This is a genomic window from Pedobacter frigidisoli (assembly GCF_004331675.1).
Classification (GTDB): domain Bacteria; phylum Bacteroidota; class Bacteroidia; order Sphingobacteriales; family Sphingobacteriaceae; genus Pedobacter; species Pedobacter frigidisoli.
In genome coordinates, this window is sequence record NZ_SJSN01000012.1 from 57672 (window position 1) to 115342 (window position 57671).

The 57671-nt window shown below is 41.6% G+C and carries 42 protein-coding genes and 1 pseudogene (1 of these 43 only partly in view); 12 read left to right on the forward strand and 31 right to left on the reverse strand.

Going from position 1 to position 57671, the window contains the following annotated elements; all coding sequences use genetic code 11:
• The 4 genes from EZ449_RS15545 to EZ449_RS15560 form a co-directional block, all read left to right on the forward strand.
• Positions 1-83 carry the end of a Y-family DNA polymerase gene (locus EZ449_RS15545; protein ID WP_131560474.1) on the forward strand. 1411 nt of this gene lie to the left of the window's left edge, so only the last 83 of its 1494 coding nucleotides appear in the window; its start codon lies off the left edge, out of view; its stop codon occupies positions 81-83.
• Positions 84-107: 24 nt separating this feature from the next.
• A complete protein-coding gene (locus EZ449_RS15550; protein ID WP_131560476.1) occupies positions 108-3341 on the forward strand; it encodes an error-prone DNA polymerase in 3234 nt (1077 codons plus the stop codon).
• Positions 3342-3349: 8 nt separating this feature from the next.
• Positions 3350-3955 (forward strand): alpha-ketoglutarate-dependent dioxygenase AlkB family protein, encoded by a 606-nt coding sequence (locus EZ449_RS15555; protein WP_131560478.1) that lies wholly within the window; start codon positions 3350-3352, stop codon positions 3953-3955.
• A gap of 86 nt (positions 3956-4041) precedes the next feature.
• Positions 4042-4425: a hypothetical protein gene (locus EZ449_RS15560; RefSeq protein WP_131560480.1), complete on the forward strand. Its 384-nt coding sequence runs from the start codon at positions 4042-4044 to the stop codon at positions 4423-4425.
• A gap of 356 nt (positions 4426-4781) precedes the next feature.
• Here EZ449_RS15560 and EZ449_RS15565 read toward each other — a convergent pair whose 3' ends face one another.
• The 6 genes from EZ449_RS15565 to EZ449_RS15590 form a co-directional block, all read right to left on the reverse strand.
• Entirely contained in the window at positions 4782-5096 is a 315-nt protein-coding gene (locus EZ449_RS15565; protein WP_131560482.1) for a helix-turn-helix domain-containing protein, read from the reverse strand.
• Positions 5097-5495: 399 nt separating this feature from the next.
• Positions 5496-5666 (reverse strand): hypothetical protein, encoded by a 171-nt coding sequence (locus EZ449_RS22710; RefSeq protein ID WP_165499779.1) that lies wholly within the window; start codon positions 5664-5666, stop codon positions 5496-5498.
• Positions 5667-6306: 640 nt separating this feature from the next.
• On the reverse strand, positions 6307-7473 hold the full coding sequence (locus EZ449_RS15575; RefSeq protein WP_131560484.1) for an FAD-dependent oxidoreductase: 1167 nt from the start codon (positions 7471-7473) through the stop codon (positions 6307-6309).
• A gap of 27 nt (positions 7474-7500) precedes the next feature.
• Complete coding sequence (locus tag EZ449_RS15580; protein WP_131560486.1) at positions 7501-8256, reverse strand: helix-turn-helix domain-containing protein; 756 nt, start codon at positions 8254-8256, stop codon at positions 7501-7503.
• A gap of 847 nt (positions 8257-9103) precedes the next feature.
• On the reverse strand, positions 9104-10384 hold the full coding sequence (locus EZ449_RS15585; protein WP_131560488.1) for an MFS transporter: 1281 nt from the start codon (positions 10382-10384) through the stop codon (positions 9104-9106).
• A 69-nt stretch (positions 10385-10453) separates the two neighbouring features.
• The gene (locus tag EZ449_RS15590) at positions 10454-11608 is read right to left on the reverse strand and encodes an FAD-dependent oxidoreductase (RefSeq protein WP_131560490.1); all 1155 of its coding nucleotides are present in this window, start codon (positions 11606-11608) and stop codon (positions 10454-10456) included.
• 72 nt (positions 11609-11680) lie between these two features.
• Between EZ449_RS15590 and EZ449_RS15595 the strand changes: the two genes are divergently transcribed.
• Together EZ449_RS15595 and EZ449_RS15600 are read left to right on the forward strand one after the other, a co-directional pair.
• Complete coding sequence (locus EZ449_RS15595; RefSeq protein WP_225872338.1) at positions 11681-12661, forward strand: helix-turn-helix domain-containing protein; 981 nt, start codon at positions 11681-11683, stop codon at positions 12659-12661.
• A gap of 349 nt (positions 12662-13010) precedes the next feature.
• Positions 13011-13376 carry a hypothetical protein gene (locus tag EZ449_RS15600; protein WP_205943015.1) on the forward strand — a complete coding sequence of 122 codons (366 nt, stop codon included), beginning with the start codon at positions 13011-13013 and terminating at the stop codon, positions 13374-13376.
• 132 nt (positions 13377-13508) lie between these two features.
• Here the strand turns inward: EZ449_RS15600 and EZ449_RS15605 are convergent, their stop codons facing one another.
• The 5 genes from EZ449_RS15605 to EZ449_RS15625 all read right to left on the reverse strand — a co-directional run bounded on the left by EZ449_RS15605 (position 13509) and on the right by EZ449_RS15625 (position 19384).
• Positions 13509-14468: a CorA family divalent cation transporter gene (locus EZ449_RS15605; protein WP_131560495.1), complete on the reverse strand. Its 960-nt coding sequence runs from the start codon at positions 14466-14468 to the stop codon at positions 13509-13511.
• Between the two features lie 272 nt (positions 14469-14740).
• Positions 14741-15349 (reverse strand): TetR/AcrR family transcriptional regulator, encoded by a 609-nt coding sequence (locus tag EZ449_RS15610; protein ID WP_165499780.1) that lies wholly within the window; start codon positions 15347-15349, stop codon positions 14741-14743.
• 65 nt (positions 15350-15414) lie between these two features.
• Entirely contained in the window at positions 15415-16704 is a 1290-nt protein-coding gene (locus EZ449_RS15615) for a TolC family protein (protein WP_131560499.1), read from the reverse strand.
• A gap of 19 nt (positions 16705-16723) precedes the next feature.
• The gene (locus tag EZ449_RS15620) at positions 16724-18304 is read right to left on the reverse strand and encodes a DHA2 family efflux MFS transporter permease subunit (protein WP_131560501.1); all 1581 of its coding nucleotides are present in this window, start codon (positions 18302-18304) and stop codon (positions 16724-16726) included.
• Between the two features lie 30 nt (positions 18305-18334).
• Entirely contained in the window at positions 18335-19384 is a 1050-nt protein-coding gene (locus EZ449_RS15625) for an HlyD family secretion protein (RefSeq protein WP_131560503.1), read from the reverse strand.
• Positions 19385-19533: 149 nt separating this feature from the next.
• Here EZ449_RS15625 and EZ449_RS15630 point away from each other — a divergent pair, with 149 nt between their 5' ends.
• Complete coding sequence (locus EZ449_RS15630) at positions 19534-20004, forward strand: MarR family winged helix-turn-helix transcriptional regulator (RefSeq protein ID WP_131560505.1); 471 nt, start codon at positions 19534-19536, stop codon at positions 20002-20004.
• A gap of 280 nt (positions 20005-20284) precedes the next feature.
• Here EZ449_RS15630 and uxuA read toward each other — a convergent pair whose 3' ends face one another.
• The 4 genes from uxuA to EZ449_RS15650 all read right to left on the reverse strand — a co-directional run bounded on the left by uxuA (position 20285) and on the right by EZ449_RS15650 (position 26757).
• On the reverse strand, positions 20285-21481 hold the full coding sequence (uxuA, locus tag EZ449_RS15635; protein WP_131560507.1) for a mannonate dehydratase: 1197 nt from the start codon (positions 21479-21481) through the stop codon (positions 20285-20287).
• A gap of 46 nt (positions 21482-21527) precedes the next feature.
• The gene (locus tag EZ449_RS15640) at positions 21528-21863 is read right to left on the reverse strand and encodes a hypothetical protein (protein WP_165499781.1); all 336 of its coding nucleotides are present in this window, start codon (positions 21861-21863) and stop codon (positions 21528-21530) included.
• Positions 21864-21928: 65 nt separating this feature from the next.
• A complete protein-coding gene (locus EZ449_RS15645; protein ID WP_131560511.1) occupies positions 21929-24016 on the reverse strand; it encodes a glycosyl hydrolase 115 family protein in 2088 nt (695 codons plus the stop codon).
• Positions 24017-24360: 344 nt separating this feature from the next.
• Positions 24361-26757 carry a hypothetical protein gene (locus EZ449_RS15650; protein ID WP_131560513.1) on the reverse strand — a complete coding sequence of 799 codons (2397 nt, stop codon included), beginning with the start codon at positions 26755-26757 and terminating at the stop codon, positions 24361-24363.
• 344 nt (positions 26758-27101) lie between these two features.
• Here EZ449_RS15650 and EZ449_RS15655 point away from each other — a divergent pair, with 344 nt between their 5' ends.
• Both EZ449_RS15655 and EZ449_RS15660 read left to right on the forward strand, forming a co-directional pair.
• Positions 27102-28469, forward strand: a complete 1368-nt coding sequence (locus EZ449_RS15655) for a glycoside hydrolase family 28 protein (RefSeq protein WP_165499782.1) — start codon at positions 27102-27104, stop codon at positions 28467-28469.
• Between the two features lie 53 nt (positions 28470-28522).
• Positions 28523-30052 (forward strand): rhamnogalacturonidase, encoded by a 1530-nt coding sequence (locus EZ449_RS15660; protein WP_131560517.1) that lies wholly within the window; start codon positions 28523-28525, stop codon positions 30050-30052.
• A 16-nt stretch (positions 30053-30068) separates the two neighbouring features.
• On the opposite strand, the gene EZ449_RS15665 is transcribed toward EZ449_RS15660, so the two are convergent.
• The 4 genes from EZ449_RS15665 to EZ449_RS15680 all read right to left on the reverse strand — a co-directional run bounded on the left by EZ449_RS15665 (position 30069) and on the right by EZ449_RS15680 (position 37397).
• Positions 30069-30848, reverse strand: coding sequence for a response regulator transcription factor (locus tag EZ449_RS15665; protein WP_131560519.1), 780 nt, complete (start codon positions 30846-30848; stop codon positions 30069-30071).
• Between the two features lie 196 nt (positions 30849-31044).
• Positions 31045-32757, reverse strand: a complete 1713-nt coding sequence (locus EZ449_RS15670) for a RagB/SusD family nutrient uptake outer membrane protein (protein ID WP_131560521.1) — start codon at positions 32755-32757, stop codon at positions 31045-31047.
• A 13-nt stretch (positions 32758-32770) separates the two neighbouring features.
• Complete coding sequence (locus tag EZ449_RS15675; protein ID WP_205943016.1) at positions 32771-36109, reverse strand: SusC/RagA family TonB-linked outer membrane protein; 3339 nt, start codon at positions 36107-36109, stop codon at positions 32771-32773.
• Positions 36110-36350: 241 nt separating this feature from the next.
• A complete protein-coding gene (locus EZ449_RS15680; protein WP_131560523.1) occupies positions 36351-37397 on the reverse strand; it encodes a FecR family protein in 1047 nt (348 codons plus the stop codon).
• A gap of 225 nt (positions 37398-37622) precedes the next feature.
• On the opposite strand from EZ449_RS15680, the gene EZ449_RS15685 reads away from it, so the two are divergent.
• Positions 37623-38210 carry an RNA polymerase sigma-70 factor gene (locus EZ449_RS15685; protein ID WP_131560525.1) on the forward strand — a complete coding sequence of 196 codons (588 nt, stop codon included), beginning with the start codon at positions 37623-37625 and terminating at the stop codon, positions 38208-38210.
• A 773-nt stretch (positions 38211-38983) separates the two neighbouring features.
• Here the strand turns inward: EZ449_RS15685 and EZ449_RS15690 are convergent.
• Positions 38984-40573 (reverse strand): alpha-N-arabinofuranosidase, encoded by a 1590-nt coding sequence (locus EZ449_RS15690; RefSeq protein WP_131560527.1) that lies wholly within the window; start codon positions 40571-40573, stop codon positions 38984-38986.
• A 52-nt stretch (positions 40574-40625) separates the two neighbouring features.
• Positions 40626-40856: a glycoside hydrolase family 2 protein gene (locus EZ449_RS15695; RefSeq protein ID WP_131560529.1), complete on the reverse strand. Its 231-nt coding sequence runs from the start codon at positions 40854-40856 to the stop codon at positions 40626-40628.
• A 292-nt stretch (positions 40857-41148) separates the two neighbouring features.
• Between EZ449_RS15695 and EZ449_RS15700 the strand changes: the two genes are divergently transcribed.
• Together EZ449_RS15700 and EZ449_RS15705 are read left to right on the forward strand one after the other, a co-directional pair.
• Complete coding sequence (locus EZ449_RS15700) at positions 41149-42663, forward strand: alpha-galactosidase (protein ID WP_165499783.1); 1515 nt, start codon at positions 41149-41151, stop codon at positions 42661-42663.
• Between the two features lie 119 nt (positions 42664-42782).
• Positions 42783-44459: a glycoside hydrolase family 2 protein gene (locus EZ449_RS15705; protein WP_205943017.1), complete on the forward strand. Its 1677-nt coding sequence runs from the start codon at positions 42783-42785 to the stop codon at positions 44457-44459.
• A 787-nt stretch (positions 44460-45246) separates the two neighbouring features.
• On the opposite strand, the pseudogene EZ449_RS23135 reads toward EZ449_RS15705, so the two are convergent.
• The 10 genes and pseudogenes from EZ449_RS23135 to EZ449_RS15750 form a co-directional block, all read right to left on the reverse strand.
• Positions 45247-45501, reverse strand: a pseudogene (locus tag EZ449_RS23135) (helix-turn-helix domain-containing protein); the annotation flags it as partial.
• A complete protein-coding gene (locus EZ449_RS23140; protein ID WP_225872342.1) occupies positions 45395-45751 on the reverse strand; it encodes a hypothetical protein in 357 nt (118 codons plus the stop codon). The gene EZ449_RS23140 and the pseudogene EZ449_RS23135, both read right to left, overlap by 107 nt.
• 148 nt (positions 45752-45899) lie before the next feature.
• Entirely contained in the window at positions 45900-46502 is a 603-nt protein-coding gene (locus tag EZ449_RS15715) for an RICIN domain-containing protein (protein WP_131560538.1), read from the reverse strand.
• A gap of 55 nt (positions 46503-46557) precedes the next feature.
• Entirely contained in the window at positions 46558-46974 is a 417-nt protein-coding gene (locus tag EZ449_RS15720) for a glycoside hydrolase family 76 protein (RefSeq protein ID WP_165499784.1), read from the reverse strand.
• Between the two features lie 2 nt (positions 46975-46976).
• The gene (locus EZ449_RS15725; RefSeq protein ID WP_131560542.1) at positions 46977-47381 is read right to left on the reverse strand and encodes a hypothetical protein; all 405 of its coding nucleotides are present in this window, start codon (positions 47379-47381) and stop codon (positions 46977-46979) included.
• A 948-nt stretch (positions 47382-48329) separates the two neighbouring features.
• The gene (locus EZ449_RS15730) at positions 48330-50459 is read right to left on the reverse strand and encodes a glycoside hydrolase family 97 protein (RefSeq protein WP_131560544.1); all 2130 of its coding nucleotides are present in this window, start codon (positions 50457-50459) and stop codon (positions 48330-48332) included.
• Between the two features lie 41 nt (positions 50460-50500).
• A complete protein-coding gene (locus EZ449_RS15735; RefSeq protein ID WP_131560546.1) occupies positions 50501-51883 on the reverse strand; it encodes an alpha-amylase family glycosyl hydrolase in 1383 nt (460 codons plus the stop codon).
• Positions 51884-51925: 42 nt separating this feature from the next.
• Positions 51926-53002, reverse strand: a complete 1077-nt coding sequence (locus EZ449_RS15740) for a SusE domain-containing protein (protein WP_131560548.1) — start codon at positions 53000-53002, stop codon at positions 51926-51928.
• Positions 53003-53013: 11 nt separating this feature from the next.
• Positions 53014-54498 (reverse strand): RagB/SusD family nutrient uptake outer membrane protein, encoded by a 1485-nt coding sequence (locus EZ449_RS15745; RefSeq protein ID WP_131560551.1) that lies wholly within the window; start codon positions 54496-54498, stop codon positions 53014-53016.
• An 8-nt stretch (positions 54499-54506) separates the two neighbouring features.
• Positions 54507-57461, reverse strand: coding sequence for a SusC/RagA family TonB-linked outer membrane protein (locus EZ449_RS15750; protein ID WP_131560553.1), 2955 nt, complete (start codon positions 57459-57461; stop codon positions 54507-54509).
• Positions 57462-57671: the final 210 nt, after the last annotated feature.

Consider the following 57671-nt stretch of genomic DNA (forward strand, 5'->3'; position numbering starts at 1 on the left):
AGGGCAGGCGGTACTGGGTCTTTAGATCCGGACACTATGACGAAGAGCATTCTACCTGGTTCCTGCACGGGTTTTTTGCATAACAAAATAAATGAGAGAAAACGATTATGGGCTACTGCGAACTACAGGTCACTTCCAACTTCAGCTTTTTAAGGGGCGCATCGCACCCCGAAGAACTGATCGAACAGGCAGCCATTTTCGGCTACCCAAAGATCGCCATTACCGACGTGAACTCTTTGGCAGGAATTGTCCGTGCCCATTCCGCAGCCAGAAAGCTTGACATCGAAATTATCCCAGCCTGTAGACTTGACCTTTTGGACGGACCCAGTCTACTTGCATACCCAACGGATAGAGAAGCCTACTCCAGACTTTCAGCCATGCTCAGCGAAGGAAACTTCCGCGCCGAAAAGGGCAAATGTTTTTTATACCGGAATGATGTTTTTGCAAATAAGGAAGGTATTCTCTTTATTGCCATTCCACCTGATGAGCTGGGCAAGGGCTTTGATTTCGAGCTCAGTTTTCCCCACGCCCTAAAAGAGTATAAGGAAAATCTCGGCTCCTCACTTTTCCTAGCCGCCAACCGTAGTTACCAAGGCCAGGACCAGAAACGGCTGTTCCGTTTGGATGAGCTCAGCAAAAAACTGAAGGTTCCACTGGTCGCAACCAATGACGTCTATTACCATCACGCCGAACGACGCGAACTCCAGGATATCCTCACCTGCGTCCGCGAGAAATGCACCATCCACAATGCCGGCTTTCGCCTCATGATGAATGCCGAACGGCATTTAAAACCGATCGAAGAAATGCAACGGCTGTTTCGCCAATATCCCCAGGCCATTGAAAATACGCTGATCATCGCTGAAAAATGCCAGTTCACTTTAGACAGTCTAGAATATGTTTACCCCGAAGAAATTTTATCTGGCGACAGGGCACCACAGGAGGAACTGGAATATCTGACCTGGAAGGGTGCCGAGGAGATGTTCGGACTTCCCCTGCCCGAAAAAGTCATCAATAACATCAACCACGAAATGAAGTTCGTCAAGGAAATGAACTACGCCTCCTATTTCCTGACCGTTTATGATATCGTCAAGTTCGCAAGGGAGCAGAAGATTTTGTGCCAAGGCAGGGGCTCTGCCGCCAACTCCACCATCTGTTATTGTTTGGGCATCACCTCGGTCGATCCGACCAAGTTCGACCTGTTATTTGAACGTTTCATCTCCTCAGCGAGAAATGAGCCGCCAGATATCGACGTCGATTTTGAGCACGAGCGCAGGGAAGAAGTCATCCAGTACATCTACAATAAATATGGCCGTGACCGGGCAGCAATCGTCGCTACCGTGACCCAGCTCCACCAGAAGGGAGCACTTCGCGACGTAGCGAAGGCAATGGGCCTGTCAGCCGATACCATCGACCGGCTATCGGCCTCAATCTGGGAACTTACAGATGAATGGTTCGAAAGCAATCGGGTGACTGAACAGGGACTGAACCCGAGAGATCCGCTCCTTGTAAAAGTATTAGAACTAACCCGCCAGATGATGGGCTTTCCCCGGCAATTGGGCCAGCATACTGGCGGCTTTGTGATTACAAGAGGCAAGCTCACTGACCTCTGCCCAATCTTCCACGCCAGAATGGAAAACCGCACCAACATCGAATGGAACAAGGATGACATCGATGCACTTGGGTTTCTGAAGATCGATGTACTGGCCCTGGGCATGCTGACCTGTATCAGAAAGGGGTTTGATCTGGCTAAAAAGCATTATAATTTGGATTTAACTTTAGCTTCCATCAACAGGGAAGATGACCCCAAGGTCTATGAAATGATCAGCGCAGCTGATACCATTGGCGTCTTCCAGATCGAGAGCCGGGCGCAGCAGCAGATGTTGCCAAGACTCCGGCCCAAATGTTTTTATGACCTGGTGATCGAGGTGGCCATCGTCCGTCCTGGGCCTATCCAGGGTGATATGGTGCATCCCTATTTAAGGCGAAGAAATAAAGAGGAACCAGTGGAGTACCCATCCAAGGAACTGGAGGAAATACTGGGCAAAACGCTTGGCGTACCGCTATTCCAGGAGCAGGCGATGAAGATCGCCATCGTGGCTGCCGGCTTTACCCCTGCCGAGGCCGATGAGCTCCGCCGCAGCATGGCTACCTTCAAGATGCACGGAATGGTGACTAGGTTTGAAAAACAGTTGGTCGAGGGCATGACAGCTAGAGGTTATACCGAGGAATTTGCAAGGCGGGTATTTAAGCAACTCGAAGGATTTGGCAGCTACGGTTTTCCAGAAAGCCACGCGGCCAGTTTTGCCCTTCTTGTTTACGTGTCCTGCTGGATGAAATGCTATTACCCCGATGTATTTGCCTGCGCGATCCTCAACTCGCTTCCGATGGGCTTTTACCAGCCGGCCCAACTGGTCATCGATGCCCGAAATCACGGCGTAGAGGTAAGGGAGATTGACGTAAACGTTTCGCTTTGGGATAATTTCCTTCAGGAAAAAGCGGGAAAGTATTGTACACTGAGATTGGGCTTTAGGCAGATCTCGGGGATAAAGGAAAATGACATCGAGGCCTTGGTCCTCGGCCGGGGAACTGGCTATAAAAACCTTCACTCTCTACTTGATGCAGGGGTATCCCTTGCTGCACTGGAAAAACTCGCCGATGCAGATGCGTTCCGATCGTTTGGCCTAGATCGTCGTCAAGCGCTTTGGGAAGTAACGGCACTCAAGGACCGTCCTGTTGCACTTTTTAAAGGGCAGCCCTCGGAATCCGATAAAGAGCAGCAGATCCAATTGCCACTGATGAGCAAGGGCGAACACGTCGTACAGGATTATGCCGCTACCGCGCTATCACTGAAAGCACATCCGGTAAGCCTGGTCCGCGAAAAGCTCAAGCTTTTTAATGTCAGATCCTCGCAGGAAATCCGCGATACCCAGGACGGGCGGACCGCAAAAGTCGCTGGACTGGTCATCGTACGCCAAAGACCTGGAACAGCTGGCGGCGTCTGTTTCATTTCGATCGAGGATGAGACCGGCTTCTCAAACCTTGTGGTATTTGAAAAGCTCTTCGAGACCTACCGAAAGGAAATCCTGCATGCCAGGCTACTGATGGTGGAGGGAAAGGTTCAAAAGGAAAGTGGCGTGGTCAACGTGATCGTAAGTAAATGTTTTGATTTTACCGGCCTGTTAAAGGACATCACCACCAGCAAGGATGACGAACTCCCCATCCTTACCCTTTCCCGCTCAGACGAAAAATCACCGCTCTATCCAACAGCAGAAAACAAACGCTCACAGGTCAGGACAACGGATACAAAGGAAGCCTTTCATGGAGGCCGAAATTTTAAATAACCAATAATATGGAACAATTAGCTTTTTTCCCCGAGTGTGGACAGACCAAAGGACTGCCCATTGATGTTTTGGAATATATCCCAAATCTTTTTGAGGCTTCGCTTGGCGCAGCGCTAATGGAAAAATTTATCAAATATACCCATTGGACCCAAAAGATCGTAAACATGTATGACAAGCAGGTCATCACCCCACGCCTTTCGGCCTGGTTTGCGGACCAGGACACCTATGATTATACCTCCATCCGCAAATCGGCACCAAACCGCTGGACCCCAGAGCTGCTGATGATAAAGCGGATCGTTGAGCCCATAGCCGGGGTGACTTTCAACAGCGTACTGCTGAATTATTACCGGGACGGAAAAGACTCTGTTGCCTGGCACAGCGACAATGAAAAAGCGCTGGGCACCCATCCTACCATTGCTTCGGTCACCTTTGGACAAGTACGGGCCTTTGATATCCGAAATAAAGCGGATCACAGTGAAAAATATTCGGTCAGGCTGGAACACGGTTCGCTGCTGCTGATGAAGGGAGATCTACAATCCAAATGGGAACACCGCATAGCAAAATCGACCAGACACATGAAACCCCGTAACCTGACCTTCAGGATAGTTATATGAAGCCCTATCAGGCCAAAATAAATCATAGCAGGGCTTTTAGGGATTGTCAAAAGGCGTTATAAAAAAGGAACATATTGCCTAAAACAATGGGCAGGATCGAGAAAGAGAATATAAAAAAAGCGGTTACATCCCCGTCAGACCCGATCGGGCTGGGCAACATCTTCGATGTTTTTTCGCGGCTTGAAGATATTGCCGGGCTACTCTCAGAGTTCCTGCCACAGATGGAAAGGCTCATCAAACTAATGCAAAACACCACTCAGATTTCCACACCTAAAGCCACAAGCCTGGACAGCAACCTACAGGAGAAAGTGACCGAACTTCTATCGATTGCCAAGCAAACCCATGAAAGTTCCAATTTTGTCAGGATGGTTTTCACCCAGGAAAAGCCTAAAAAAACCAAGAAAAAAGAAGACAAATCCGAGGCGGTAAATGAGTATCTCCGCAAGTACAACAGATCAATGAAATTATAAGCTGCCCTATCCAGACCTATCATTTCTACCAACGACTTATCAACTACAAAAACACTGAACTACATCATTTTAAACCGAAATCAAAATCTGTGAATATTGGTTTGTCACCTACTAGCATAATAATCAAAACTGCATTAAACGCAAGTTTTGACACTCTATAATCTCGTTTTGGTGTTAAAATCGATGTTTTTGGACTTCATCTTCTATCAAAGGAAAATCGAGGAAATTGGCGTTAAAGAAATTAATAATAAATATTTCTGATAATTAACAATTTAGTAAAAGTATCGTAATCTTTCCAAATTTCAAAAATGTGGCATGTTAAAATTTTCTATTTGCTTTTCTTTTGTGTTTGCTTATTAATAAATCTTCACAACTATCTTGAATTTCCGTTGCTGTAAATGTCTAATTGAAATAATCCATTTGGTTAGGTCTGATCTAGAAAAATAAAGGCGTTTCCCCTGCTTATAATAAGGGATTTGTCTATTATGGACTTTACTATAAATAGTATTAACCGAAAGTGTTAGCATCGTAGCTGCCTGGTTGATGTTTAAAAACTGCTCTGCGCTCTCATCTTTAAGATTTTCTTTAGCTAACAGCAGTTGATACATTTTGTCCAACTTTTCATTAATTTTTTCAACCGCTCTAGGAAGATCATCGAAAGTAGTTTTCATTGTATATTGAGAATAAAAATGAACCATATTACTAGCATAAAGTTAACTCTAATAGACAGAATTGTAAACAATATGCAAACTTTGTGCAAATGATAACATAAGGTAATACAAGAAATTATATCAATCTGTAAATCAAATATTTATAAAGCATCAATCTAATAAGCCCTCTGACTACAGGAAATAAGTGAATACCTATTTTTGGATAATTTAAGCAGTCTTCCTGAGGTAACGGGGAATTGGTTAACAAGAAACAATCGGACAGGTCGTCAATTTCATACGTATGTTCCATGTATTTTGAATTTAAATCCAACAGCCATCTATATTCACCACCTGCTGACCATTGAAATGGTTAACGGTTTCTATGCTCTTTAGAAAATTCCCGAATGCTTCCGCCATTGCCTATCGGCCTTTTAGTTTCAAGATCGCTATACCTCCGGCAAAAGTTTCTGACACTGCATTTTTAGAAAACGGCTGTACCTGGCTAAGAAAATCTTTACGACCACCTAAGATAGAAACCCTGTCAACGAGTTCTTTCAATAAAATTCTATCTTCAAATTCTTTAATATTCATAATTTGAGTTTACAGTGAATAAGTACAAGCAAGAACTATAGTCTTACTTTTTCTAATTTTATAAAAGCTATCTCAACGATAAGATAGCCTTGTATTAGCTTTATTGTGCTGAAGCAACAGTAAGGATAATCTTACCCTGAATGCTTCCCTTAGCTGCGCGCTCATGTGATTTAAGAGCCTCTACAAGCGGAAAGGCACTCTCGACGTCAACGCGAATCGTTCACTATAAAAACCGTTAGCAGGCCGATAGCAGCAAAATATTGTGATTTTGGGTTCGTACAGATTCACGTTTGTCTTTAATGATTCTTCCTTTCTTTCCACTTTTGTACACAAAGACTTTTGTCCTTCTTTAAATCCTAACAATATTGTGCTTAAGCGATATCTAATTAAATTTGCGCTACCCTCTAGCTTATCCCTCAGGTAAATGAGCTCGTTATATATGTTAACATACTATTACTCAAGATTTTCAACGTATAATCAATTAAACTTGCTGCCAATTTTTGGCGCATTTGCGCAAACGAGGCGCAAGCGGACTGAATTTTCTCTGTTTAAGATAGAATTTCTTCGTGAAAATGAAACGTCAATTTACCGAGATCTCCGCAATTGCGGTTTCAGGCTATTAGCGGTTCGATTTAACAATTTATTCTTTTGTGCCGTTGAAAAACTCAAGCATCTGATCCTGCGCATCTTCAGCATGCATCCATTCTATCATATCAAATGAAGTTGCCGCCTCTTGTGCAGCTCGTTCAAGCATGTGTGCTTCATAAGCTGCAATAGCCGTTTGTGAATCTTTGAAGTTCTCATTGGTGAAACTCTCGCTTAATTCAAGCGCATCAAGCATCGCTAGGTTTACTCCTTCACCGGAAGGTGCCATTATGTGAGCTGCATCTCCCAGTAATGTTATATTGGGTTGCGTATGCCAGGTTTGGTCAAAGGGAATGCAATACTGGGGCCTTACCAACATCGGCAAATCTACATTTTCGAATAGCTCAAGCCATACGCTGCCCCATTCAGCGAACTCTGTTTTGAACCATTGGATCAATTGTAGTCTATCCGACAAATCGATTCCGCTGGCTTTTGCCCAAATCTCATTCATTTTGCTGCTGATGTAGAAATCAATGCTACCATCGCCTTTTGCCGAAACATGCAAATATTTCCCTGCGTTAAGGGTATATATTTTACCGCCCTGCAATAATTCATATATACCAGGTGCTTTAGTTTCTCCATCGTCTATGTTTCCTTGCAGGATTGTAATACCTGTATAGGAAGAGCGGATTGGCGTAACAAACGGACGGATTGTAGAGTTGCCGCCATCGGCTCCAATAACAATATCTGCTAAAATGGTTATGCCGTTTTTTAAAGTTATTTCCCATTGAGTGCCAGCTTTTCTCATACTCAAGAAATGACTGTTCCACAACATTGTATCAGGCGCAAGCGAATTCAATAAAAGGTCACGCAAATCACTTCTGTCAATTTCTGGTCTGGCATCAAGACTGTCAAAATCAATTTCAGCAGATTCGTTTTCGTGTTCATCGAAAAGAATGTTGCCCATCTTATCAACAACACGTCCTTTCTCCGCACCTGGCCGGTACATGCCTTTAAAATCATCAAGCAAATTTGCTACTTTAAGAGCCTTTAACCCCGAATTTGCGTGGAGGTCGAGCGTTGCGCCCTGAGTACGAACATTTCTATTAAAATCTCTTTCATAAATTTTTACGTCAACTCCTTTCTGTTGAAGTAATCGTGCTAATGTCAATCCCCCGGGACCACCGCCAATAATGGCGACTTTTTTATTTTGTAATAACATAATCTTGCGTTTAAATTCTACACAAAATTATCGTAGTTGAAAGGTTGACAATAGTATAAATCGGTCATTCTTGTTTTTAAACAGTTCTTTGGGTACAACACCTGAAAATTTTTTCACCTGTTTTATGAAATGATTTTGGTCTGCGAAATCAAGTTCCGGGAAAAGTTTACCTTTCGCAATATGTTCCAGCGATGCTCTAAATCGTAAAATGTTACAATACACCTTTAAAGAAAGTCCGAACTGCTGATTGAAATAACGATTGATTTGTCTGCTGCTCCAAAATACTTGTTCAGAAAGCTCTTTAACGGTTATTTCTCCTTTTAAAGCGTAAATCAATTCGAATAATTTTTGTTTTCTCCTGTCTATTTCTCTCGGTATGAGAGAATGAATTTTTTGCGATGCTTTTTTGCAAAACGCTTCAAAATCATTCAAGTCATTGGCATTGAAATTCCAAAAATCATCTGTTAATTTTTTTCCTTTGTTTACTAAATCTGCAACTGAAGAATTGAAGATAAACTCTAATGCAGGCAATTTAAAGCTTATAGAAAATATTGAACTTTTTGGTGCAATTATAGCTTCGTCAGGTTGCGTGCTAATTCCTAAAAGGAAAATATTAAAAGGATCTGACCAAGATCGTGACAAGAATAAATCAATTCGGCCGTCTGGCAATGCAATGGCTTCCCTACTACTGTCCGATTGGTTTTTTAGAAACCAAAAACTTTCTACAAAGTCCGAAAGCGATTTGTCAGGTTCAACCATTTTATACGCCAAGTCATTCTCCATTTTTCTCTATTAGTTCTATTCTTAGTATGTGTTCGTTTAAATGACTGCTGGCTTATAAATTGCTCTACTTTGCAGCAACTATCTCCCTACATTGGGCAGGATATGCGCTGCATTTACTTTTTTGTTTTTAACAAATATAATTATTTATAAAGCAAAAAAACGCCTTTGGCTTGCGCCGAAATGGTGTGGTTCATTTATCATAATCTCCACCTTTAGTCCTAGAAAGGGGTATCCCCACTAAACTGTCAACTGAAGAGAAATTCGCGTTTATCTATCTGCTTTGCGATTATCAGTTTTCACCAAATGTTGCAGATCAGGTGGATATTCCGGGAGCCTTGACCAGGCTATTCCGTGCGCTTTGGAGCAACAAGTGGTGTGGCAATCAATAAAATCACATTCATAATCAATAATTAATATGCTCAAAGTGTTCCGCTTAATTGTTTGCCAATCCGGAACGAAGTCGTCAGTGACTCTGGAATGTCCACTAGAGTATGATTTACAGCAATTATTAAATCGTTCAAATTTTAAGGTCTAATTTTTGCCAACTTTGTATCAGGATATGTCTGATTTTGCTAATGTTGCAATCCTGAGCAATAGAAGTTGTTTGTTTCGCTGAAGTTCGATCATCGTTTCCTGAATGGCTATTGAAGTATCATTACGTAAATTTTATCGCATTCTTTTATGTCGAAGTTCCATTTGATTGCTGTATCAATCTATCTAAAAGTGGTCTCAGCTGCAAAATATCCTTTTGGTTCTTAACAGAAGTTTAAACAGAAGATTTATAATCAATTATTTACATATGCTCGCGACGAGACGGAAGTTTTATTTGTATTCATTTCGGCCAATTCTACACTAATCCTGTTTTAGGTATACACTTTAAATACATAATCACCGCCATACCTACAATTGATGTTGCTGTTGCATACAAAATCGCCGGACTGTAAAAATAGATAGCAGCCGTAACCAATGGAATGAGCACATTATTGGCTGATTGGAGGCTTTGGTTCACACCCTGTAATTTTCCCTGTTTGCTCTCATCGATCGATTGAGACAATTTTCCGTTATAGGTTGGTTCGAATAAGCCTGCGCCCGAGATGATAAATATAATAGCAAGGGCAATAATCATCACCGAAGCAATTAAAGTGCTTGCCACAATTAATCCCAAGCCGATTCCAAGGCCTATTAAACCGGCTATTCCTATACTTCTTTCGTTAAAACGTTTCAATAACCATGGCAATAACAACGCACGTGTGCTAACATCGAAAACACCAACCAGCGTTAGCATGGCGCCGATAAACGCCGGCCCCCATTTATAAAGATCTTTAAGGAACAGTATAAAATTGAACTGGAAAATTCCAAGGCCTGCGTAGAACAAGACACCCGCCACGATCAGTAACTTAACTGCTTTGATGCTGAAGATGTCTTTAAAATGAGAAAAGATATTAAAACTTTTAAGCGTCACTTTTTTAGCCCTTTTATCAGCAGCCAGTGATTCAGGCAATAGAAAATAGACAGCTATACCAGAAAGGAATATTAACCCGGCCGTAATGTAGAAGGGTAAAGCAATAGATATACTTCCCAGCAATCCGCCCAAAGCCGGGCCGCCCAGTTTTCCTATTCCCATAGCGGAACCTATAAAACCAAACCACTTGGAACGTTCTTTAGGTTCGGTGCTGTCGGATACATACGCATACAGTGTACTGATGTTTCCGGCCGTAAGCCCATCAATAATACGAGCCAGGAAAAGTACCCAGAGCGCTCCGCCGATACCAAACAACACATAACCGATGACAGAACCGGATAAACTGACGAGCAAAATGATTTTTCGTCCGTACCTGTCACTTAACGCACCCAACACAGGCGCTGCAAAAAAAGTACAGGCGGCAAAAACCGATAAGAGGGCGCTCATGCCAACAACAACCCGCCCTGATGACAGGTATTTCCCTACTATAAATGGCAGGAGAGGCAGGACGATAGACATTCCTATGGAATTCAACGCCACAATCCCTATTATGATCCATAATTGTTTTTTGGATCGTCCTTTAGGTAGCGGATTATCTCCTGGCAAACTTATACTTGTATCGATGGAAAGGTTTTCTGCTTTCAAATCAGCGTCTTGTGATTTCATAGGAAAAAATTATCTGCAGGATATATCTGGCGACAATTTTTATCGTCGCCGTACCAAAAGCTTTTGAGATTAAAATTGATTAATGCCTAAAATAGTCAGCATCTTTTCAAGCGCACCTTCCGAGTGCATGCGCTCACCATTTTCGAGCGATTGTTTGGCTGCCTTTGACGCTCTTTTGCGCATATTTATTTCGTAAGCAGAAATCGCTTCCTGAATCGTATTGTATTGATCAGATGTTAAACATTCGCTCAACTCCAAAGCATCAAACATAGACATGTTTGCGCCTTCGCCTGCAAAGGGCGGCATTACGTGTGCGGCATCGCCAATCATAGTTAAGTTAGGCAAGGCCTCCCAGGTTTGATCCGAAGGCATACAATAAATTGCGCGCGGGATAACCGGCGTCGCTACATTTTCGAACAGTTCATACCAAATGCTGCTCCATCCGCTGTATTCTTTTTTAAACCATTCTAATAATTGCGTTCTATCCGAATAATCCAGGCCGCTATGTGTCGCCCAGGCTTCGTCAGGCTTAAAGGTGGCATAAAAGCCCAGTCCGCCATTGCCTTTTTGACCACCCAGTATATTCTTTCCATTTCCAAAAGCCATTATTTTTCCGCCGTTCAGCAATTTATAAATATGAGGTGTGGCTATTGCTGCATCGTTAACATTAATTTCCACCATGGTAAACCCTGAATAAAAAGCTTTGATATCGGTGATGTATGGTCTGATCCTGGAATTTGCGCCATCAGCTGCAACAACGATATCTGCGTACACAGATGAACCGTTTTTGAAATGTAGTAGCCAACCTTCATCTTGTTTTTCCATTGAAATGAAATGGCTGTCCCATACTACCGTTTCCGGTTGTAAAGCCTCCAGAAAAATCTTTCTTAAGGAACCACGGTCGATCTCAGGGCGGGCACTTTCATAATCTTCAGGTTTTTCGTGGTCGCTGAATTTTATTTCAGCGCGTTCATTCACGATAATCCTTTTATCTGCACCCTGACGAACATTCTGCATAAATTCGTCAAATAAATTTGCCCTGCGTAATGCGGCCGCTCCGGATTCTTCATGCATATCCAGCGGTGAGCCTTGTACACGTGCATCTCTGTTAAAATCCCTCTCATACAGCTTCACGTTTGCACCGTTCAATTGCAGTATTCGGGCTAATGTTAGTCCGCTCGGGCCGCCGCCGACAATGGCGACTTGCTTATTTTGTATCAACATAATTTAATTTAGTGATTGCAATACAAAATTGTTAAATAACTTAGAGTTAAAATATCTATACCGGACACAAAAATGGTCGTAAAAGACTTTATGAATAAAGACAAGCCACAAACAGTACCGATTGTCCTGAAAAAATTCGCTCAGTTATTAGGAACGGAAGTAAAAAACTGGCGGCTGGACATCCCGGAAAAATTTGGCTGCGGTTATTGTACCGGATTCGTTTTTAACGAGCATATCCGGATACTTATATTCAATTATGAATTGAAGGAGAACTTGACTATCGAAAACCCGGATATCGATCTTAATACAAAAACGATCCTTTTTAAGTTCCAAAACATTTTTCCTGTATCCGAAACGCTGCTGGCGGGAAAGCAATCAAAGGCTACCCCATCAGTTTTAATTGCTACCAGGAGCTTAAATACGGACGTCGTCATTCCTATACATACAAATACTGCTACTATCAATATAGAAGTAGATGCAAATTATTTGAACGAATTATTTGACCTGTCAGAAAAATCGCCTGTTTTGCAAAGCCTTCTACAGAATACGCAACCCTTGCTTTTCGAACAAATGATCTACCCATCATTACAGAAAATCATAGATGAGATCGCATTTGAACCGGTTAAAAATATTTTTAAACCATTCTTACTTAGGGTGAAGGCAGAAGAATTAGTTTGCAAACTTTTGATCGAATTAGAAAAGCGGGATGAAAAACATCTGTATGCCCTGAACAATCAGGATATCCAAACCATCTATAAGGTTAGAGAAAACATGATTGAGCATCTGGAAACTCCTCCAGTCATCTTAGAATTGGCAATTGGCGCCAATATGAGTCCAACCAAATTGAAACGTTTATTCAAGCAAATTTTCGGTAATAGTATCTTTAGTTATTTCCAGGAATTCAGGATGAAGGAAGCCGCCAGATTATTGAAAGAGAAAAAGCTGTCTGTTTCGGATGTAGGTTATAAACTGGGCTTTACTAACCTAAGCCATTTTTCAAGAGTCTTTGCAGACCATACGGGCATGAAGCCGAAACAATTTAGTCGCTCATAGCTGACTAATACGCTGCAGTACTTCAATACGTATATTGATGACTATGTAGAAGGCCTTTACAAATCGTATGGTGGTACGCTTTTTTCTACAAAACGTGATGTTCTTCGCCTAGTTACCAAAAACTATTATTTAGAGGAAGATATAGGAAAACGACCGTTCTCTAAATTAACAAAGAACAGATTTGACCTGAAATAAATTTCATGCATCTCATCAACATCTGGACGATGAATTTTAATAAATTCTCAAAATAGATTATGTACAAATTAAGACCAATATTAAAAACCTATTATGATGCTTTGGAAGAAGGCAAAGTTCTGGGAATGAAATGCGTTGACTGTGGCGATTTATCATGGCAACCCCGTTACCAATCTGTCAAAAATGTGGAAGCACTGAGGTAGATTGGACAGAAACGGCAAATGAAGTGGTTCTAGAAGAAATCCGTTTTGAGGATTCCAGTGTTGGAGCCGATCATACTTTCCTTAAGGCAAATGATTTTCTTGCTGATAAGGATACTCCCTATTGCATATGTGTTGGAAAGTTTCTAGATGGAACTCATGAATTTCACGGAGCTTTATATGGAATCAACGAAGATAACTTAGCCGAGTGGAAAGAAAAAATACCTTTCACTGGATTTATCCATTTTATTGATATGGCAGGCGGGTTCAAATCGGTGGGTTTCAAATTATCCACCAAAAAGGACAATTGCACCATATAAAACAGAACCTTTGACCTCACCATTCAACTTAAAAAATGTGTGGTTAAGTTAGAGAATAAAAGGCGGAGAATACTTTCAAAAGCAATTTCTCCGGCTTAATTATATATCCGTGACCTTAAAACCTAAAAATTCCTATAACCATTTTTTGCGCTTGAACCAAATTATGGGACCTAAGAAACTGATCAGCAGTAGCATGATCACATAAATATATCCATACTTCCACTCCAGTTCTGGCATAAATTTAAAATTCATTCCGTATATTCCTGCAACAAGGGTAGGCAACGAAATACAGACTGTCACGATCGTTAAGGTCTTAAAAATCCGGTTCTGTTCAAGGTCCACCTTATTCGATACGTACTCCTTAAGATCATCCAAGCGTTCAAAATTATTCTGCACATATTCATTGATTACCGTAAGATCGTTAAGGTCTATAAAAATAGCCTCTTTTATCTCTTCGTTCAATTTTTTGCTTTTTCTTAACATGAGCAGGATCCGGCGGTACTTGTTCAATGATTCTTTTATGATGAGGTTATTGAATTTGAGTTTAGTGATCTGGTCAAGCGCAATTTCAGAAAATGATTCCTGCTTTTGTAGCTTGGAATAGATTGCCTTAATATTTTTGGCAATTACCTCGGTGAGGTCAGCAAAATAATCGGAAATGATTCCGATCATTATTAGTAGAAAAGTATCTATAGTAAAGGGCAGTGTGCTTATCCCGTCAAATTGCTTCTGCCTTTGGCTCTCAGGGATAAACTGTTCAAAATTTATGGCCATGAAAGAGAACATGATGTTTTCCTTAAGGATAAAACATATTATCACCTCTTCCATTCCGCTTTCTGAACTTAAATAGGGAAAAGTAAAATTAAAGGCCAGCTGGTCATCCTTTTCCAGAAAATGGGAACTTATCTCAATATCATCTCCGTGGTTTAGCATGGAAGCATCTATTCCAAAAAGTTTCTCTAGCCCCTCCACCTCTACTTTGTTATAACCAATAACCTGTACACTGGAGATCCCGCTTAAATCACCAGGAATCTCATCAATATTATCCAGCTTGATAATTTCTTTATCATTTCTTAAGAGTTCAATAATCATTGTTGCTTATTTAGGTTAATATACCACCGGTCCATCATAGCCTGATCCATATGGATTCAGCATAAGTTAAACAGATCCTTTCTCAGTGCAACTAATATAAACAAATGAAAAAAATTTTCACCTTATAGTGCTGTGAACAGTTAATCTTAGTCTGCGTATCTTATCTAGAGTCCTCTGAGTATAAAATCTAGGGAATCATAAGCCGGAAAGTGTGGCCATCTGGCCTCTTCGCCACCTTAAGCATTAATAACCTACATTAACAAACCCGAGCCTCAGGGCAAAATCAAACCAGCAACAACCGCCCGGAGTGTAGTATTAACTGCGTCCTTAATATCCGCTTCGTATTTTATGGAAGTATCTGGATTGTTAAAGATGAGGCAACGAAAAAAGACAATTTTGCTAATACTGCCAAAAATTACGGCAACCATTAAAGGCACGTTGATCTCCTCCCTCAGGATTCCCTGTTGCTGCCCAGCTTCGACAGCCTCGCTAAAAACCTGATTTATTTTTGACTGAAGTTCATTACAGATCTCTTTGACCGTGACGTACTTTCCCGGAAATGCCTGCACCTGGTTCATTAGGACAAAAAAACTCCGTTTTTCAAAAAATTCATCCACATAAAAGGCATTTATAGAAGAAAGCCTTTCCAAGGGATCTTTTTTGTCCCAGTAAGCTGTAAAAAGCTGATCCTGCCTTTCAAGCCTATAGACAAAAATAGATGCAAGGAGTTTTTCCTTGGATCCAAAGTAATAAGATATAAGTGCGGTATTGAAAGAACCTTCCCTTGCAATATCCCTGATCGAAGTACCTTCATAACCATTATTGGCAAACAGCTTTTCAGCTACCTTTAGGATAATAATCTTTTTGTTACGCTCACCCATAATATAACATTTAGTCATGTGGGTAACAGGCCCGGTCTTATCCCCGGCCTGTTTTTTTATCTTGTTTACCAATATTTAAGGCCTGTTAATTTAGCCAGAGTCAACTGAGCGACACACAACTTATACCGGAACTGTAAATCGGCCAGCTCGGCCCTTTGTACGTTTGAACTCGCTTCAGTGAGTTCCAGATTTGTGCCGATTCCATTACGGAACCTACTCTGTGCAAGCTTTTGCGCCTCTTTTGCTTCGGCAATCTGTTGTCCGGAATTAGCCAGACTAGAGGTATTGCTTTTTACATCGATCAATGCCCGATCGATGTCCCTGCGAAAACTATTGTTCAGGCTTTCAGCCGAAAACTGGGTAGTTTTTAGCTCGCTCTGAGAAAGCCTCACCTGTTTTCTTGCCTTTCCTCCATCGTATATCGGAATGCGCACAGACAGTCCAGCGGCATAATTATACCTGAACTGCATAATATCGGGCGCAAAACCGTTTCTGAAACCATTGCCTGCACTTAATGAAATTGTAGGTTTTCCACCAGTTTTGCTTAGCGCCAGGTCTGCCTGTAGTTGAGCGACCCGATCGTTCAAAAGTTTAAACTCGGGATTTTCTGCCTGTGCTTTAGCTAGGGCGCTGTAGAGATCTGAAGCATTTTCGAGGGGGAAACCAACTTCAATATTTGCGATATCCGTTTTTAAACCACTCGAATATTCCATTAGCGCATATTGTTTATCTAGTGCATTTAAAAGATCAATTTTGCTATTTTCCTCTTTGTGTATACTGGATAAAATGGTCAATACATCATACCTCAGCGCATCACCGTTCTTAAACTTTATTTCAGTGTCTTTTTTATTGACCTGAAGAAAATTGATTACACTATCCTGAATGGCAATCGCCTTTTTAAGATAGGCGATCTGATAATATATACCCGCCACCTCATAAGCTACCTGGTTCCGGTTGACTTCGATATTGTCTTTCGAATATTGAAGAGCCGCTTTCGCCCTATCCACGCCAGCTTTAACTACACCAAAGTCTAAAAGGGTGTACTGGGCATCAATAGAGGTAGCATAATTGTTTTTCGGAACGATTTGTATGCCATTTCCACCAGGTAGCGAGATTTCGGAAACTGGGGCTGCATACCGGTAAGACCCGGAGGCGCTCACCGAAGGCAGTCCGGCAGATTTAGCAAGTTCAATGCGTAATTGGTCACTTTCAACAGCTTGCGAAAGTTCTTTAAATTTAGGAAAATAGGTGAACGACCTATTGATGAGTGTCTTTAGATCTGCTTTAGCTTCCTGCGCCATTAAAAGAGGCGACGAGAGCATACTTAGCATAATGACTACGAATATTTTTTTCATTTTTTAGAATTTTAAATTACTAATGGGCTGCAGCTGCAACTTTTGCCCTGGTTTCTGCATCCATATTTTCGCTTTTTAATAGGAACATAAACGGAACAGTACAGGCGAAGAATACCGCAATCAACAAAAAACCGTCAAGATATGCCTGCATATGTGCCTGGCTGGAAATCGCATGATCAATACTTCCATAAGCTGCCTGTTTTGCTATGCCGGGATTTACACCCTTTCCGATCATTCCATTGGTAAGCGCATTTACACGTCCGGTTACCAGGGTGCTGTTCCCCTGGAGGTTCGATACCAGATCCGACCGGTGCGTTGCGTACCTGTTGGTGGTATAGGTATTCATAATTGCGATCCCAAATGCCCCTCCTAGCTGACGGCACATATTCGTAAGAGAAATCCCATAGGGCATATCGGATGGTTTCAGGCCAACAACAGCCTGACTCAACAGTGGAACGGTCAGGCAACCCGTACCAATACCCCTACATATCTGGGGAAGGATAAACCACCATTTATCTGCATCCGGCGCTGCCTGTGAGGAAAGATATCCGTGCATAATAAAAAGGATAAATCCCAGGATTACAAAATAGATCGGTTTAATTCCCTTGCCCAGCCCTATTCCTATAAATGGCATGGCGATGAGTGAAACTATTGCCCCAGGGACCATTGACAATCCGGCGTCAGTCGGTGTATAACCCATTGCCCGCTGCACCATTACCGGAAAAAGGTAAACTGAGCCAAACAAACCAAAACCGCAAACAAAAGTCAATAAATTACTACCGATCAGGTTCCTGCTTTTCATCACCCTCAAATTGATTGCAGGATTTTTAGTGTTGAGTTCCCACCAGATAAAAAGGCCAAGGCCTACCACAGCTGCAACAGTTAGCAGACGGATGGCGGAGTCTTCAAACCAGTCTTCCGATTGCCCCTTTTCTAGAATATACTGTAAAGCACCTATGCCTACGGTTAGCGATAAAATCCCAACATAATCGATCGGAATAGCACTTTTGTCTATATCATACTCGTCTTCCTTACGATCGATAAAATGCCATGTAAATATTGCAGCCAATATGCCGATAGGGATATTGATATCAAAAATAAGTGCCCAATGGTAATTGTCCACAATATAACCGCCAAGGATAGGTCCGACGGTCGGCCCAAGGACAACACCCATCCCGAAAATTGCACCGGCCATCCCTTTTTGTTCCGGTTTAAACTGATCGAAGAGAATACCCTGCGAAACCGACAACAGTGCGCCTCCTCCAATTCCCTGTACAAACCGCCAAAAAACAAGCATCCAGAGTGAAGATGAATTGCCGCACATGAATGAAGCGATTGTAAAAATGATTATTGAGGTGAAATAGTAATTCTTACGGCCAAAATACCGGCTCAAAAATCCTGTTAAGGGTATGATGATCACATTTGCAATTGCATAAGCGGTCACAACCCATGAAGCATCTTCCAGGGTTGCACCTAATGTACCGCTGATATTGTTCAGTGCAACATTGATAATCGATGTATCGATCAGCTCCATCACTGCAGCAGTAATCGTCGTAATTACGATCAGTATTTTTATATATTTATTGCGTTTGCGTTCCATACCTATTATTATAAATGAACCACCTCATAATTATTTCACCTTTACTTCAACTTCTACACTTAAGCCTGCTTTGAGAATATCTTTTACATCAGAAGCTTTATCGATCTGTATGGTTACGGGAACGCGCTGGGTAACCTTAACAAAATTTCCTGTTGAATTATCTGGTGGGAGCAGCGAAAACTTTGCACCCGTTGCATCACTGAAACCTGAAACAGTACCAGCAATTTCCTTATCTGGATAACCATCAATGACAATTTTTACGGCCTGGCCGGTTTTCATATGTTCAATCTGCGTTTCCTTAAAATTGGCCACGATCCAATATTTATCGTTGCTGACTACGCTGAAAAGCTGTTGTCCACCCTGTACATATTGACCTGGCTTCAGATTGGTCTCTCCCACCTTGCCCGATGTTGGTGCAATAATTTTGGTGTAACTCAGATTTAGCCTGGCATTCTCAAGAGCGGTTTCCCTGGCAGCAATATTTGCCTTGGCACGTTCAATTTCTGCATGTGCACTACCAGTCTGGGTTCCTGCCTGTTTGTAGCGGCTTTTACTTGTGGCCAACATCCGTTCGGCAGTTTGGTAGGCCGACTGGCTGCGCTCAAACTGCCTTTGGGTTATCGATCCTTCCTTAAATAATATCCCGTCACGTGACACGTCTTTTTTTGCCTGACTAAGAGTTACTTCTTCCAAACTGATGCCTGCAGCAGCCACATCCTGATCGGAACCGATGGTAGGAATTTTAGATTCAGCATTGCTCAGTTCAGCCCGTGCAGCCATCAGATCTGCCTCCGCCTGTTTTAAGGCAAGAAGAAACGCACTGTCATCCACTACAACAAGCGTATCACCCTGTTTTACCTGTTGATAATCCAAAAGTTTAAAGTTGTTTACGAAACCGGAAATCCTACTGAGCACTGGAACAGAATTTGCCTCAATCTGTGCATTATCGGTGCTTTCATAACTGAGCGCATGTGTAATCCTACTGAAAGCAAAATAACAGAGGACAATGCCGATGACAGCGGCAACAAAGATTTTAAGAACTTTAGTAGGCATAGAGGTGTTTTTTTCCTGAGATTCCATAAATTAAATTTTTACAGCACAAAAGTACACCAAGTTGACTAATTTAGTACTCCCAGTTGACTATTATTTTTTGTTAAAATTAATAATATTGGATTTAAATGACATTTCTTTAAGACCAGATGCAAAAAATTTTCACGTATTTTTAGCCCATGGAAAACCCACTACCCACTGAACGGCTGATTTTCAGATTGATGGACATGTTAAAAAAACAGATGGAGAAATTAGCTACCGTCCAACTGGCTAAGCTTATATCACCGGATTTCAATCTTACCTATGTACCATATTTTATGAGTATTGGGGAAACAGGAATTTCTAACCACGAGCTTCTGGAAAAAATAATGGTAACCAAACAGGGCGTAAGCAAGATCGTAAAAGAATTAGAACGTCTTGAACTTATCTATTCTGTTAAAAGTAAACAGGATGCAAGATCGATCATGATCTATCTCACAAAAAAGGGACATATACTCAACATCGCAATCAAGAAAATGGCCGCAACGACAACAGCGGAATATAGCAACCTGCTGGGTGCCAAGAAATATGAACAGTTATTGGATTCATTGGTCAAAATCCAAGCCCACAACCAACAACTTTTGGAAAAGATAGGCCGTGGGACTCCATAAGACAAATGAATTTCGAAATAATGGCGAGCAGCGATCATGCAACGTCAAGGTGAGATTTGGTAATTGATACATCCGCTCTGATAGATTTATTCTGCGGTCTAAGAAGAACCCAGCTCACATCGTTTGTTTATGTTGTGAGAGGAGGCATCAGGTTGATAAATGATATCTTTTCCGATAAACCGGTTGTTGGCCACACCATCATCCTCTTTAGTCAAAAGCATGAGAAATAATTAGGAAAAAGCTATAGGAACCCCATGATTACACGGGGCTTTATTTCTGTTTATTTATTGTTCCGCTGTAGGCTAAACTCCCCTGTTACGCCGAGTTCAAGCCCTCTAAGTTCTGCCAGCCCCCTTAAGCGGCCTATTGCAGAATATCCAGGATTCGTCTGTTTTGACAGGTCATCTAGCATCTGATGGCCGTGGTCTGGCCGGAAAGGAATGGGAATTTTGCGCATTGCATTTTCTGCTGTCAGCGCTTTCATAATCTGGTACATATCCACGTCGCCGCCCAAGTGATCGGCCTCGTAAAAACTTCCGTCCTGATCTTTGGTTACATTCCTTAGATGCGCAAAATAAACCCGGCTTTTCACCCTCTGAAAAATCTCAAGAACATTATTTTCACGCCCTGCACCCAATGAACCTGTGCAGAAACATACCCCGTTAAATGGCAGGTCAACATTTTGAAGGATATAATTGAAATCCTCAATTGTACTGGCAATCCTGGGCAGGCCCAAAATAGAATAAGGCGGATCATCTGGGTGAATCGTCATATAGATCCCTTCGCTTTCGCAAACTTCGGCGATGGAGGAAAGAAAATAAACAAGGTTTTCCCTCAAACCATCTTTACCAATTTCTTCATATTCGCTTATACTCATACGAAGCGTTTCGAGTTCGATTTCTCTTTCGTTTGGGATACCCATTAAAACGTTTATGCGTAGCTCTTCCAGTTCGCCGGCAGTTAAGGTTTCAAATTTAGCTTTTGCCCTTTCCAGTACAGATTGTGGGTAATCAGCTGCGGCACCAATCCGTTTTAGCACATAAAGATCAAATATTGCTAGGTCTATCCAGTTAAAATAAAGGGCTTTAGATCCATCCTTCATTTTTAGATCGAGCTGTGTTCGGGTCCAGTCTAAGACAGGCATAAAATTGTAACATACTGTTTTGATTCCGCAGGAGGACAGATTTCTAAGTGAGGTTTTGTAGTTTTCGATAAACTGGCCTGCATCTGTCCTTTTGGTTTTAATAGCCTCGTGCACAGGTACACTTTCTACTACTGACCAGGTCAAACCCGAAGCTTCAATTATTGATTTCCGCTCAATGATGTCTTCTATTGGCCATATTTCACCATGCGGAATGTGGTGCAGCGCGGTAACAATGCCTGTTGCTCCAGCCTGTTTTACATCCTGTAAGGAAACGGGATCGCTTGGTCCATACCATCTCCATGTCTGTTCTAATCTTTTGTATAATTTTTTCATAAACATTATTTATTTTACATGACCAAAGTCTATGCAGCGTAAACCATTATTCCTGACCGGAAAAACATTCGTAAAAAAAATTTTCCTTTAGGGCCAGATAATCTGCCACAACATTCCGCATTGTATGATAATACAGGTTTATATTCTCCTCTACACTAAAGCATACCGTGTGACCTTTACCGACATCAAAATCAGAAAAGGTCAGTCTGAAATCTGTTGAACATAACCAAGAATGCACGGCCCTGTCAATTCCTCCTATGTGGCATGCGGCAAGAACACGGTACCTTCCGGATTTAGTGTAAAAAGATAAAGCATATTCCACCGGAAGTTCAACTATTCCATAGCCTATCAGATCGATTAGTACAGTGATCTTTTTTCTCATTTCAGTACGGTTAATTGATAGATATTGTAACTTTCTCCTAAGGATAGTCCCTTCTGCAACCCCATTCATAACACAGGTTTTTGAAGCAGGACATTAATGCGTTTTTCTATTTCATCGATGCCGAATTTTTTCTCGTTGGCATACCATCCTTCAAAGGGGCTATGTTCGGCATCATGCAACTGCCGTTTGACCATCCTGAGTTCTTGCAGACCCTGCTTTAGAAAGTCTTTCTTGGTTTTCTGGTCTTCCTCAGTCTGGTAGCATCGGGCCAGATTATTCAGCATTTTATTAAGATGCAGCATAATATATGCCTGTCCTCGGAGATTATCATTAAAGAATATTTTTCCGCCGTTGAGGTGGCTGTCATAGAGGGTATCAGCTTTAGCGGTAATTTTTTCCAGTTTACTCATGCTGGCTCCGGTTCCCTTTAGGATTGCCTCAAGTTGGCTAGATGTTCCGTTGTCTATGGGCATTACACGAAAATAGCCCACACTGCCCTTATCAGGATTGTCCATAGGATGGTTTTCCAGCGGATTTAAACTAAACTTCCCTTTTTCGAGATCACTGATTATCATTTCGGCCGAACGTGCATAACGCAAGTCCTGAAAAATATACTGCCTTTCAAATCCGGGGATATCGCCCTTTTTTTGCTCCCAGTAAGCATTAAAGAAGTCGGTATAAAGATCCGAAATTTCGGGGGCCAATGCTGCCCCGAAATAGGTTGCACTGAAGTTATTCAAAAATGTTTTGGGATTAAACTTTTTAAAATCCCACATCATATCTGCATTTGCAGATAACTCGAGCAGGTGTTCTCTTACATTTCCTGCGTTAACAACCGAGAACATCAGCTGCCCTTTACTTAGGCTATCAACAGTTCTATAATTCTGTTCCATTTTGCGGGGCCCCTCGGCCTGGGCCAGATGGGAGCCTGTTGAAGTGAACTGGAAGTTCATGTAATAGCCCGTGGGTTCATTCGCTGAAAACTCATGCTTAAAAATATCCTGCGCGGGGAAATGATCTCTTCTTGCGGCCACAAAGTTTCGAATCAGCGAGGGTTCATTTGGAATCTGCAATAACCCCTGAGCCAGTAGTGTAGTCATTTCATTATAAAGCGTAAGGCGCATCGGGGGATGTGGATCCTTGGTTTTCTTTTTAAGCAGGTCAATCTGCAACTGAACCATTTCGCCGATTACCCTTGCCCTTCCTCTGGCGTCTTTCGGCGAATCGGGAAAAAATTCCCAAAACGGAATATCCCTGTTTCCACGAAAACCGACCAGCCAGATTACTTCGGCATTGTTCTTCATTGCCAGATCGATATGATAGCCCCAGTATTCAGCAAGTGCGTTTCGGTTGGCAATAGTAAGTTCGGGTACGCTCTGGTGGCGCACATTTTTCCAGTATTGGGGCCAATTACTGTAATTTGAGCCAAAAATCTGCATGTGGTGACCGGTATTTACCAGTCCCCGTCTTTTAGCCGCCTGAGCCTGTTTTCCCAATTTAAAAGATGGATCAAAACTGTTTTCATCAGCAATGGTTCCTTCGATGGTATTAAGTTTTAACCGCAGCATAGCTTCGAATATCGCCTCATAGTTTTCCTGTGAACGTTCCTGCCACGGGCTTAGAAAATCGGTATCATTGGGCAGCCATGTACGGTATTTGATATCCGGAGAATTAAATACTTTGATAAAATCATCATTGAGGTGCAGATTGTTGATTCTTTTTGGCGGCGCTGAAGCCCAGAACCAAAGGGGCTTTACCCCTAAGAGTTCACTGAATGTGTAAATGGCATAAATAGTGCCCCGGATATCTGCTCCATTTAGTACCACAGTATTATGATCAACATAAACCTGATGGGATTCCCATCCTTTTAATGCAGGTTGTTTGCCCTTAAACCGATTTCCCGTAGCGATAACGATCGCAGACCCAGATTTTGGAAGGTGATTTATAATTATCGACTTTTGACCGAAAACGGACTGTAAATCCCTAAGCAGATCCTCTACCGCCACACGCACTTCGGCCGATTCCCCTGGCTGAATATATACAGGAATTTTACCCTTGATGATAATATCATTTGCATCAGCTGTCAGCGAAGCGCCTGTAAGCATCAATACAAAGAAAAACCATCTTTTATACTCTTTTATATTGCTAAACATTATGTTGTTTTTAAAAAATTATTGTGAATAGAGTTTGGCTGGACATGGTAATTAATTTGGCCAGGTTTTGAACTCATATCCATTCAGATCAAGCCAATATCTCACGTTATAATGTATTCTTTTTCACGGGCTTGCACTCAGCGAACTTGCAAAAATGCAGCTCATATTTTCAGAATTCATATCTCTTATCTCAAAAAATCAAAACCAATAAAAACACAAAAAACTAAATATCAAACACTTACACAGCAAATACCCTCTAAAAATCTGGTTCTTTTCAATAACCTTATTGGAGATCTAATTATTTTTTTCCAAAAGATCAGCCTATTTAACCATTCATTTTTTGATTATTCGCCTTTTGGCGTGAGTTCTAATCTGATTTTTTCATCGGGATCGGTTGACCATAGCCAGGCCTCGGGTTTGAAATCTGCATTTCCGGCATCATAAGAAAAGACAAAAAGTTCAATTTCCTTATTCATGTATTCTTCTTTTAAAGGAATATAATAGGTGTAGTTCTGGTCTAGCCTAGCATTACTGTGCTCCCACGTATTGGAAGGATAAGAGACCGAACGATCCGGTGCCCCAACATATTTACCGTTTATTTTAGCGGCCACATACGCTCCTTCCACTCCATGTGTCCCATTAAGAGCAATGCTCAGGTATCCATTTTTGGCCAGTTCATCAAGCTTAAAACTGGATTTCCACGCTTTGGTTGCCACCATCTTATTTGGTGGTGCGAAAAGATTGGAAGCGCTCCAATTGGACCTGTCTATCTGTTTACCTTTATAGAGTGCTTCAACTTCTGTCAACTGTTGTGGCTGGTTCACAAACCTAAAATAGCGGACTGAGTCATTAACAGAGATGTTCATGGTAGTACCTGCGATATAGGTAAGCTGTTTCCATTTGATCAGATCTCTGGAAACCTCAACAAAATTGCCTTCTTCCGGAAGCAAGGGCTGTAAAGAAAATACATCGGGCACCTTTAGGATCAGTTCGTCAACGCCTGTTACCTTTCCCAGATCCAACCTCAACATACCACCTTTAACTTTCTGGACACCCCGGTATTTTGCCGATTCCCAAAAACCTGTTTTCAGGTCACCGTCAAAGAGATTTTTATCCCACAATCCGCGGTCTACAAAGGCTTGCTGCTCGAAAAACGCATCCCTTGCCTGTTTTACGGCTTGAATGTCCGTCTTACCTGAACGCAGTAAAGAACGGACTTCCAGGGCGTTATTGTCTGCCGCAAAAACTGTTGCTTCGTATAGGCTTTCAGCATCCTTAGGTACCGGAATAATATTAAAGCCCGCTAATTTTCTTCTAGGATCATGTTTTAACGATGTACCTGCAAAGCTTATTTTTTTTTCACCGCTAATTATGGCCATTTTAGCTGCAAGACCTGTAAGACCCGTCTTTTTATATTTCCATGGGCCTAGTACAGAAATGGAGGTCGTACTTCCAGGGGCTCCCAGTAAATCAATGATAACGGGTTTACCCGGCACATTCCTTATCACTTGAAATCTCGCACCCTTAATTACGGGGTCAGTATATTCTTCGGTGGTTGCAATAAATAGTGCAGACCTGAAAGGTTCAATATTTACCTGTACCGCATCATCATAATGATGTGTCCCAAGGTATTCTTCATCTGGGTGCAAGCGGATTAATTTCACTTTTTGTCCTTTCGCCAATCCGATCTCATCTCCTAACCTGATGGTACGTAATTGTTCTGTCCAGGTTAAATTTTTCAAGGTAATGAGGCGGGTTTTGCCATTACCTCTTGAAACTGCATCGGCACCATAAACTTTGGCTGGCAGTACCATTCCATTGGTAAGAATATTCTTATATTTTTGATGGATATTAAAAATCCTCGCCAGTTTTGGATATTCTTCATCTCTCAACAACCAGGGGTTGCCATAAATTTCCGGTGATAAAATAAGACTTCTGTTGAATGCCTGTAGCACCAGGTCATCCTCCCAGTAATCCAGACATGACGAAATACAGACACCATGATCCTCCGTTAACCTTCTAAGGCCAGGTACCAAACCTCTTGACAACGCACCTTGCCTGTGGTGTGGCGCTGTGGAATTATTGTTCATCACAACATCGATATAGGTTTCGGCACCTCCCCATAAAAACGTAGTGGCATAAGGCAGTCCTTTTGTTAATCCCAAACGGTGGTTAAGCAGAATAAGATCCGGGCTAAACTTCCTGGCCTCGATCATCATCTTAACAAAAGCATCCTCTTTTTCAGGCCGTAGCGGCCCGCAGACTGCATCGAACTTAAATAATGCAAAACCATAATCCTTGCAGAGTTTAACCATCTGACTAATCCGTTCCTGCTCTTCTTCTGCTGTATTTCCAAATCCATCGGGCCCGCCCCAAATACCAAGGTGCATCCCCATGTTGGTCGCTTTTTTATAAAGTACGTCGAAACTGTTTGGGAACTGCTTTTTAAACCGCGCTGAGTTTAGGCTTCCGTAGAAATTTTTGCCGTCGAGCGCACCTGCATCAAATGCATAAATATCAAGCTGCATTCCGTACGTATTCTTAAGCCAATCAAAAAATGTAAAATTGATCAAAGTCTGTTTTTCAGTCGGACCTTCATTGGTATTATTGATCCAGCTAAAATACTGGGCTTTGGAAGGTGTCTTTTCATCCGCACCGGGAAAAATTTTCTCTTGGGTATAGCCTACTTGTGTAGTAATCAATAGACAAAAAAATCCAGATAGGAATTTCGTTCTTTTCATAAGCAAATTAACCTCTTCGCTTTCGCATTGTGTATCCATTTTATCCTAATTATTTGACATATTGTCTTTTTTTAGGTTTTCCTACCATTGTCTGCCATCTCCATAGTCATAACAATAAACAAAAGGACAATAAATATGAATGGAATGTCAATGGGTTAAAAATTTGTTTATGTTTCTTTGATAGAAAGAAAAATTGATTTTTAAAGATGTTCAAAAACTTATTTATAATTGGCTGCCTGTACCTGGTTTCGGTACAGGGGTTTTCCCAGGTAAAAAAAAACAGGTTTGCTCCTGTAAACAAGTCAGAGACTTTTTGCAAAAAACTTACTGATTCTTTGGAAAATATGGCCAAAAATCTGCCGCTTAAATTGGCACTGGATACAGGAAAAGTACCCGTTTACGATGTTGTAAAAGACCTAAAACTGGATAATACCGGTGCAACACTCATTACAGCCCCATTTCAAAAAGCCATAGATTCTTGCGCAAAAATTGGCCCCGCCAGGTTTCTTTTTCCAAAAGGCACGTATCTAACGGGAACAATTATTTTAAGGTCTGGCGTTCACATCGAATTGGCACATTTAGCTAAGATTATCGGTAGTGTTGATGCAAAGGATTATCCGGTAATTTATCCCGAATACAAAGCAAATACCGATTTACAGGTTAATAAATCGTTGTTTTATGCAGAGAAAGTAGAAAACATTTCATTTACCGGAAAAGGTATGATCGATTTCAGGGGAGATCACGAAGTTTACTTCAACACCGGCAACAACGACCCCCGCAGACCTTTCGGAATACGCATCGTGAGTTCAAAAAACATTTACGTGGCAGGACTGATGTTCTGGAATTCGCCCCAGTGGATGCAGCATTACCTGAACTGTGAAAACCTGATGATTGAAAAAATGAGTGTATTTAATCATGCGCATCAGAACAATGATGGCATTGATATAGATGGTTGCCGAAATGTTTACCTGAGGAACAATCGTGTAGACAGTGATGACGACGGAATCTGCCTTAAAAGCAATGGCCCTGCATCATGCGAAAACGTACTGGTAGAAAACTGCACGGTTTCGAGCCACTGCAACGCGCTTAAATTGGGTACCGAAACCACCGGCGGATTCAGGAACATCATTTACCGCAATTGTAAGGTAATACAATCGGTAACTGCCGATCATCATGTAAATGGTGCGGAAACTGCACGTACAGCCATTACCCTGATCATCACTGATGGTGGAAAAATGGAAAATGTATGGTTTGATAACATTACTGCAGAGGATTGTGTTTCACCGATTTTTGTAACCCTTGGCAACCGCAGCCGCAGGCACACTAAAGATGCGCCCAAGCCAGGCATAGGTACCATGGAAAATGTGGTTATCTCTAATATCAAAGCTATCGGTGCTGGCCCGATGCCTTCGTCGGTTACCGGACTAGACAACAGCCACGTGATCAAAAACCTAACCCTTGAGAACATTATCCTCGAACAGGCATACACCGGAAAAGAAGAAAACCGAACCACAGATGTCGTAAAAGTACTGCAGCGGGTAAAAGGTGGGTATCCCTCTCCAGATGGCTGGGGCAATTTAAATGCCTCGGGTTTATACTGTGGGTTTGTAGATGGGTTAACGTTGAAAAACGTTATCGTTAAATCCACTGCGAAAGAACCTCGGAAAGGAGTGGTGATTGAAAACTGCACGAATGTAAAACAGGTCAATTAATCAACGAATAGTACAAGAAATTTCGATTTTACACCCATTTTATTACAACCATTATGTTATACAAAAACATCCGAGTCCTGCTTACCCCTGCCCTGCTCCTTTTAACGGTTTGCCAAGTAATGGCACAGGGGCAATTTTACAACGTAAAAAAATACGGAGCTAAAGGAAATGGAAAAAACCTGGACACCAAGGCCATCAACCTGGCCATTGAAACGGCCAGCTTGGCTGGTGGCGGAACAGTTTATTTTCCGGCAGGAGATTACCTTTCGGTAACGATACATTTAAAGAGCAACATTGCGCTTTATATCGATCAAGGGGCAACAATCGTGGCTGCTGCCACAACAGAGACGGTAAAATATGACCTTCCTGAAAAAGGGGAAAATGAAATTTACCAGGATTTTGGTCACAGTCATTTCCAGAACAGTTTAATTGTTGGGATTGATCTTCAAAACATATCCATCACCGGGCCCGGGCGTATCTGGGGAAAGGGACTGATTAGAGAGGATGGCATTAATGGCGTGAATAATGGATATGGAAACAAAACCCTTGCGCTAAAACGCTGTCGAAATGTAATATTGAAAGACTTTACAGTAGAAAAAGGCGGCTGGTTCGGTTTTTTGCTCACAGCGGTTGACAACGCAACGATTGACAACATTAAAATGGATACCAACCGTGACGGTATTGATCTGATCTCGAGCAAAAATGTAAGGATCTCGAACTGTAGTATCAATTCACCGGGTGATGATGCCATTGTTTTAAAGAGCGATTATGCGCTGAATTACCCAAGGGTTACCGAAAATATTACCATTACAAACTGCCAGGTTTCAGGTTATGACGATGGCACATTTTTAGATGGTACCTTTCAGAAAAAAGGCCGCAAGAATCCTACTGGCAGGATAAAAATTGGAACCGAATCTAATGGCGGCTTTAAAAACATTGCCATTACCAATTGCATATTTGACCACTGCCGCGGGCTGGCCATCGAAACCGTGGACGGTGCTGTTCTGGAAGACATCGTGATCAGTAACCTCACCATGCGCGACATCACTAATGCTCCCATATTCATCAGACTTGGTGCCAGGCAGCGCGGTCCCGAGGGATCTCCATTTAGCATTCTACAGCGAGTGATGATCAGTAATGTGATTGCCTATGATGTAACCGGCGAGCAGGGAGCTATTATTAGCGGTATACCTGGCCACGATATTGACGACCTTACCTTAAACAACATCAGCTTTTACTTTAAGGGGGGGGGCACCAGTGCACAGGCTTTGAATGAGATACCACCTCTAATTGATAGCTATCCTGATCCCAACCGTTTCGGTATCACACCGGCATATGGTTTTTTTATCAGAAATGTGAAAAACCTCAAAATGAACAACATCAGGGTCAGCTATATAAAACCTGATTTCAGACCCGCATTTGTTCTTGATAATGTAACCGGGGCCGATTTTCAGCAGATCAGAGTAGATCAGATAAAGGGAACCCCGGTATTTAATTTAAAAACAGTTAAAAACTTAAGCCTGAGCAACAGTCATCCAATATCGGATACACAGCTGTCTGAGGTAGATGAAAAACAATTATAGAGCTAAGGGCAAGCCACTAGAGAACATGCCAGTTGGTTTTTCTAAGTGCCTGGATATACTGCAAAGGTGGCTTGCCATATTCTTTTTTAAATGCCCTCGAAAAATTGGAGCTGCTCTGGAAACCGATCATATTCACAACTTCACCAACGGATAAATCCCTATCGACCATAAGCTGAACCGCTTTTTTTAGCCTAAACCTGCGGATCAATTCTCCAACCGAATGGTCTGAACTCAATTTCACCTTTTGATAAAGTTTACTACGGCTCACCCCTAAGTTTTTGCATATAAATCCCACATCAAGCCCAGGGTCCTCAATATTCTGCTCGATAAGGTCCTGTAACCTCTGATGGAAAGCTTTTTCGTTTTTAACTGAAATGGGTTGTGGCTTGCCAAATAGGTAACCTCCAGTGTATTTGTGTTTAAGCTTCATATCGCGCTCAAAAATATTCCGGATGGTAACCAACAATAGATCAATGCTCAACGGGCGCGAAAAGTAATGGTCGGCTCCGGATTCCATGCCCTGCATTTTGAGCGAAGGCTCGTCATACGCAGACATGATGATAAAGGGAATATGTGTCGTTTCCATCTGCCTTTTCATAATTTTGCAAAATTCGATACCATCCATATCACGGATTGCGATATCACTGATGATCAGATCTGGTATGGTTTCGCTCGCCATCATAATTGCAGAACGGCCCTCATTAACTTCATTTACGTGGTAATATTTTTCAAGCCGCGGTCTTAATGATTGCCGGAGCTGCCGGTTGTCCTCAACAAGGAGAATATGGTTTTTCATACAAATTCCAGTTTAAGTTGCAGCATGGCAATGCCCTATCTGCAACGGATCAGATGAATAAATGGTGATGGAAAGCGATCACCGTTAATTTTTAACACAATTAAATTTTATCAGGGCATAAAATCCATCCGAACAATAAAATCAGATGGATGTAATAGATGGTAAAGCATTTCACCTTACCATCTACTATAAAATTTTATTGCCAGCCTGGATTTTGGGGATAAGGTGCACCTGTGCTTACTGCATCAATCTGAGATTGAGGGATTGGTCTCAACACATGTTTGGGCAAAATATTTGCGCCAGCCTCCGTATTATACAATTTCACCCTATCGATCAGTTTACCGGTTCTAACCAGATCAAACCATCTCATATTCTCCCCGCAGAGTTCTCTCGAGCGTTCTTCTAAAATAAAATCGAGAGAAACATCACTTGCCTGAATATCCATGGCAGTCTTATTTGCCTGGTTTGCAGCAGCCCTTTCTCTTACGGCATTGATCAGTGAAACCGCTCTAGGTGTTTGCCCAGACATAAACGCTGCCTCTGCTGCAATAAGATAGGTTTCAGCCAAACGGTACACAATAACGGGCCTGATAGATACCACGTCGGGAGTACTCCGTTTTGAATCGAAGTATTTGGTAAGGGTTGGCGCCAATGTATTATCATATTTACGCGGAGGAATCACCAAATACCGTGTGGCCGCAATTTTAGCATCGGTAATATCCACACCCGGCATATAGATGGCGGTATCTCCTGCTTTAAATTTGGCCTGACCAACAATAGCACTAGCCGGCGCGCCAGCAGGAAGTGGATTTGGCCATAGCGGATATCCAGAAGCGACAGTATTGTTCGCGATCCAAACTGTTTGGAAGCTTTTGCCGTATCTTGAGTCATTTACCCTGTCCTTAAAGGCAGTATTCAGTAACCAGTTTGTAGGTACGGCGCGATTGAAAGGCCTTCCGTAAAACACGTCGCGTACCATTCCAGGTTTTCTTTCGTAATAACCAATAAACAAGTGGTTTAACATATTATCCCCTGTTGCACCACTAGGTGCACCAGGGCCATTGTAGGCGAGATTAGAGGTGTGTTGTACTGAAAAAAGCACTTCACTATTATCTTCATTTCCCTCGGCAAATACCCTGGCAAAATCGGCCTGTAAGCCTAATCCAATGGAGGATGCAGTAGTGATCAGATCATTCGCGGTGTTGTAAGCATCCTGATAGTCGGTTGCTTGCTTTGCGGATGATCCAGCCCTGGTCAGATAAATTTTAGCTAACAGGTGCTTCCCTGCAGCAGCTGTGGCTTTTCCAGGCAATACGGTCGCACTGATTTTTGGGCTAGCAGGTAATATGGGAATAGCATCCTTTAAATCCTGGATCATAAAAGCATAAACCTCGGCCATTGGTGTCCGGGAGGCTGATGTGCTGCCAACCGTTTCAAAGTTTTTGAGTAAGGTAACATCTCCAAAAGACTGCACCAGGCTGAAATAATAATTGGCTCTTAAAAACTTAGCTTCTGCGATCATCTGTGCCCTAACTGTTGGCGCCAGATCCACGCTCGGTGCATTGTCTATTACTCCATTGCAGGAGTTGATATAGATGTAACAGTTCCTCCAAATGGTATTTACCCTACCTTCGGTTGGCGTAAATGTATAATTGGCCGCTGCAGCATTCGCATCGCCTCCCCTGGCAAACTCATCTGTACCGAGGGTGGTCATAAAGAAATAATCCTGTCCGCCCCAAAGGTTTCGGGCTCCGGCATAGGAGGCATCCAAGGCCAACTGTAAACCAGCTGGTGAAGATAAATTTTGAGGGACCAAAATAGCTTTGGGATCTTCAATCAATTGTTTTTGACAACCCATAAATACGGCCATCAGCGCCAGTATTGCAACAAATATTTTTATATTTTTCATAACAGCGTCTAAATTAAAATGAAACATTAAGCCCAAAAAGGAATGATCTCAACGGAGGAGTATCAATTCCGATTGTACCTGCAGATTCAGGATCTAATCCACCTGCTTTCACGTAAGGAGAAAAAAGAGTAAAGGGATCTGAAGCCGTAGCATATACCCTAACCGAGCGGGCACCAATTTTTTGTATAATTGATGTCGGAAGGTTATAGCCTAAACTCATGGTTCTGATTTTCACAAAACTTCCATCATAATAGCCCAATGTAGATAGGTAATTAGGCAAACCATTTACCCCAGTTGGATTGGTATTGGGTTTTGGAAATCTGTCCTCATTATTATTAGGTGTCCAATAATTCACCCTTAAGTTATTGTAGGTACCAGCATATGTACTTATACCGTTACCTCCTTCGATAGCACTGCTAAGGATTCCGCCAATTCTGGCAAAAACGACTACTGTAAAATCAAACCCCTTGTAACCCACTCTTTGTGTCATCCCACCTTCCCAATCCGGCTGGCTTGATCCAATAATTTCCCGATCATAGGTATCATCGATTTTCCCATCAGGTAATCCATTAGGACCACTTAGATCTGCTACACGGATGGTACCGATCACAGAAGTTACACCAGTGGTGCTTAAACCAAATTTTGTCGCTGTTGCAATATCCTTGGGCGTATTCTGCCATATACCCAATCTTCTATAATCATAGTATGAATCTACAGGCTCACCGACAAACCATCTACTACCAATATTTCTTGTTACCCCAGAGCCTAGCTCTGTAATCTTTCCTCTATTTAAAAAGAAGTTATAATCACTTGTCCAGGTAAAATCATTTTTTTCTGCTCCCTGGATATTGACCGTGCCAATATGTACCTCAAGACCTCTGTTTTCGCTTTTTCCGATGTTTCCAATTGTTGGATTTGGAATACCTGAAGTGATTGGCAATACCTGCGCTAAGAGTAAATCCTTTGTGAATTGTTTATATACCTCAACTGAACCTGAAATGCGGTTATTCAATAGTGCAAAATCTAGTCCAATGTTTGCTGTAGAAGTATATTCCCATGCTAGAGCTATGTTACCGGCATTTGTTAAATAAGCTCCGGTAACGTTGGTTTGACCATAGTTATAGGTAACAGACGATAAGTTGCCTAATGTTCGATAGGGGTCGATAGCTGTATTACCCACATTTCCATAACTTGCCCTTAATTTAAGACTGCTCAATGCATTTATACCTTTCATAAATGATTCGTTGCTAACATTCCACGCCACCGCTGCAGAGGGGAAGGCATGGTATTTATTACCCGGGGCCAAGCGCGATGACCCATCAGAGCGCAAGGTAAGTGTTGCTAGGAAGCGATCGCTAAACCCATAGTTCAATCTTCCCATGTAGGAAATGATAGACCATTTTGATTCCGCACCTGAACCAACCAGGTTGGCACCATAAGTAGGGTTATAATAAGCCAATTCATCAAAAGAAATATTGGAATTATTAAACTGGTTGCTCTGTACCCGTTGATCCTGCAGACTGTACAAACCGGTAAAATTAAATTTGTGCTGTCCAAATGTCTTATCATACGTTAAGATGTTCTCTAATGTATAATTCACATCAAAACTTGAGCGGTTTGAGGAAGTGTTTGCACCACCCCTATTAAAATTGGTTTTTGAGGCATAAAAGTTTCCATAATTTTCACTTCTAATTTCAGCACCCGCATTAAAGCGGTATTTCAAACCCTTAATAATTTCAGCATCAAGATAAATGGTCGTAAAAGTTCCAAAACGCTGTCTGTTTTCTACAGCTGAGCCAGGAAGAATATCAGCCAACGGGTTCCATACCTGGTTATTACTTCCAGGGATGAAATTATTTAACAATCTACCTTCAGCATCATAAGGGGCAGCAAGAGGAGAAGCACGTAGCGCATATTGCATGTTACTTGCATTTTCACCCTTCCTTAAAGAAAAATTATTTAGAGAACTCAATCCGATTTTGAATCTTTCGCCTAACTTTTGGTCAACGCTCAGTTTAACACTATAACGCTCAAATCCCTGACCTTCGTAAATACCGGTTTGATTAAAGTAACCGGCAGACAATGCATATTGAGTGGCCTCTGTTCCGCCGTTAACCGAAAGCTGATGATCGGTCATAATACCTGTTTTGTAAATATAATCCTGCCAATCTGTACTGCGACCTGTTTTAGCGCCTTCTACCTCTTCAGGAGCGAATACGCCATTTGTATAAAATGAAGGATCATCAAGACCGGTATATTTTCCTGGGAAACCATTTATGTTAGCCCATTTTTTATAGGTAATAAATTCTTCGCCACTGAACAGCTCAAACTTGCGTGCCACATCCGTTTGTCCGAAATAAGCACTGTAGTTTACAACAGGCTTACCTGATTTTCCTCGTTTGGTAGTGATTAAAATCACACCGTTAGCTCCCCTTGAGCCATAAATGGCAGTGGAGGAAGCATCTTTTAACACATTTATTGATGCAACATCATCCTGGTTGATATCATTGATATTACCATTAAAAGGAATTCCGTCGATTACGATTAAAGGTGAATTTGTAGCACTCAGGGATCTTTGTCCGCGTATCAAAATACTTGGAGTGGCACCTGGCTTACTATCGCCACCGTTTTTGCGAATATCTATACCTGCACCTTGTCCCTGTAATGCAGAAGCAAGATTAGAAGCTGGCACATCTTTAATTGCCTGTTCACTAATTGTTGTAATGGCACCAGTTACATCAGATTTTTTCCTGGTTCCGTAACCTACAACTACAACCTGATTTAGCTCGTTCTTATCGGTTAACAATTGAACAGCCAATTTAGTATCTGCGCTTCCAACCTTGATTTCTTTTGTGATGTAACCTACGTAAGAAAAACGAAGGCTACTGTTTGCCGGGACACTGATCTGAAAACTACCGTTAACAGCGGTCTGGGTACCCTTGTTCCCTCCGATTAAACCAATGGAAACCCCGCTGATAGGCTCCCCGTTCTGGCTCGTGACCACCCCGGAAATTACAATATCTGCCCTTTCCCCAAGATCTTGGTCTGCAGTTCCTGTGGGAACTATCGCAATGAGGTTATTGGGCAGCATTTGATAGGTAAAGGAAGTTCCTTCCAGCAACTGTTTAATCAAGCTTGGTACTTCTCGATCGACCACATTAAGGTCGGTATATATACCTGATGGGATTTTACGTTCGCTGAAAACAAAACGGTAGCTGGTTTTCTTTTCGATCTCAGAAATAACCCGTTTGAAATCAGCAGAAGGAAGATTTAAGGTGACTTTACCTTGCGAATAAACATTCGCTAATACTTGAAAATTGAGAACAAATATTAGCATAATTGCTAATTTCATAATTAAACACAGTTTTTTTAGGCAAAAGGTATTTTGAACACCCAGAGGATGTAAAAAAAATTTCATAATATTACAGAATTAAAGGTGAAATGATCAGGCTTCCGTCCAAAGCAGCCTGGTTAGTTAAAACATCTTGTCAGTTACGGGGATTTTATATCCCCGTATTTTTTTCGCTCTCTTTTTTGTCTTTGCTCATTTAGTTGAATTTGATTTATATGGTTAGAATTTACTGGTGTTTATTTTAATAGATTATAATCTTGTCTTTCACAACCTTAAAATTGAAATTTTCAGTTAATTGTAAGGCGCTCAATACCTCAGTTAGGCTTTCCTTTTCAAAGACACCAGAAAACCTAAGGTCTTTAAGGTGCATATTCTGAAACTGGATCTTCGTACCGTATTGTCTTTCTAGGCTATTAGTCAATGATTCAAAATCCTCGTCCTTGAAGATCATTTTGCTTTGCAGCCAGGAGGTTTCAATCACAATATTATCCTTTTTCTGCATGTAGGAAATTGCCGGCAGGGCATTTGGCATATCTTCAACATCAGCTGTTTCTTTCTTCACTGGATCAGGATACTTTACAACCAGTTTTTCTGTCGGCTTAAGGATTATACGGTCTTTGGGGCGATCGGTAAGGGTTACCTGAACGCTTCCATGGATTAAAGTGGTTTCACTAAATTTATCATTTCCATAAGCCTTCACATTAAATGCGGTTCCCAGTACGCGGATATCCATTTTCCCGGTATGGATTACAAATGGGTGTAAACGGTCTTTCTTTACATCAAAGAACGCCTCACCCTTAAGGTACACTTCTCTGATGGAGTCTTTAAAGCTGGCTGGGTACGACAATTTACTGGCCGCATTGATGGTTACTTTTGTCCCATCAGAAAGGATCAACACCCTTTTTTCACCCGAAACGGTTTGCACGCTAAGTGCTTTTTTATCTAAAGTAACTGATGAAGATATTTTATAAAGATATACCGAAGAAACAACGATCAGTACTGCTGCGACTTTCCAGAGAATGGGGAAAAGCTTTTTTCTTATCTGCAAACTTTTTTCAATATTAAACTCAGGTTCTGTTTCCCTGATTGTAGTGGTGATTTTTTGAAACAGTGCCTGATCATCAGATTTGTTCTCCTGATCACTTTCCCAGTACATTTTAAAGTTGGCCCGTTGTTTAGCATAACCAGGATCTTTTTTCAGCAAAAGCATCAGCTCGCGATACTCATCGGATGTGAGTTCGCCCAGCAGCTCTTTAGTGATCAATTCGATAAATTTTTCCTGGCTCATTCTAATTGTAATGGGTTACTTAAAAGCAAGGACAACAAAAAATAAAAAAGTACTTACAAGAATTCAAAAAAAAATAAAAAAAATAAGTGCCCTAATATTCTTATATTGGATCATTAATTTGAAAGATAAATAGATCGCTATTATATCCGAAAATTTAATACATTTGAAGCATCCCTAAATAACCAAATATTTTTTAGCCGAGATTTTAGTGTTTCGCACAACTATATGAAGAACCCAACCACAAAGGAAATGCTCTGGCAACAGTTCGTGGAAGAAAATGATTCAAAAGCATTTGAAGCACTTTTCTTTCATTTGAATTCGCGGTTGATCAAGTTTTGCATTTACTATGTCCATTTAAGGGAAGTAGCTGAGGAGATTGTCTCTGATGTATTTGTTAAGTGCTGGCAGAACAGGGAAAACCTTCAACATATCGAGAACCCCGAAACCTACCTTTTTGTATGTGTCAAAAACCAGTCACTGAACTACAATAAAAAAATGTCATCCATCCATCTGGTTAATATCGATGAGCACACTACCGAGCTAATTGATACCGCAAGTCCGGACCTTAAAATGGAAAAGAAAGAACTGCTCCTAAAGCTGGACAGCGTGATTGAAACCCTTCCTTTACAGTGCAAAATTGTTTTCCGTTTGGTAAAAGAAGATGGCATGAAATGCAAGGAAGTTGCAGATATTCTTTCGTTATCCGTACGCACCGTACATACCCAATTGTTCCGGGCCATGGGCAAACTAAGTTTGCTGATGAAGGAATACGACCGTTCGGTCAAAAAAGAAGAAGCCACAAAATACAATTAGCTTTAAGTTTCCTTTCAATATCCCAGACCCGTACCCTGTTCGGAAGAATCAAGGGCAATTAGCGGCAACGTATATGTGTTCATAGTATTTTGTTTGAAACATTAAATAATTATATCCATGGATTTATTATAAATGTAAACTGTAGGAGTCTTATATCACAAAAAAGCACACAGCCAACTCGCCATTTACTGCTTTTGCCCAACGGACAAATATTGCTGTCCAAGTATCTATGGTTACTGGGTGAAATCTCTTGGCTTTCTGTCCAGTACCGCTTCTACACCAGAGGTAGTCGATTCGTTTAGTCCGTCCAGCACCTGGGAAAACAGATATGGAACCGATCCGATAACCTGCTCGGGATTCTGGCACTTCCCGACATTGCTACATACTCCACTTCATAAAGTTCATTATATTCTATTGGGCGATCTGTTGCAAGAGCGATCCCGGCAATCGCCTCCCTGAATGTGATCAGGCGCGGCCCTGTCAGCCTATATTACACACTGCATCTTACAATTTTTCAGAAGATAGCCCGGGATCTAAAGCTTAGGGCTACTGATTTTTTTTGAAAGTTCATCTGTCCATCGCTGGACAGGGACATATTAGGGGAGCGTTCTGTTGGGGCCGGCAAATGACAAACGCCGACACGATATTGCTTCCGAGGGAATCGAGAGTAGTTTCTTGAACAATGTGTTGGAGATCCAGTTCTGAACAAATGATTTATTTTTTGGCATCTTACGATGCCTTTTATAAACCTGCTGAACAATTGGTCTGTGGACCTAAACTTTTCCATAGACGAGTGCAGTGATAGAATGGGCAGGAAAAATGTATTCGGATACAATGCCACTAAGTCTTTTTTCGTTTTTTACTACGACATTTTTATGAGGTTGCTCCAATGTGTTGATGGCGAGTATGCTTGCTGCATTTAGCTCATAAGCTTTAACAGTATTATATTTTTTACTGTCGATGTTACCTAAGCGAGTTTTTACCGCCGATTCGGGATGACGGTTCACTACAAACAGGGTAAATGTTCCGTCTGCTTCATTTAGTGTCGCCGATACATCGAGTGTTTTTGCACCTTCGGACCCAGGAATCTGCATATCGCTGGTTTTAACATCACATTTTAGACTGATATTACCCGCGTGTTCACGATAAAACTGCATCGGATAATAAATGGTTTGGCAAACTGATGCCGATTTACTGGTCATGATGGGGGCTAATACATTCACTGTCTGCGCCCAGGTGGCCATGCCAACTACTGATGCCTGCCTTTGCATGATGTTGAAAAAGGTTGCCGTACCCAAAGCGTGGTTCCAGTTATACAAATCTTCCAGATCATATGCCCCGGTACCGGTTTCCCAAATACCCAATTCGTCAATAGCAATTTTAACAGGGTTGGGCCTCGGCGGAAAACGGTACCATTTTTTAAAATCGGTAACTTTTACGACAGTATTAGCTTGTATGCTCTGTTTAATTTCCAATATGCTTTTTTCCAGTTTTTCTACATGTGGAAAAAGCGAGGCCGGTTTGGCCTTGTCGGCCCCAACATAGCAGTGCAAAGAAATATAATCACACACATCGCCCATTTCTTTTAACACATGATCATTCCAGGCCTTATCATCGGCACCGCATAAAATCAGTTTGATGGATTTGTCCTGCAATTTCATGGCCTTGGTATAAAACCACGCTTCCTTTACGTAATCCTCCACTTTTTGCAGGCGGCCAATATCGGGACCAGCTGCTTCCTCATTACCCAAGCCCCAATATTTTACCTTATGAGGTGCCATGTGCCCATTTTTACGGCGCAGGTTAGCATAATAGGTATCTTGGATACCATTGCAGTATTCCACCCAATTACCGGCTTCTTCAGCAGTGCCCGTACCCATATTTACCGAAAAATAAGGATCAGCGCCGATTGTCCTTGAATAGGTAATGGCCTCATCTGTACCAAAACGGTTGGTATCTAGCCCGCCCCATATCAGGTTGGGGCGGGCACGGCGTTCATTTAGCGGGCCGATGCCATCCATCCAATGGTATATTTTGGTAAATGTACCGCCGGGATAGCGCATTACTGTTGGGTGCAATTGCTTTATCTTATCCAGCACATCCAAACGGACACCTTTTTTGTTTGATAAGGGCGACCCCTCTTCAAAAATACCACCGTTGATCGCGCGTCCTAAATGTTCAATAAACTGCCCGTAAATGGCTCTGTCAATCGTTCCTTCGGGATTTGTAAAATCAATAGTGATGGTTGCCTCCAGTAAAGCCGTATCAAACGATTGGATAACCCCGGCAACTGTTTTATTTGCGAAGGCAAAACTTAGCCCACCTCTACCGGCAAGCGTGATAAAATTTCTACGTGACAACATGTTCAGTTATTTAATAGGTGTATTATACTGGCCGTATTAATGGCTTCTGTAATTAATTGCAGATTATCTGCATTTCTGTTTGTACGGCTACTTCTATGGTAACCGTTTTCGATTCCCCTGGAAGTAGCCTAAAAAAATTATCAGTATAATAAGTTGGCGCCAGGTTATTCTCCATCCCATCCTGTAATTTTAACTGTGTAAAAAATGCCGGCGGGCCTGAAACATTATTAACCTTTGCTTTTATAAATAATTTACCTTCCGCAAACCTTTTAATGAAGATCAATATCCCATCTTGAAATTGTCACCATTATCAATACAGTCAACAACTTATTGCCTGATAAAATAAATGTCCTGCTATAACTGCCAAATTATAATTTTGTGCCAGCACATTCGTAGAGCAATATAACATTAATGCCATGCCTAACTTATTAAAAGGATATAATGACAAAAAAAAAGCACAAAACGTCAATGTAAATTTTAACTTAATCAGGTTCTTTGCAATTGGTATAATAAAATTAGTCTGATACCATATCGTAGAATCGATAACTGATTTAAATATTTACCGTACAGATTCTATGGAAAATAAAATTTTACTGATTTGCCTGTTCTGTTTTCTTTCACTTCCGGGATATAGCCAAAAGAAACAAAATAGCTCTCTGATCCCCTCAAAGCCATCTGAGGCCCCGGATTATTTCTGTACTTGGAATGTGCAAGGTTTTGCAACCGGTTACCAATCGAGCCCGACAACAAGACAGGCCATGAATGAAAAAAACATCTTTGGAACAGGAAAGTATGAAGGATGGGGAAACATGTTTTCCAGGCTTCATAAAGATCTTTATCTGGTTTTAGATGATGCTTGGGATATCCCACTGAACGGTGATAAAGGTTATTATGGAAGTCTGATTGTCGATTCAGGACGTTTTCCGACTTTACTGGGTCAAACACCAGCGCAAAAACTAGCTGCATTGACCAAAAAGACAAAGGCTTTGGGTTGGAAAGGCCTGGGATTGTGGATCTGTGCTCAAAAAGCACCGAATCTGCAGATTGAGAATGATACCACCTATTGGACAGAACGTTTAAACTGGATGAAGGATGCCGGAATCAGCTATTGGAAAGTCGATTGGGGGAAAGATTCGAAAAGTGCGGAATGGAGAACCTGGTTAACCGAGCTAGGAAAAAAGGTGGCCCCTGCATTGATTATTGAACAGGCAATGACACCAACTACCATGGCAACCGCCGAAGTTTATCGCACTTACGATGTTGAAAATGTCATATCGATTCCTCACACTATTGACCGCGTTTCAAAGTTGCTTACCGCTTTACCAAAAGGCCAGGCAGTAAGTATCATCAATTGTGAAGACGAGCCTTATATAGCTGTAGGTTTGGGATGCGCCATTGGGATTATGCGCCATTCTTACAATGGTAATTTACCAACTGGCGTACAGGACCATGCTTTTCCACCAGTTGGAAAAGATCTGAAAAGTAGTTTGGATGAAGAGACCCGGGCCGTACTTTGGCATAGGATAGCACTTCCATTCGGGATCGATAAAACAGATTTTTATATTGATACTGCTATATTGCACGATTATTGGACAATGAAAACAAATGAAACCTGGTTAAAATCCCATGATAAGGACGGTTATAAAAATGCCTGGCAGGCGCCTGCAATAATTACTAGAGGATTGGAGAAGCCAACTGTAGTTATAAAAACAGGAGCGTTTGCACCTTACATCCTTGCATCAAAATATCCAAATGGGGCCATAGCTGTCGCCTCATTGGGTCGTACGATTGACCGGGAATATCTAAAGCCAAAAGCCGACGTTACACTTAAGATTGATGCACTAGATAAACCATTTGGAATTTTCGGTCACTACAGTTCCCTTACTCTTCAATTAGACCGGCCAATTTCATTCACTAGGGTGCTAGCTCAAGACCTGGCAGGTGAAATACCAGTTGATATCACTAAACAGATTATAACCAATGGGAATAAGGTTACCATTCCGGGAGCTCTTATTGATAGGGTTGGGTTGTCTGCCGCAACCAATGGGGATAAATCTGAACCAGGAATGCTATTGGTATTTCAAAAATAAATTGTATTAAGCTAAATATCACCATGACGGTCACTACTAAAACACATGTGCTACCCTGTATAATCTTATTTCTTTTTTTAAGTCAACCTTGTTTCGCGCAATCGCCGATGAATAATGTGATGGGCCGTTCGAAACAAATTCTTAATGGTAAGTGGCAGGTCATTACCGATTGGTATAATAGAGGCAGTGCAGATTCATATAACGATAGTTCACTTAATAAAAATGCATTTAAGGAATTTAGGTTTGATGCGCTAACTTTAAATGTACCCGGTGACTGGAATTCGCAACTCCCCGAGTTGAAATATTACGAAGGAAGTGTGTGGTATCGTAAAGTAGTCAATTTCCATAAAAGGGGAAGTAAAAAAGCCTTTCTCTATTTCGGCGGGGCAAATTACCAGGCGGATGTATATCTTAACGGAAAAAAAATAGGCGGCCATGAAGGCGGCTTTACTCCTTTTCAGTTTGAGGTAACTTCTACAATCAAAGAAGGAAATAATGATTTGATTGTACGGGTAAATAACCAACGCCGTGTTGATGGAATTCCCGCGATGGCATTTGACTGGTGGAACTACGGGGGGATTACACGTGACGTTTACCTGGTACAAACAACCGAAACGTATATTGACGATTATTTTATTCAGCTGGAGAAAAATAGCATGAACAGAATAATTGGATGGGTAAAGTTGAAGGGTGCTAACAGAGCAGGTTTTGTTACGGTAAGTATTCCTGAGCTCAAAACCAATCGTCAGTTTGAAGTTGACGAAAATGGACAGGCACTGATTGATATCAAAGGAAATTTTAAACTTTGGTCGCCCGAAAGGCCAAAGCTTTATAGGGTCAATATTTTTAGCGCAACCGATACGATAAAAGATGAAATCGGTTTCCGATCCATACAGGTAAAAGGCACACAAATCGTGTTGAATGGCAAACCAGTGTTTCTAAAAGGGATAAGTTTTCATGAAGAGATACCTCAACGCCAGGGACGCGCAGTTGATGATGCAGATGCCAAACAATTGTTAACATGGGCAAAAGAGCTGGGATGTAATTTTGTGCGGTTGGCACATTATCCCCAAAATGAGCATACGGTGCGCATGGCTGAAGCGATGGGCCTTATGATGTGGGAGGAAATTCCGGTTTGGCAAGGAATTGCCTTCAATGATAATATCATATTGGATAAGGCCAAAAACATGCTTAGCGAAATGGTTGAACGGGACAAGAACCGTTGCGGCATCATTATCTGGAGCTTATCTAATGAGACTGAGCCTTCACCCGACAGAAATAAAGTATTGACACAAATGGCAGCTATCTGTCGAAATCTCGATTCGACGAGGCTAGTCTCTTCGGCATTCGATCACTTTAATCAAGAGGGCAATAAGATTACTATTGATGACGAACTGAGCAAATCGCTTGATGTACTGGCGGCAAACAAGTATATGGGCTGGTACGCTGGATGGCCGTCAAAACCTGGGGAGGTGCTTTGGGAAAGCAAATTCAATAAACCACTCATCATGTCTGAGTTTGGGGGGGAGGCCGTATCTGGCCAACATGGTCCAGTTGATGATAAAAGTGTGTGGGGCGAAGAATATCAGGAACAATTGTACAAAGATAATATCGTAATGTTTAACAAAATTCCTTTTTTGGCAGGAGTTTGCCCTTGGATAATGGCTGATTTCAGGACGCCGTTCCGCATGAACCTAAAATATCAGCAAGGATGGAACCGTAAAGGTTTGTTGTCTGAAAAAGGCGAAAAGAAAAAGGCCTGGTATATTATTAAGGATTTTTATAGTACGCGCTAACCCAACATATCTCTTGCAAAATTTATGGAAACTGTCCATATCAGGGGAATTTTGACATGAATATAATTTATTTCGAGGAAAGCTTACCGTATCATGGCAGCCATTGTGATCTGTGGCGCTTATTTGAACTAGTGCTTTGATATAATTATGGATTCCCCACTAATTCAGCTTTAGTGGAGAAACTCCCCTTAGATTTCTAAAGTGGTTTTTTTCGCAAAAAATCCCATTAGAATATATTGGTTCCAGAGGTGATACAAGCAAACCAAATTTCGTTCGGGCAATCGCGCTAGGATCTGCAAATTACCTTTCAAACAGTCCTTTTTAAACAACCGTTGTACCATTTGGACTTCTTAAGATGTAGAAATCTTCATTCTCTGAAATTGAGATATAAACTCTAAAATCATTGTTGTATTCGGATAGACAGATGGTCAGAAATCGAATAACCTATGGAACGATTACACCTTTTTAAGTCAGTTGGAAAGTTTTGCTGTGTAATATGGTTTTATCGTTGTTCAATCAAATTTTGCCTGATATATAATAGTGATAATCATGTTTTTGTCTGAAATAGACGACTGGAAGACTGCGGATGCTCAAAACCCAGCTGTCCAATTTCGGCAACTAATATGCAAAAGAAGGCAGTTCTTTTGCTTTTTAAACAATCTTATGATGGATATGGTATTAGGCGTTTGGTCTGTAAACGACCGCATTATATCCCTTAGATATCTAACGGATACTTATTATTGATCTGAACAAAATTTCCGTTCCAACAATAAAAATTTATCAGTCTCTAATTAAAAGTCTGCCGGAATCCGATTGGTGATAAGTTTGTTTTTGTTTTGAACAAACGGCTGAATGACTGCGGATGTTCAAAACCCAACTGATAGGCAATTGATAAGTTAGAAGTAGACAATTTTTCCTTTGCTTTTTCAATTATTTTATGATGGATGTGCTCTCGTGCGTTTTGACCTGTAAACGATCGCATCATATCGCCCAGATAACTTGCGGATATATTCAATTGACCTGATAGGTATTGGACTGTTGGCTGCCGGGATGGTCGCGGTAAAATAGTAAAGATGCTGTGAGCTTTGTGCACTCTGAGGTTCCTCTTTCCAAATAGCCGATGCACTATAAGCATCACCAGCCAGATAGAATACAAAGCTTTTTTTACCAGTTTGCAAGTCATCTGTAATTTCCCTCCCACCCTCAATACTGTACTGCCTCCGGAACCGCCTGTTCAGTTTATCAGGCTTCATCCCCATAAAACATAAACGAGTGATTAACTTGTATACCACTTACGTTCTTTTTGAACATTCCAGAGGATACATTTTTGGATTACCGTAATAATTGGCGGATCCAATAGCAACAGCTTTAAACCCAAATATCGGACCATCAGATCATCCGGTATTTGGGTTCGGAAAAAATTAAGAAAAACTGGATTTATTATTGCACACTTAACGAAAAGCGTTCGTTATCTCCATTTGACTCTTGCCACAATACGACTTTGGTTCCATCTGCCGGATTATTTCCTTTCAGATTAAGGCAGCTTGAGGGCGCGCATTTTGGTTTCAGCTTATAATATCCATCATAATCATATACTAACTTGAATAGTTTAGCAGAATTATTACTCTGGGTGGTGTAAATTTCAATCGGTGTATCGTTTGCCGGATTTGCCCCTGTGACATCTAATGATGAATTCGTATTGTGCTGAGGGATGAGCCTGTAATAACCATAGTCAGATGAAATTATCTTAAATTTTTGGTTTGCCCCTGCATTCCATTGCCAGATCTGCGCAAGAGATGCAATTGGCGAACCGAGGATTTCCAAAGCACTGTTGGAATTTATTTTCGGGGTTAACCTATATACCGAGTTGTTTACGATTCCCCCTGGTTGGGTAACTGGTGTTACCTGCTGCATAATTACCCCGCCAACACACTCTAAAGCTGTAGTAATGTTATCAGTTGGCGTGCTCGTCGTCCAGCTATTCCAGATCAAGTTTTTATCTGTCCGCCTGATATTCCATGCTTGATCTGCATTTTGTTTCATCCAGGTATAGTAGGTACTCCAAAGATTATTGTCTCTAACAAATTCTCCAAGGGCCCTAACGAATTCCGACTGCCAGGTACCCTGTCGGGTCCCCGTTCGTCAAAATACCATTTACTGTTTTATTATTCCTGACATAATCAACCGATCGTTTGGCATCATCATAATACAACGAATTACCCGTTAAACGGTGAAGATGATTGGCTGCCCCCACAAAAGCACCTATATTATAAACATTTGCAGAATTGCTTACTGTACCGTTGGGTAAAACATTTTCATAAACGGCGCCTGTTGATGCATTGTATAGTTTAGATTTAACCCAATTGTATATGGCAATTGACTTATTTAAATAGGTAATATCCTTAGTCGCTTCATAAATATAGCAACCTAAAATAATTTCAGGATTATTACTCAGCCCCGATTTATCCTGATGCATCCCACCATAAACCGCCACCCAACTCTGAGGTCCATCCACGATCATAAGCGGTTAAAAGCGTATTGAGCCTGACTTAAAAAAGTCGTATTTCCGGTAATCTGATAACCTCGGGCAAAGGCGATCCCCGCCCATTGGAGATCATCGTTATACTCATTCCAGTTCCAGTGGTAAAGACCACCGCTTCCTTGATTTTGTTGCAAGAATGTATTTAGCAAATTAGTAATCAGAGTTCTATGTGCAGAACTTTTAGTCCTGAGAAAGACATCTTCAACCATCTGAATATCCAATGCCTGCCTCCAAAAATAGTCCTTTGATGGAACGTTAAGCGCTTCTTTATAATATTGGGTATTTGCTGATGTAACCAGAAAACTAGTGTTATAGGCATTGAAAGCGGCATCCGCATTGGCATTGACGTCCGACAGCAGGGCACTTGGACCTATAGCCATTTGTGATTTCGGGTGACCCAAATTGGGTCGGGTAACTCCGGATCTGACTTTTTACACGAAGTCAAATTAAAAGCGGCAACGAAAAGGCAAAACAGTACTAGGGCCATTCTATTCTGTGACTCAGATTTTTGTGTCTCATAAAGTAAAATTTAAGATTTATATATTTGGTGTTTACAATTTTTTTAAATTGCCATGATCAAACTAATAATTCTACTCATGCAGTTTAATAATACAAATTAAACGCTTAATCAATTACATCGTTTGTCAAATTATTCTTATTTTTTGACCACCTGTACTTTTTGAAAAGAGAATTCCCATATTGTGATTTGAATTGACTGACACTGTACCTAACCTTGGCAATAAAACGGCTTTCTGCCGGAGCGGGATTTTTCTCAGCCAACATTGCACAATCAGTCCCACATTTTTAAATTCCTGCTGGAGCTTTTCTGAGTACCGGTTTTCTTAAGTTCAGCAATAACCTGTGATTGGTCTTCCCGATCATCGAAGCCCTATGCCCGGGCTTCGATCATCCGATTGGTTGCGCCTACAGTTCTCGTCTCCGTGCCATAATAGACTGGAATGGGGAATGGAGAGCTTCAATGAGCCAGTGTTATGCTGATCGCATGGAAAAGCCTGCAATTAAGCCACTGGTTAAAAAAGCATTAATGGTAAAAGCCTTTTCAAAGTTCCTTTTACCCTAGCAAACTGTAAAAAGCATATCTTGCTTTTCAAGCCTATGTGCAAAACAGGTTCAAGGCGTTTGCAATCGGGAAGTCGATTGGATTTTGAAAAGTTAAAGTAGGGATTACGCAAGTTTGATATGAGATTTGGTATTGGCACGCCGGTTGAAAAGCCCTCATGTTAAATGTCAAAAAAAAATGGCCAGAATTTCTTCCGGCCACTCCAAGTTGTAAATTATTGCACAAATTTCCAGCTCTTAAAAACTTATTATAGTTTGGGATTTGTCAATAATCTGAAATGCACTGCTGCCCCACCACCCGGTGCAAGCATTAATTTAAGAACGCTTTTAGCCGTCACCTTAATCGTTTTTATCTGATAGTTTTCTGGATTGGTTTTCCATTCTGCATCTTTTCCATCGGCGTATATTGTTGCAGTGTAGATTTGGTTTTTATCCAAAAAATCAAGCTTTACGACTGTCTCTCTCTTTTCTCCATTGGTTATCGCTCCTAAAAACCATTCATTTTTACCTTTCGCCTTTCTGGCAATGGTAATGTATTCCCCAGGCTCAGCCTCTACTATCCGGGTATCGTCCCAGTCTACAGCAACATCCTGTATAAACCTAAAGGCATCCATATGGGCCGAATAGTTTTCCGGAATATCAGCTGCCATCTGTAAGGGACTGTACATGGTAATATAAAGTGCTAGCTGCTTGGCCAGTGTGGAATGCATCTGGCGTTCTGGCACCCCAGGCGCATAATCTCTCAATTTGAATATACCAGGTGTGTAATCCATCGGACCACCTATAAGACGGGTAAAGGGTAAAATAGTTTCATGCTCGGGAGGATTTCCATCAGAGAAGAAATTCCATTCATTGCCCCTTCCCGCTTCAGATGCCATAAAATTGGGATAGGTGCGGTGAAGGCCGGTTGGACGCGTTGGCTCATGGATGTCAATCATCACGTGATGATCTGCTGCCTTTTTGATCGAACGGATATAATGATTGACCATCCATTGCCCGTCATGGTGCTCCCCGCGTGGCACGATACCCGATACATAACCAGTTTTTAGTGAACCGTAACCATACCTGTTCATGAAACGGAAAGCGGTGTCCATCTGCCTTTCGTAGCTGGTTGCACTACCCCCTGTTTCATTATGCATTATCATCTTCACATTTTTTGCCTTGGCGTAATCAGAAACTGCCTTAACGTCGAAATCGGGATAGGGCGTTACAAAATCAAATTTCTCTTCCTTATCGTCGGTCCATTCTTCCCAGCCCTTGTTCCATCCTTCAACCAGGAGACCTTCAATCCCATTTTTAGACGCGAAATCGATATAATGTTTAACATTTTCTGTATTTGCGGCATGCCGGCCATTCGGTACGTACTTTCCTTCACCATGGAGTGTTTCCATCTGATCAGTATAGTTCCAACTTGTTCTCCCTACCTGCATTTCCCACCATACGCCCATAAATTTCATTGGTTTGATCCACGATGTATTTTCGATTTTGGAGGGCTCGTTCAGGTTGAGGATCATTTTAGAGGAAAGGATATCTGTTGCCTTATCGCTCACAATTACCGTACGCCATGGTGTATGAAAAGGGGTACGCATGTAAGCCTTATTTCCCCGCGCATCCGGCACCAGGCTGGATGATAAACCAAATGTACTTTTATCAACATGCAGTTGCATTGATGGATAATCGATCAGCGCAGCTTCGTGAATATTGATATAAAGACCATTTGCAGCTTTCATCATTAAAGGGGTTTGCACAGCGCTTTGGTCTGGAATATTTCCTTCAATCGTTCCGCTAGAGATCAGGCCCCACTTTCTGGCATCTATTGCAGATAAGGGAGAAGAAGTATATTTATATTCATTAGAATCAAAATCAGCAGGGATCCAGAAAGTTTTATGATCACCCGTCATGTTGAAGGCTGTCAGTTCTTCCTTTACCACAAAAGATTTTAAATTTTCCTGTACGGGAAATTCATATCTAAAACCTAGCCCATCTTCAAATATCCTGAATACAATATCCAGCAAAATAGATTTTTGCCCCTGTTGAACCAAATGCACAGTAAGTTGCTTATAGTGGTTTCTAATCTGCGCAACCTCGCCCCAAACCGGTTTCCAGGTTTCATCTACAGTAACAGAGTCAGCTTTTAGCAACTTGAAATTTTCAGCGAGGGATATCCCCTGATCTAGTTTAAATCCTAAAACAGAGCTTTTTACAGCTTCATTTTTGCCATATGAAATTTGGTATACAGGAGTTCCTTGTGCATTGAGGTTAAAGGTAAACCCAACATTTTTCATTTTGAGGGAAAGTGGAACTGATTGCTGGGAAAATCCTTTAAATGCAATTACGGAGAGGATCAGGCTTAAGAAGATGGATTGTTTTTTGAACATAACAACTGAGTTAATAATGGGCAATGAAAAAGTTTTCTGATTTATTTAGTGAGTACAGTATGCTGGTATGGTTGAAAGAATAATTGGCTGCCCAAAGTAACAGGACTACCTGAAAATGCATTTTTCCATGTTCCCTGTAGCACAGGAGGGATATAATAGGTAGTGGCATTTCCTCGTATACTGGCAAGGACCAATACTTTTTCGCTACCTGATGACTTGGTAAAAGCCACAACATCATCACTGCTGTAAACAGTAAGATCGCCTGTTTTAATGGCCGCACTGTTTTTCCTTAAACTGATAATCTTTTTGTACTCAGCTTTCATGTCCGGATTTGTTGTCCAATCTATTGGAGTATGGTAAAAGAAATCAATACCCCTGGTGCAGCCTACTTCCTGACCATTGTAGATCATGGGCACGCCTTTCATTAATGCAGTTACCAAAAACGCAGACATTGCGCCTGTTTTTCCCCCATATACATTAACCGGACTACCATCGGTAAGATAAACATCATGGTTGGTAATGTACCTCACCACTTGCGATCCTGGTAAAGCAGGAGCAAATTCTGAAGTATTAAAATCTTGCAGAACAGTTGCAGGCGCAGCATTTCCAAATACCTTATTCTCTAAGGCCGAGTAATAGCCAAAGCCATAAACCATCTGAAAGCCTGCTTTAAAGTGATCGTTCCTTGTTCCTTCGGCCAGCATTAAAAGTTTGTGCGTTGTAATCCCTCTTAGCGCATCAATGGCCTGTTTCCAAAAATCAAGCGGCACAAAATCAGCAGCATCACAACGGAAACCGTCAATATTGGCGTTAAAAACCCAATATTTCATTGCATCAATCATGGCAAGCCTCATATCTGACTTATTGTAATCAAGCGCTGCAACATCAGTCCAATTGGTTCCTTCCGGGGGGATAATATTACCATTGGCATCTTGTTTATACCAGCTTTTATTGGTAATCCAGGCATTGTCCCAAGCGGTATGACTGGCCACCCAATCAAGCATTACAGCCATATTCCTGTCATGCGCAGCATTAACCAATGCCCTCAGATCTTCCATCGTACCGAATTCTGTGTTTACGGCTTTGTAATCCTTAACGGCATATGGAGAGCCAAGCCCACCGGCAGATTTTAATACACCTACCGGATATACCGGCATGAGGTAAACCACATTAACGCCTAGTGCTTTAATAGAATCCATTCTGGCCGTTACCCCTTTAAAGGTAGCCTCCTGACTAAAGGCCCTGAGGTTAACCTGATAGATAATTGCATCCGAAGTATTGGGTACTGCGCTGTATGGAGTGCCATATTGCGGATAAGATGTATCCGAAACAACTTGGTTCCCATCCTTTTTACAAAAAGTAAAAAGAGAAATGCTAAGGAACAGGAATGCTTTTATGATGATATGCTTCTGATTATTTTTCATGTTGATCTTATTTAACCCCGATGGTAAACCACCGGGGAAAGATTAATTTTTCTTAAGCTTATAATTATAGTTTGATGGATCATGAAGATCAAGTGTAATGGTATAGTTGCCACTGGATGGTACCGTGATATTGTTTACCGCAGCATTATACCCGTAAACCGGGCTATCAGCATAAGCAATTTTTCCATTGGCATCAACACCAAAGTCGATATTCCAGGCATTATTGGCTCTGAATTTAAACGATCCTGTCGACACCATATCAGCAGTTACCGTCCACACCTGTGTAGCCGGGTTATAAGTAAGCTGGGTATCGGTACTCCAGCCTCCCGGAGAAGCATCGCCCAGGATAGACCAGGTTGTTTTTATGGCCGACCAGGTATTGGTGTTCAGGTTAACCGACACCTGCACATACCCTGCTTCAGGTGCTAAAAGGCCGGCAGCATTGCCATCAACCGAAATCTTACCTGCTCCCGCATCGCCATAGTTAATATGGTTCCAGTCTCTTGCCGTGGTCATCTTGAAATAATTGGTTACCCCAGCCGGGATATAAATGTAACCTTCATATATTTTTGGTTGTAAAGCAGCCGCCGTAGGCGCAGTTGCCGGCGACCACCCCTGATAATCGCCAGGGATATATAAATGTGGATAAACAGCCTGAGCAAGATAAGTGGTTACCTTAACCGAAACCGCTTTGCTGTAAGTAGCACGGTCCTGATAGGCCTTAACCCTAAATACGAGGTTTCCGGTAGTACCACTTCCAATCCCCATTGATAAGGCAAGATCATTGAGATCTTTTCCTTTATAGGATTTGCTCAGCACATCATTACCGATTGCTACGCTGGTTGCATTTCCCCAAGCTGCGGCGCCTACAGTATCAGCAGGAACATCAATTTCGAGGGTATAGGTAACCGATGCCTTGATCGGGAAACTGACCCCAGGCCATGAAAAAGTTACAACAGCAGAAGTATCCGTAGCCGGAGAAAGTACCACAGCTGATTTATTTGCCGTTAATGAAGAGCTGAACGAAACGGCTTTTAATACGGTCAGTTCTTTTTCTTTCTTACATGACTGGAAAAGCCCTGCGAAAAGCATGATTATTAGATATATTGAATTTTTCATCGATTTGAGAATTAATAACCTGTATTCTGTTTTAAACCTGGATTGGCATTAAGTGCGCTTGTAGGAATCGGGAACAATAACCTAAATGCCGGTGCGGCAGGTGCAAAATCATGGGCAAGCAAAAACTTGTTAAACCTGATCATATCCTGCCTGCGGTGGCCTTCCCAATTTAACTCGAAGCCGCGTTCGTTGTAAACATCCTCTAAACTCGGGTTGGATGTTAATGCCCCTAAACCTGCCCTTTGTCTCACCTGATCGATAAACGGTTTAGCCGCCGCCGCATTGCCTAAACGTACATTACACTCGGCTTTCATCAAGAGGATATCCGCATAACGGTAAATAGGAAAGTCATTGGATTCACCACTACCGTTTTGTGGCGGAACCGGGAAAAACTTCACTCCCCTTATCCCTTCGTTCGGTCCTGCTCCAGGATTATCAAGCGAAGTCACGTCAGCGGTATAAGTTACCCCACCCGGTTGTGCGCCAACCAGATATTGTTTCTTTCTGATGTCGGCATTATCATATCTATCATAATAAGGGCGTGGCACAATCGTTCCGTTCCATCCGCTGAAGCCAAAAAGTGCTACACCATTTGGTCCGTTCACACTGCGGAGTGCGTAAATATTTCTCGAAACAATGTCTGCAGTAGCATAAATGGCAAGAATGGTTTCATCTTCAGGCAGTTTATCGCCAAAGAGTTCATAATACTGATAGCCCAGCGGACTTGCAGCATTTGCACCACCAGGATGTAGACTAAAGCTTCCCTGCGACACTTTATCGCAGGCTGCCAGGCAGTCTGCCCATTTAGCTGTTCCAGTATAAACTTCTGCGTTAAGATAAACCTTGGCTAAAAGTGCATAACCCGCCCATTTATTAAAACGGCCATAATATACACCTCCCTTGGTTTCGGTAAGTTTATCAACATTATCGGTAAGTTCTTTTACCACAAAGTTATAAACCGTTGTTCTGCTGGCCTGTGGGATTTTATCAACAGTGATGTTGTTATCGGTATAAAAAGGTACCGAACCAAAGTCATCAATTAAAAGGTAGTAGAAAAATGCCCGCAATACTTTTGCCTCGGCAATCTTAGAAGCTTCGGCATTTGATTGCTGCAACTGATCTACTGCTAAATTTGCTGTATAGATCGATTTATAAAGCCAGTTCCAGGTATTGTTAACAATAACTGATGTGGGAAGCCATTGGCGCTGATAAAGCTGTGCAAAATCGAGCTGCCAATCGCCTGTATTCCGGTGTGGAATAACCTGCTCGTCTGACGACATGGTATTTAAGTCATACCAGCAGTTGTCTGCCCCGGCATAACCGGTACCCCAGTTTCCTGAAACCTGCGAATAAACATTGGCCAGTGCTACATCGGCTCCTTTTGGCGAACTGTAAAATTCGGAGGCTGAATATTTATCGTAAACACTTTCATTTACTTTCTTGCAACCCTGGGTTGCAACCGCTAATATGATAAAGCTTAATAATATTTTTTTCATGTTCGTTACTATTTAAAAACCACATTTAAACCCAGAGAGAATGTCCTGGTTCTTGGATAAATCCCTCCGTCAGAACCTGAGCCACTGCCACCACTTACATTAAGTTCGGGATCAATCCCGGTGTATTTGGTAATCAACAATAGGTTAGATCCGGTAAGGGACAGCCTTAGTGAACTTACATATTTGATTTTTTCTGTTTTTACGGTGTAACCGAATGATAGATTTTCCCACCTTAAGAAAGCACCGTTTTCCAACCACAAATCTGAACTGTACTGAGAGGTATAAAGACCAAGTGGTACAGCGCTTTCTAACACGTTGGATTTACCCAGGTTTTCGAAATAACTCAAGCTCGGCCTGATGGTGTTGTAAATCTTATTTCCACCCGAACCGCGCCATACCATAGAGGCATCAAAATTCTTATACCTAAAACTCGGTGTAAATGCATAAGTATATTTTGGAATAGCAGATCCTTCAATCACCCTATCAGGACTTTGATTCCCTTGATCGATCAAGCCATCTCCATTCTGATCTATAACCGTTTCGGCGTTAGCGGCATCTTTGCCCTTATGTTGTAAAATATTGAAACTACCGATCGGCATCCCTTCAATCAGGTATGAATTTATGCCCCATGAAACATAATTTGTATTCAGTGGTACGCCGGCAATGCTACCGCTTAAGCTAAGTACCTTGTTTTTCAGTAGTGATCCGTTACCAGCCAGTGTTAATGTTGTATTCTGGGTTTTGATTACATCATAACTTAAAGAAAGTTCTAGCCCTTCATTTAACAAACTGCCAACATTGGCCGTAATGTTTGGATAGGGAAAAGGTGGCTGAGGCACGGTGTAACCAAACAACAAGTTATCTGTAGTGGCTGTAAAGGCATCGATTGTTCCGGTTAAACGGCCTTTGAACAATCCGAAATCGATACCGATATTGGTCTGTTTACGTGTTTCCCAACGCAGGTCGGGATTTGCATTCTGGCTCACCACGAAATTTGTGATTGGTGCGCCACCAAAATAAGTAACGCCAGAGTATCCAACCAACTGTAAAGATCCCTGAGGAGAAAGCCCCTGCTGGTTACCGGTTATGCCGTATCCACCACGCAGTTTAAGTGCACTAAAGATATTTTGATCTTTCATAAAAGACTCTTCATCAATTTTCCATGCGATGGAACCAGATGGGAAATCGCCCCACTTATGGTTTACACCGAATACAGATGAACCATCTCTCCGGTAACTTGCGGTTAAGAGGTAGCGGTTTTTATATGAATAGTTTACACGCCCTAAAAATGAAACCAGGCTTCTGTCGTTTTTGTACGAAGAGATGTCGCCTGGGGTAACTTTGGAAAGGTCGCCCAACTGAAGCGCATTATAGGTTGCAATATCATTGATAAATCCTTTTGCCTGTGCAAAGTTTCCATTATAGGTTTGCGCCTGGGTTTCATAAACGGCAACAGCATCAAGGCTGTGGTCGCCAAAATTTACCTTATAATTTAAGCTGATGTCCATCAGCTTCTCATCATTGTGATAATTGTTAATATTTGCAATCCCTTGGTTATCAATCGCTGTAGATACTGTAGAGGCAGCCGGAAGATAGTATCCAGAGTTTCCATCTACCTTTCTCCAGCTACCGAACCAGCCAACGCTTAAACCTTTATACAATTGAAGATCGGCACGAAGGCTTCCAAACAAACTGTTAATGTGATTTTCATTTACAACCGTATTCGCTACTGCATAAGGATTGATGTACTGAAATATGTTCGGATCAGAATAATAGCTACCATCGGTATTGTAAACCGGATCTGTTGGCCTTGTTACGTAGGCATTTGAAATCAGGTTTGAACGGAAACTTTCCCTGCCTACTCCTGTTGGACTGTAATTGGTATTGTTGATACCATTGTTCAGGTTCATTGTTAAGGTCAACTTGTCGTCTAAAGCCTTTTGGGTTGCCTGGATTCTACCAATGTAATTTTTGTAATTGGATTTAATCACAGAGCCGGTCTGCAGGATTGCTGAAAGTGAGGCGCGGTAATTAAAATTGTTTGCACCTCCCCCGAAAGCTATGGTATGGTTCTGCGTAACACCAGTTTGTGTTAACAGGTTGTACCAATCTGTGCTTGAGCCATGGTTAGCTGATGCAGGAACATTATAAAGCTGCGCCTGTTGCCACCATTGATCGGCATCCAATGTTTTTAAACCTTTTGGTAGCACATCAATAGAGGTATTTGCGGTATAATCAACGCTTGATTTACCTGCTTTGCTCTTTCTTGTTGTAATAATGATTACCCCGGGAGCACCGCGCGAACCGTAAATTGCAGTTGCTGATGCATCTTTAAGGATATCGACAGATTCAATCTCGCTTGGAGGTACCTGGGTTAAAAGATCCATATTCCCTTGAATACCATCTATAACCACTAAGGGATCATTTCCACCAATTAATGAAGTTATCCCCCTGATCCTAACGCTAGGTGAAGTTCCCGGCTCGCTACCTGTCTGCGTAATATTTACTCCCGCGGCTTTACCTGCCAGTTGTTGAAGCGGATTGGTTACTGAGCCTGGGTTGAGGTCTTTACTGCCTATTGTAGAAACTGCCCCTGTTACGTCAGATTTTTTTACGGTACCATAACCGATTACCACAACCTCTGAAAGCGATTTTGCATTTGGCACAAGTGCTACGGTAAACTCCTGTCCGGCTAAAATACTTTTCTCAATAGCATCGTATCCTACGTAGCTAATATTTAGGGTAAGCGGACCTTTATTGGTTGAAGTAAACTGAAAGTTACCCGCATTATCGCTTGTTACCCCCTGCGCTGTTTCTTTTACTTTTATGCTTACTCCGGGTAATGGCAGGTTTCGTTCGTCTACAACCCTACCTTTATAGGAGATGCTCTGCGAAAATGCATTGATGGAAAAAAGAAGGGCCAGAATGGCCAGACCATACTTGTACAAGTAAACTTGTTTCATAGCGAATTATATTTGGTTATCAATTATTAATATTCAGCCGATAGCTGTTAGTTTGTACATCAAAGTAACTAAGGATTTGATCCGCTATCAACATGACGAAATGGGAATATTAAAAATATCAAAACAAAAAACCAATCAAAGCGCTGACTATCAATTAAATAAACCAGATTCTAATCAAAAATTATATAGATCTATCAGATAGTTTTAGTT

What these genes read in the sequence shown, in the direction of transcription:
- EZ449_RS15550 (WP_131560476.1), top strand. Translation starts at nt 108, where the DNA reads ATGGGCTACTGCGAACTACAGGTCACTTCCAACTTCAGCTTTTTAAGG.
- EZ449_RS15555 (WP_131560478.1), top strand. Translation starts at nt 3,350, where the DNA reads ATGGAACAATTAGCTTTTTTCCCCGAGTGTGGACAGACCAAAGGACTG.
- EZ449_RS15560 (WP_131560480.1), top strand. Translation starts at nt 4,042, where the DNA reads ATGGGCAGGATCGAGAAAGAGAATATAAAAAAAGCGGTTACATCCCCG.
- EZ449_RS15565 (WP_131560482.1), bottom strand. Translation starts at nt 5,096, where the DNA reads ATGAAAACTACTTTCGATGATCTTCCTAGAGCGGTTGAAAAAATTAAT.
- EZ449_RS22710 (WP_165499779.1), bottom strand. Translation starts at nt 5,666, where the DNA reads ATGAATATTAAAGAATTTGAAGATAGAATTTTATTGAAAGAACTCGTT.
- EZ449_RS15575 (WP_131560484.1), bottom strand. Translation starts at nt 7,473, where the DNA reads ATGTTATTACAAAATAAAAAAGTCGCCATTATTGGCGGTGGTCCCGGG.
- EZ449_RS15580 (WP_131560486.1), bottom strand. Translation starts at nt 8,256, where the DNA reads ATGGAGAATGACTTGGCGTATAAAATGGTTGAACCTGACAAATCGCTT.
- EZ449_RS15585 (WP_131560488.1), bottom strand. Translation starts at nt 10,384, where the DNA reads ATGAAATCACAAGACGCTGATTTGAAAGCAGAAAACCTTTCCATCGAT.
- EZ449_RS15590 (WP_131560490.1), bottom strand. Translation starts at nt 11,608, where the DNA reads ATGTTGATACAAAATAAGCAAGTCGCCATTGTCGGCGGCGGCCCGAGC.
- EZ449_RS15595 (WP_225872338.1), top strand. Translation starts at nt 11,681, where the DNA reads ATGGTCGTAAAAGACTTTATGAATAAAGACAAGCCACAAACAGTACCG.
- EZ449_RS15600 (WP_205943015.1), top strand. Translation starts at nt 13,011, where the DNA reads ATGGCAACCCCGTTACCAATCTGTCAAAAATGTGGAAGCACTGAGGTA.
- EZ449_RS15605 (WP_131560495.1), bottom strand. Translation starts at nt 14,468, where the DNA reads ATGATTATTGAACTCTTAAGAAATGATAAAGAAATTATCAAGCTGGAT.
- EZ449_RS15610 (WP_165499780.1), bottom strand. Translation starts at nt 15,349, where the DNA reads ATGGGTGAGCGTAACAAAAAGATTATTATCCTAAAGGTAGCTGAAAAG.
- EZ449_RS15615 (WP_131560499.1), bottom strand. Translation starts at nt 16,704, where the DNA reads ATGAAAAAAATATTCGTAGTCATTATGCTAAGTATGCTCTCGTCGCCT.
- EZ449_RS15620 (WP_131560501.1), bottom strand. Translation starts at nt 18,304, where the DNA reads ATGGAACGCAAACGCAATAAATATATAAAAATACTGATCGTAATTACG.
- EZ449_RS15625 (WP_131560503.1), bottom strand. Translation starts at nt 19,384, where the DNA reads ATGGAATCTCAGGAAAAAAACACCTCTATGCCTACTAAAGTTCTTAAA.
- EZ449_RS15630 (WP_131560505.1), top strand. Translation starts at nt 19,534, where the DNA reads ATGGAAAACCCACTACCCACTGAACGGCTGATTTTCAGATTGATGGAC.
- uxuA (WP_131560507.1), bottom strand. Translation starts at nt 21,481, where the DNA reads ATGAAAAAATTATACAAAAGATTAGAACAGACATGGAGATGGTATGGA.
- EZ449_RS15640 (WP_165499781.1), bottom strand. Translation starts at nt 21,863, where the DNA reads ATGAGAAAAAAGATCACTGTACTAATCGATCTGATAGGCTATGGAATA.
- EZ449_RS15645 (WP_131560511.1), bottom strand. Translation starts at nt 24,016, where the DNA reads ATGTTTAGCAATATAAAAGAGTATAAAAGATGGTTTTTCTTTGTATTG.
- EZ449_RS15650 (WP_131560513.1), bottom strand. Translation starts at nt 26,757, where the DNA reads ATGAAAAGAACGAAATTCCTATCTGGATTTTTTTGTCTATTGATTACT.
- EZ449_RS15655 (WP_165499782.1), top strand. Translation starts at nt 27,102, where the DNA reads ATGGCCAAAAATCTGCCGCTTAAATTGGCACTGGATACAGGAAAAGTA.
- EZ449_RS15660 (WP_131560517.1), top strand. Translation starts at nt 28,523, where the DNA reads ATGTTATACAAAAACATCCGAGTCCTGCTTACCCCTGCCCTGCTCCTT.
- EZ449_RS15665 (WP_131560519.1), bottom strand. Translation starts at nt 30,848, where the DNA reads ATGAAAAACCATATTCTCCTTGTTGAGGACAACCGGCAGCTCCGGCAA.
- EZ449_RS15670 (WP_131560521.1), bottom strand. Translation starts at nt 32,757, where the DNA reads ATGAAAAATATAAAAATATTTGTTGCAATACTGGCGCTGATGGCCGTA.
- EZ449_RS15675 (WP_205943016.1), bottom strand. Translation starts at nt 36,109, where the DNA reads ATGAAATTAGCAATTATGCTAATATTTGTTCTCAATTTTCAAGTATTA.
- EZ449_RS15680 (WP_131560523.1), bottom strand. Translation starts at nt 37,397, where the DNA reads ATGAGCCAGGAAAAATTTATCGAATTGATCACTAAAGAGCTGCTGGGC.
- EZ449_RS15685 (WP_131560525.1), top strand. Translation starts at nt 37,623, where the DNA reads ATGAAGAACCCAACCACAAAGGAAATGCTCTGGCAACAGTTCGTGGAA.
- EZ449_RS15690 (WP_131560527.1), bottom strand. Translation starts at nt 40,573, where the DNA reads ATGTTGTCACGTAGAAATTTTATCACGCTTGCCGGTAGAGGTGGGCTA.
- EZ449_RS15700 (WP_165499783.1), top strand. Translation starts at nt 41,149, where the DNA reads ATGGAAAATAAAATTTTACTGATTTGCCTGTTCTGTTTTCTTTCACTT.
- EZ449_RS15705 (WP_205943017.1), top strand. Translation starts at nt 42,783, where the DNA reads ATGGGCCGTTCGAAACAAATTCTTAATGGTAAGTGGCAGGTCATTACC.
- EZ449_RS15715 (WP_131560538.1), bottom strand. Translation starts at nt 46,502, where the DNA reads ATGAAACAAAATGCAGATCAAGCATGGAATATCAGGCGGACAGATAAA.
- EZ449_RS15725 (WP_131560542.1), bottom strand. Translation starts at nt 47,381, where the DNA reads ATGGCTATAGGTCCAAGTGCCCTGCTGTCGGACGTCAATGCCAATGCG.
- EZ449_RS15730 (WP_131560544.1), bottom strand. Translation starts at nt 50,459, where the DNA reads ATGTTCAAAAAACAATCCATCTTCTTAAGCCTGATCCTCTCCGTAATT.
- EZ449_RS15735 (WP_131560546.1), bottom strand. Translation starts at nt 51,883, where the DNA reads ATGAAAAATAATCAGAAGCATATCATCATAAAAGCATTCCTGTTCCTT.
- EZ449_RS15740 (WP_131560548.1), bottom strand. Translation starts at nt 53,002, where the DNA reads ATGAAAAATTCAATATATCTAATAATCATGCTTTTCGCAGGGCTTTTC.
- EZ449_RS15745 (WP_131560551.1), bottom strand. Translation starts at nt 54,498, where the DNA reads ATGAAAAAAATATTATTAAGCTTTATCATATTAGCGGTTGCAACCCAG.
- EZ449_RS15750 (WP_131560553.1), bottom strand. Translation starts at nt 57,461, where the DNA reads ATGAAACAAGTTTACTTGTACAAGTATGGTCTGGCCATTCTGGCCCTT.